Origin of the sequence: Kurthia massiliensis (assembly GCF_000285555.1) — a bacterium.
GTDB lineage: Bacteria > Bacillota > Bacilli > Bacillales_A > Planococcaceae > Kurthia > Kurthia massiliensis.
Map to the genome: position 1 here is coordinate 177,052 of NZ_HE610996.1, position 57,671 is coordinate 234,722.

Genomic DNA, 57,671 nt, shown 5'->3' on the forward strand with positions numbered 1-57,671 from the left:
GCAGGAATCCACACGATTCCTGCTTTTTTCATTGTTATAAAGATGTTGGTCTTTTCCAAAATAACGTCAGTATAAAGCTCAAACCGAGTACAATCATTGCGAAGTAGTACGGTGTATGCACTTCGATGTCAAAAAGAATACCCGCAACAGAAGGGCCGACAATATTACCGACGCTCGTAAACATCGAGTTCATACCACCAACGAAGCCTTGGTCATTGCCTGCCACTTTCGATAAATAGGTCGTTAACGCTGGACGAATCAAGTCAAACGTTAAAAATACCGTAATCGTTACGAGGAAAATAATGATGTAAGAATTTGAACGAATCATAAAAATCATAAAAACAGCAGCAATTAACATGCTGACACGAATTAAATTAATTTCACCTAATTTACGTGTTAAGCCATCAAATAAAAATAGTTGGAACACTGCCCCTACAATCCCACTCACCGTCAAAAGCATCGCGATATCCGCAGCTGTATAGCTTAATTGACGGTCTAAAAATAAGCCGTATACCGTTTCGTAAGTTGCTAAACCGAATGATGAAATAAAAATAATTAAAAAGGCAATCGAATATTTCGGCAACAATAGCTTACGCCACGCAGCTTGCTGTTTTTGTTCAGTCGTTTCATCTGGCACGTACGTACTTTCTTTCAACACAAAAATCGAGACGATGCTCCCGATAAAGCCTAATGCCGCAGCGACATAAAATGGCGTGCGCGTATCAATTTCTGCTAAAAAACCGCCAATACCAGGCCCTAAAATAAAGCCGGTATTAATGACAGCAGATACGAGCCCCATCGCTTTCGAGCGTTGTTCTAACGTTGTAATGTCTGCTACATACGCTGTAACAGCAGGCATAATAAATGCTGCACTCACACCGCCGATACAACGTGCAATATAAAGAACTGCTACGTGTGTACCGAGCGCAAACAACAGCTCTGATAAACCGAAAATCGCCATACCGATAATGATGATTTTTTTACGCCCATATTGATCGATCCAACGACCAGCAATTGGAGAGACGATTAATTGCGTCACGGAAAACGCCGACATTAAATATCCCATCGTCGCCCCACTTAAATTCATTTCGTTCATTAACGTTGGCATTACAGGCACAATTAAACCGATACCTAAAAAGACAACGAGTAAATTGGCAAGTACGATCCAAATTAATGGGTTAAAGCCTTTCAAACGTACCCCTACTTTCTTTTCATATTATTCCTATCCTATAGGAACTTAGACATTGCCGCAACAAAAAAAGAAACGAGCATCAAAATCTACTCGTTTCTTCATTTAATTGACACCTGCAAATCGACCGTAACCGACTAAATATTTATTCCAATATCCTGCAAGCTCTGAAATTTGTAGACCACTATTTGATGCATGAATCATACGGCCATCTCCTAAATAAATCCCGACATGTGCAACGCCTTTACCGTAACTGAAAAAGACTAAATCTCCTGCTTTCGCTTCGGAAGCATTTATTTTAGTTGATGCCGCATATTGTTGCGCTGATGTACGTGGAATCGTAATGCCATTTTGTTTAAACGACCAACTCGTTAACCCTGAACAGTCAAAGCCTGTTGTCGGTGTACTACCACCCCAGACGTATTTGCGCCCTAAATATTTACGCGCCTCCGCAATAATCGCTTGCGCTTTCGTACTACCTGTAACATTTTCTGTCGATGTGTTTGCTGTTGTCGTCGTTGATGTTTCAGCATTGCTCGTTGTAGCTGACGTAGACGGTGTATCGTTCGTATCGGCTTCCGTCGTCACATCCGATGTTTGTGTTGTCACTTCTTCATTTTTTGCTGCCGCTTCAGCAGCTTTTGCTTCTGCCGCCGCTTGGGCTTTTTGTGCTGCCTCTGCTGCTGCTTTTTGTTTAGCTACTTCCGCTTGTGCAGCTTCTTGCGCTTCTTTTGCTTTTTTAATTGCTGCTGCTTGTTCTTTTTGTGCTTTTTTCATCGCCGCTAATTTGCGTTCGGCTTTTTTACGTTGACGCGCAATTTTTTCTTTTTCTTCTGTCGTCGCAATTTTTTCTTTTAGCTTTAATGACTTCGCTTTATTTTCTGTACGTTTAACGACGAGCGCTTCATATGCTTCTTGCATCATTTGAAATTGACGATCTAATTCCGCTTGTTTTTCTAATAACGTATCACGCTGCACTTTTAACTGTTTCGTTTCCTTCTTTTGTTGATCGCGCAATCCTTCATCGGCATCGATAATTTTTTTCACCGATAACGTTCTCGTCACAAGATCAGTTAAACTATCTGCTCCTAAAATCGCCTCTACGTAAGGACTCATTGTAGAATCTTGCGCCTGATATGCCTTCATACGCTCTGCAATAATTTTTTTACGTGCTGTTAAATCGGCTTCTGCTACTTCAATACTTGCTTCAATATCTTCAATATCTTGCTGTAACGTATCATATGTATCGATATATGTATCAAATTGATCGTTCATCGTTTTTAGTTGTTGTTTCAATTGCTTAAGTTGTGTATCGACTTCTTTTTTATCTGCTTTTAACGCTGTCGACGTTTTAGCGGTGCTATCGATCGGCATTAAAATTCTTGATGATGCGCAAAAAATCGCTAATGCTACTATTAAATGGCTCGTTTTTTTCATGTTGTAACAGTCCCTCATTTCGTTCCATTTCTATTATTTATCATAGCATATTTATAGGAAATTTTAAGTCGGCTTTCATAGCTGTTATGATACAATTTAATTAGAAAAATTTAGAAACGAGGTTGTATGCCATGAAATATGCCCTAATTGGTGATATTCATTCTAACATAGCTGATTTGAAAGCGGTCTATACACATATTCAATCGGTAGACCCTAATCTTACTATCGTTGGAATGGGTGATTTATATGAATGTTTAATCGGTAAAAAGAAAGTGAATACGTTAATGACGCCACTTTCGATAACGGAAGCACGGCTAAACCCAAATGGTTTGGAACCGTTATTAACCTTTCCGTCAATTCGTGGCAATCAAGAAGAACGAATTATGCGTGCAACGAAACAGCGCCTCTACGATCATCTACCTACACGCATCGACATTGAAGGCGCAACGTTAATACACGGTCATCAATTTGAGTGGGATGAAAACTGGATTCCTGCACTTGATTTTAGCAAAACTGCACCATTAATCTTTTTTGGTCATACGCACTATTCTTTTTTATATCGAAAAGGTAAACGTAAATCATTCGTCTTCGGCGAACCAATCTCATTAACGAAAAAACATTACGGCATTAATGTTGGTTCCGTCGTCGATCATCGTGAATGGGTCCTTTATGATGCAAATGCGCGAACAATCACTTTTATGAAAGCTTGATTTCTCGGAAAGCTTTCAATATGATTGACTTAACACTACGCTTCACATGGGGGTAATGGGCTTGGAATGGCAACAACTAGAGTATTTTCAAATGCTCGCAAAAATTCAACATATGACAAAGGCTGCTGAAAAGCTCTCAATTTCACAACCTGCACTCAGTCGTTCAATTGCACGACTTGAAGACGAACTTGGCGTACCACTTTTTGAACGTCAAGGCCGTTCAATTCATTTGAATCGTTACGGTGAACTGTTTGAGCGTCGCGTTGAACGTATTTTAAATGAATATCAAATGGGTCTAAAAGAATTACATCAACTCGTCGATCCAAATCACGGTGAAGTATCTCTCGGCTTTTTACACACGCTCGGTACAAATATTGTGCCAGATTTAATTCGGCTATTCCGCAAGCAACATCCAGATGTCCATTTTTCATTGCAGCAAAACTACACACACTTACAATTGAAACATTTATTGTCGGGTGATTTAGATTTATGCTTAATGGCGAAAATGGACGTTCCGAAACCGATCCGTTGGACAGAACTATGGCGTGATGAACTATATGTCATCGTACCGTCTGATCATCCACTCGCAAAACGAAATAGCATTTCAATGAACGAGTTAAAACACGAATCATTCGTCTTAATGAAGCAGGGGTATGCCCTGCGTTTACAAGCAGATGCATTGTTTGAAAACGCAGACTTCACCCCACATATTACGTTTGAAGGCGATGAAGTTTCTACAGTCGCCGGATTCGTAATCGCTGGTTTAGGGGTGTCGATTTTACCGGACGGACTCGAAATTAATCAAAAGGGCATTTCAAAAATTCATATTACCGATACGCATGCAGAACGCATTATCGGTATGGCTTGGTCTGAAGGACGTTATTTGTCACCAGCTGCGAAAGCTTTTAAAAATTTTATTTTTGACTATTTCGACAACTAAATCATTTACTAAAAAGCAGCACCGCACACACGATGCTGTTTTTTTAGATTGTCACTTTTACTTGCTATCCGTCAAATGTGCTGACTGCTTCAATTAAATCGACACCGTCAACATTTAAATCATTAGCAATTTTCATGCTACCATATGTGTCTGGTGGCTCTACGTAAAAGACTTCTAACAAGCCCGTATATTGGATTGTCTTATCCCCTTTTTTTGCTAGCGGCATGTCATTTAAATAGAGAACGCTCGGCCCATTGATTGTTTTCACTGTTAAAACACCTTATAATTCCATCGTTCACTCATTTGGTTAACTAAAATAAAAAATAGGTTGACTAAAAAATGGTCGTCTAGTAATATATAGTCAATGATAATAAAAGGGGTGGATATCATGCAACATCATCAACTGAAAATGTCAATTGTCGCCGCATTGTTCGCAGCGATTATTGCGATTTTCGCACAGCTTACTATTCCGTTGCCACTTGTGCCAATTACTGGCCAAACGTTAGCAGTCGGACTCGCCATTACGATTCTCGGATTACAATACGGGACGATTGCTGTCACGTTATACATAGCACTTGGCGCCATCGGGTTACCCGTATTTAGCGGCATGTCTGGTGGCTTCGGGGTTATCATCGGTCCAACCGGTGGTTACATTATTGGCTTCTTCGTACAAGCTTTAGGGATGGGGCTATACTTGGAGCGTTTCGGTTATACGAAAACACACGCGCTTGTGGCGAATTTAATCGGTATGATCATTACGTTAATCATCGGTGCACTTTGGCTAAAATTATTTATGCACTTATCATGGATGCAAGCATTCGTAACGGGTGTCGTCGCTTTCGTACCAGTCGGTATTTTAAAAGCGGTCATCGCCGGTTGGTTCGGATCGATTTTACGCGAACGCCTTATTAAAGCACGATTACTCATCGTCAAATCTTCTTATTAAAAAAAGAGACTTAGCAAATTTGCTAAGTCCCTTTTTTAATGTGCAAAGAAAAAATAAAGCATAATGACAAACACTAAAAATAATAGTACCGCGAAGCGATGACGCGCTTGTTGTAAAAAGCGCAAACCGAGTACGAGTGACGTCATCGCAATGAATAAAATCGTATAGTTTAATTCGCTACCTTCAATAAAATAAAAAATTGCTGATAATAACACGAACAGCCATTGTAACAATAATAATGCCATGTTTGATCCTCCATGAAAAAAGGGACTGCGACAACCGCGGTCCCTTCTCATTTATTTCGCTAAATATACACGTTGTTGTTTTGTAACCCATTTTCCTAATGCTTTAAATAACACAATCGCGATTACTGTTAATAAAACACCTTTCACAATATTGAATGGTAAAATACCAACAGCAATTGATTTTGCAAGCACTGCACCTGTTTCAACAGGTACGTTTAGGAAGTAGTTATACATTGGCATAAATGCAACGTAGTTTAGTAAGCTCATGCCGATTGCCATCGTAACTGTACCAACGATTAAACCGAAAGTAAGACCTTTTTTCGATTTCATACGACGTTGTATGAAGTACACTGGCAATACGAATAACATAGTCGTTACAAAGTTTGCGATATGACCGACAGGCACACCTGTTGGACTTCCTTGCATAAACCAGTTAAGGATATTTTTTAGTAGCGCAACCGCAATACCTGCGACAGGACCTAATGTCACTGTTGCGAGTAATGCTGGAATGTCACTAAAATCGATTTGCAAGAATGCAGGGAACGGCGGAATTGGAAACTGGAATAGCATCAGTAACGCCGAGATTGCTGACAGCATCCCTACTGTCACCATCTTTTGTAATTTCATGTTTTTCATTTGTCAAAGCACTCCTTTTGTGCGATTCACTTCACAAAAAGGAAAGATGCAGCTTACTTACTTGCACTTATGCCTATAAATAAAAAACCCTTATGTACAAGTACACAAGGGAGAATAAGGCATCGTCAAATAAGCATCTTAGTATGGCTAAATGCAAACTAAGCGCTGTACCTTCACCTTCTCCCATCCAGACTATACTGTCGGCTCCAGATTTTCACTGAATCAGCGTTTTACGGCTCGCGGGCTGTAAACATGTCGTTTATTTACCGCCGGTCGGGAATTACACCCTGCCCCGAAGATGAATCATATTATTATTTTTTACACCTTTATCATACATAATGACTTGGGATTTGTAAAGCGATTTTATTTCAGTTTCGAGATGTTTTTATTCAAGACTTAAATCGTTTTAAAAATATCGCAAAATTCAAATAATTTATATAAAAAATCCTTTATCGCCACATTTACGACGATAAAGGATGATATTTTACAGTTGTTCTAGCGGTAAATAGAACATAAATGTTGTGCCGACATCAACCGTACTTTCTACTAAAATACGACCTTTGTGGGCTTCCACAATATTGCGCGCAATCGCAAGGCCAAGCCCTGTTCCTGCTTTCCCGCGTGTACGCGCTTTGTCCGCCTTATAAAAACGTTCAAAGACGTACGGTAAATCTTCTTTCGGAATACCTGCCCCATTATCTTGGACACGAACACGAACGAAATTCACTTGTTGATCGACGAGTACTTTTACATGTCCGCCAGTCGGTGTGTGACGAATCGCATTATCAATTAAATTCGTCAACACTTGTTCGATACGATCTTCATCAATTAAAATCGATGCTTCTGCCGCAAATGTTGTCTCGAAGCTCACTTCAATATCTTTTTCACGACCGCGTTGGACGAATTTTTGCGTAATACGCTCAAATGTCGCATTAATGGCGTATAAGTCTTCATACAACGTAATGTTCCCTGATTCCATCCGCGCTAAATCGAGCAAATCATTGACGAGGCGGCCCATTCGTTGCGACTCATCGTAAATAATGCGAATAATTTCTTTTTGCTCTTCTTCATCTTGCACGACGTCATCGACAATCGCCTCTGCATACCCTTGTAACATTGAAATTGGTGTACGCAATTCGTGTGACACATTTGCGATAAAGTCTGAACGTAATTTTTCAAGACGATGTTCTTCCGTTTGATCTCGAATGACCGCAACGGCACCACGCACTTTATCACCACTATAAAGCGGACTAATTGAAATAATGTAATAGACGTGATCAATTTCAAGTTCTTCTTGCAAATGTTCTTCCATCTCAAGTACATGATCGAGCATATGGTAAATCGCTGGTGGTAGCGGTCGTTCGCTGTCGCTTCCTTTATTGATAAACCAATCTTGTAGTAACAACTCTGCTGGTGGATTGCTTAACAGCACAGTACGGTCTTTATTAAACGTAATGACCGCATCTGTCATCGACGTTAAAATACTCGACAGTTGTTCTTTTTCTTGATTGATCACTTCTACGTGATGTTTTAGTTGGCGGCCCATTTGGTTGAACGCTGTACCGAGTTGACCGATTTCATCATTTTGCCACATCGGTACTTTCGTATCGAACTTCCCTTTTGCAAGGTCAAATGCCGCTTCACGCATTTTACGCAGTGGACGTGTAATACGAGACGATAGGAAAAATGAAAATAACGTCGTCAGCACGAGCGCAATGCCTGCTGATAAAAAGACAATTTTCGTCGTCTCTTCAGTCGTACGATGAATTGCATCCGGACTTTGATAAATATAAATGACGCCATGTGTCGACTTCATCGTATCAGTCGGATATGCCATGACAATGTATGACTCCATTTGGTCTTTCTCTGTTGTTGATGGCAACATCATTTCTTTAATAATCGGTTCATCAGACGTAAAAGCTTGTTGTAAACTTTTTGACTGTGTAATCTTTTCAGCAATTTCTGCTTGATGTTTCCCAGATTGCAATGAAATGTCTACTTCACCAACTTTATTCGCAACGATAGCGTTCGTCTCATCGCTAATAATGTCAGATAAAATGCTTTTCGTTTCCGTTAAAGAATAATGGTGGTCGTTCATAATACGTGCAACGACACTAGCTTCTTGTTTTAATGATTTTTCGGCTTGTTGCGTATGATAGTTGTTTAAAAACTCAAGCATTAATACGGTAAAAACAAACAGTACAAATGAAACGAGAAGCAATATGGTTCCCCATAGCTTCCCGACAATACTGTTCCATATCTTAATCTTCATCAACGACCTCAAATTTGTAGCCTACGCCCCAAACCGTTACGATCATTTTCGCCGCATTTTCAGAGACGCGGTTTAATTTTTCACGTAAACGTTTTACGTGCGTATCAACCGTACGTAAGTCGCCGAAGAAATCATAATGCCATACTTCTTTTAATAGCTGTTCACGATCGAATACTTTATCGGGTGATTTCGCTAAGAAGTACAGTAGTTCATACTCTTTTGGTGTTAAATTGACTTCTGTGCCATCAGCGGTAACGCGATGCGCATCGTGATCAATTGTTAAATGTTTAAATACGACAAGATCTTTAGAAGATGCAGTCGCTGAAATAGACGTCGTCGTAGCAGAACGGCGTAAAATCGCTTTAATACGTAAGACAACTTCACGTGGGCTGAACGGTTTCACGATATAATCATCGGCTCCTGTTTCAAAACCTTCTACACGATTTGCCTCTTCACCTTTCGCAGTTAAAAGCACGATCGGTGTTGTTTGTTTTTCACGAATCGCTGCACATGCTTCTAAACCGTTCATTTCTGGCATCATAATGTCTAAAATAATGGCATGATAGTTATTTTCAGACGCTTTCTCAACAGCTTCTAAACCATTTTCGCCTTCATCTACTTCATAGCCTTCACGCTCTAAGTACATTTTTAATAAACGACGAATACGTTCCTCGTCATCTACGACTAAAATTCTAATTTGCTCTTCCAAGCTTGATCCCTCCTAGATTGCTATACCTTTATTGTACAATTACCCCTCCAAAATGAAAAGGAAAGAAACATACGTTATTCTGCGTACGAATGAAGTCCTGCAATGATTAAGTTCACAGCAATCAAATTAAACATAATAATCGCAAATCCAATTACAGCAAGCCAAGCTGATTTTTTACCTGTAAAGCCTCGGCTCATACGCATATGTAAAAATGCTGCATAGTAAAGCCACGTAATGAGCGCCCATACTTCTTTCGGGTCCCACCCCCACATACGGCTCCACGCTTCTTGTGCCCAAATCATCGCAAAAATAAGCGCGCCGAGTGTGAATACTGGGAAACCGATAAGCACAGAGCGATAGCTTAGTTCATCTAACAACGGTAGTGATGCACGCGACAATAGTGGTTGGATAAGTTGTGCGAGTGGTTTACGTGCAATAAGGCGTAATAATATATACAACACCGTACCGATCAGTAGTGACCATGCGACTGTCGTTAACTTTTTCGCGTTAATCCATGCAGGCATATCGACGATTGGTGTCATTTGCTCCGCTTGTGCTTCGCCTTCATGCATACCGAAAATCGGTGGCATGTGATACGTAATCTGTGCTGCTTGTCCGTCTTTATCAACATACGTAAACGGTGCTTCATAATGTGTCGTATTAAAATAAACGGTTGCACCGATAAAACCGATGGCAACAATCATCGCATACATAATCAAACCTAAGAAAAATCGTTCTGCATGGCGCTTTTTCATATCGACGACTTTAACTAAATAAATTAGACTACTGAAAGCACTAATTGCTAAAATTGCTTCCCCAATTACCGTCGTTAATACATGAATTGTTAACCAATGACTTTTAAGCGCCGGAATAAGTGGCGCAACGTCGCGTGGAAACATACTTGCATACCCGATAATGACGATAGCAACAGGTAACGCAATTAAGCCTAACGTCGGCATATGGTACATGCGATAAAGGACGATAAAGGCCGCAACGATAAACATTGCAAACGCTGTCGTAAATTCAAACATATTGCTCACAGGCGCATGCCCTGTGTAAATCCAACGTGCAATAAAGTAGCCAATATTCGCCGCAAAACTTAATAGCGTAACAATTAACGCCCATTTTGCAAAACGAGCATGACTAGCTGTATTTTCACCTTTACCACGTACGGCACCGCCGAACAATAATGTAGCGATTAAATAACCGATAAATGCTGTAAATAAGAGTGTACTACTTAACTGTAGCATCTTCTATCACCTCTTCTTGTTTGTCCACAAATGGCGCAATCGTACACACCGTTGTGACCTCTTGGAGTTCTTTTTTAAATGCGAATGCATTTTTGTTCGTATGGGCAGCTAATAGCCATTGCGTAGTCGTTTGACGTACCCAAATGCGACGATGGCTGAAATAAGAGCCGACGATGAGTCCTAACATAAAGATTGCCGCACCGATCAATAAAATCGGTATCGTTACATCTTTACGTACTTTCAACCCTGTAATATCTCGTGTGGTCGCTTCTTTAAATGTCATTTTATATTGTGTTTCGCCAAGTGGTTCCATCGTTTTTTGAATTTGAACGAAGCTCGTCTCCCCTTTTGGCGTCTGTTTCGTATACATTTCAAATAAAAATGCCGGATTTGCAGGGTTTGGCGAAGCCGTTAACGGTTCACCGTCATCATCAAAACCTGAGAAATCTGGATAATAGCCAACGAGTTTTACTTTTGCTCCGTCTTTTAACGTATATACCGCTTGCGGATTTGCTAAATCAATTGTCACCGTATCAATCGCGCGGTCTGTTTTTTTATTCGTTAAAGCGAACGTCATCGTTTTTAATTCATCTAAACGGTAATCCATTTGGTATAAATGATAGCCATCAAATTTTGCTGGGTGATTGACTTCAATCGAGACGTCTTGAAGTTTTTGTAACGACGATGTATCACCAGGTAGTGCCGAATCTTCTTTATAAATCGTCGCTTTCGTTTCGTACTTTTTCGCCGTCTCATTTACTGCATCTTCCGCACGTTCACCGTCATACGTTTCTAATATAAAGTCGTTATTTTTTACGTAATAACCGTGCGCTCCTGGAATCGATGTCGTATCACCTTCGCGCACCCACATTTCTTCATCAACGTAAAAACCTGGGACGACGCGTAACATGACCCCTGTTAAAAAGACGATGAGTCCGACGTGATTAATATATGGACCCCATCGTGCAAAGCGTCCTTTTTCCGCTAATAGGGCGCCGTCTTCTATTCGTACGCGGTAACGCTTTTTCACAAGTACGGTTTGCAATTGCTCCAGCGATAACGCCGCGAGTGGTACTTGTTGCGTAAAACGCTGGCGCTTCAAAAAGTTTGGATGTTTCGCCACACGCTGATGATAGAGCGCTTTAAACAACGGTACACCACGGTCAATACTTGCGATAATAATCGAGGCCGCTAATAATAACACGAGCGTCTGAAAAGCCCATGCATTATAAATATCTGCTAATCCTAATTCGTAATAAAGCACACCAAACGTGCCATATGTATGTTCGTACGCTTCTTTCGCACTGTTAAATTGCGATGTGTCGACAAATAACACTTGTGGCAAAATGGTCCCGAGTGCCGCCGTAACGAGCGTACACACAATTAAAGTGACACCGAATTTCACATTCGCAAACAGTGCCCATATGCGGTCAACTATCGTCTTACGTTTCGTCTTTGAACGAATAACTGCCCCGTCGTAGCGCATATCGAGTTTTTCTGTTAATGGCTTACCACATCGCTGACAAATTTGTTCATCGCGTTCATATGATGCTCCACATTCACAACGCATATTTGCTCACCTCTATTTCGGTTGAATCGTCGTCATATAATTTTGAATATCTGCTTCGGTCATTTCCCCGGTAATAATATTGGCAATGTGCCCTGTTGCATCGATAAAAATCGTTGTTGGCAACGGATCAATATTGTAGGCACGCATAACACTTTTTTTGTCATCGATGGCTACAGGAAACGTCAAATCATAACGCGACACGAAATTTTCCACGGCGTATGTTGATTCTGCAATATTGATTGCTAACAACTCAACGCCTTGGTCATGGAACTGTTTGTACTGTGCATCTAAAGCAGGCATTTCTTTTTTACACGGTTTACACCACGTTCCCCAGAAATTTAACACGACTCCTTTACCTTTATACTCAGACAATTGATGCTGCTGACCGTTTAAATCCGTTAGCGTAAAGTCAGGTGCTGTATCTCCTACTTGCAAAACAGCACGTTCATCTTTCGTCGTTGCACTGTAAACGCTATAGACGACTGCAGCGAGTAACACGACGACAATAACTGCACGCACGATTCTTTTTTTTCGCATATAATCCCTCCTCATATAAAAAAACGACTGCCACCGAATCGATGTGCAGTCGTCTTCCGGCTATTAACCGATTTTACCTGTTTGTGCTAATGCACGTAATTGTTTTACTTCGTGTGGTGTTAGTTCACGCCATTCACCAGCGTTTAAGCCGAATGGTGTTAAGAAACCGAATTGTTCACGTTTTAATTTACTTACGCGGTGACCGACAGCTTCAAACATACGACGTACTTGACGGTTACGTCCTTCATGAATTGTGATCGCTACAATCGATTTCCCTTTACGTTCGTCAGCTGAAATAATACGTACACGTGCAGGTGCTGTTTTCCCATCTTCAAGCATCACGCCACGTTCTAATTTACGAACGTCTTCACGTTTTAATACGCCTTGAATTGTCGCTACATATGTTTTTTCAACATTGTATTTAGGGTGCGTTAAAAGATTTGCGAATTCGCCATCATTTGTTAAAATTAAGACGCCTGTCGTATCAAAGTCAAGACGACCTACTGGGAAAATACGCTCTTTTACATTTTTAAATAAATCAACAACTGTGTCACGACCTCGGTCATCTGTTACAGCTGAGATCGTGTTACGTGGTTTATATAATAAGAAGTATACTTTATCTTCTTGTTCAATTTTCACGTCATCAACTTCAACGCGGTCAGAAGCAGTCACTTTCGTACCTAATTCGCGTACGACCTTACCGTTGACTTTTACTTGACCATCTAAAATTAATTGTTCTGCTTTACGGCGCGACGCGATACCGGCGTGCGCAATTACTTTTTGTAAACGTTCCATGATTCAAAAATCCTCTCAATCGTCTCCCGACGGTATTATTGTTGCTTGTACTACTTTACAAGATTTTCACGCAAAAAGCTATTTAGAAGCGGTAAATGTTTCTTGGAATTTTGACATAAATAAGTCTTGTTCCTCTTCTACATTAAATTCTTCTACTTCAAGCGGCGGTAAATCTTCTAAACGATTTAAGCCGAAGTAATTTAAAAACTCCTTCGTTGTACCATATAAAATGGCGCGACCCGTGCCTTCTACACGTCCTACTTCTTGAATCAATAGCTTTTGATTCAACGTGTTTAGCGCGCGTTCACATTTCACGCCGCGTAAGTCTTCAATTTCTACACGCGTAATTGGCTGTTTATATGCAACAATTGCTAATACTTCAAGTGCTGCTTGCGATAAACTTTGCGCTGGCGGGTTTTCAACCAGTTTTTCAATCACATCTGCATTGTCTGTTTTTGAAATGAGTTGATATGTACCTGCTAACTCTTTCAAAGTTACCCCGCGTGATGCATCTTGATCGTAGCGGTTTTTTAATTCGATTAATGCTTCTTGCACATCAAGTTGCTCACTCTCTGTAAGTTGCGCAAGTTGTGCGAGTGTTAAGCCATCTTCACCGATCACGAACAACAAGCTCTCTACTTTACTCATCAATGTTGTCAAATTGCTCATAGTCGATGTCCTCCTCTTTCAATTGAACGAATAACTGTTCAAAATTGTTTTGTTGTTCCACGTCAATCACTTGACGTTTCATTAACTCTAATAATGATAAAAATGTGACGACAAGCGTTTCGCGGTCGTCTGCTTCAAATAAATCGGTAAATTCACAACGACCTTCTAATCGTTTTAACGTGTCGACGACGGTACGCATTTGTTGTTTCACCGATAATCCTTGTTTCGCTACGCGCGTTGATAACGGCGCACGCATTTTACGACGTTTCAACATTTTTTGGAACGCCGCGACCATATCATATACATTGACTGAAAGCTCGAATTGTAATTGCTCTTCTTTCATATATTGCGATAAGTCTGCTGGTGGACGCGTATACATTTGTACGCGCTCTTCCTCACGTTGTTGCAACGTCTGTGCTGCTTGTTTAAATTTACGGTATTCAATTAAACGTGCAACAAGTTCATCACGTGGATCGACTTCATCAACTTCAAGCTCGATATCATCTAACTCGCCTTCATGAATCGGCAGAAGCATTTTACTTTTAATTTCTAATAGCGTTGCCGCCATGACGAGATACTCGCTCGCTTCGTTTAATTCTAATACTTGCATCGCTCGCAGATGTTCCATATACTGAGCAGTAATTTCCTTCATCGGTATATCATATATATCAATTTCCAAGCGGTGAATTAAATGTAATAATAAATCTAGTGGGCCTTCAAAGGCATCTAGCTTTACTTCGTAAGACATACACATCATCCTGACAAAAATAGATTCAATCTAAAGTATAGAGGAAAGGAAGCAAAATGTACAAACGTTCTTTCGTGTTATTTTTAAGTTATTTTAATCGCAATCGTGACTACTTTGAATGTCACGAAGTTTTAGAGGAACATTGGAAAGATGTCGCGCCACGCACGCGTCATCATGAACTTGTTGGCTTCATCCAACTTGCAACAGGCATGTACCATTGGCGCAGAGGTAACTTTCGCGGCGCACGAACGATTTTCAAAAAAGCTGAACTGCATTTACGCATGCACTCATCGAGTGCTTACTATGAAGGACTTGATATGCAACAACTATTCGAAGCGCTTCATAAAAGTCGTATCGCCGTTGAATGTGAGCAGCCTTTTACACCGTTCATCATTCCAATTATAGATGAAACATTGGCGGCAGATGTCCAAGCTGTTACACTTCCTGCCGATAGCGAACATTACTTGATGCATAAACATATGCTTCGCAATCGAAGCGACGTTATTTTAGAGCGTCAACAAAGTTTATTACAAAAACAAAAACTGCGTAAGCAATAAGCTTACGCAGTTTTTCATATGTGTTATAGATGTGCATTTTCTTTTGCGATTTTCGTAGCAACATTATCGTAATATCGTTGCACGATATCACACGGTACGAGTTTACCACATGATTCTTCCGCTGCAAGCGCCGTTAACATGCTACGCCCAACGCCTTCACCACGATGTGATGGATCAACCGTAATATGGCGTACGACCCATTCTTCTGCTAACTTTTCAACACCGACAAGACCGATATAATCTTCGTCACGTTTCCATAAATAAAGTTGCCAGTTCGGGTCGCTATCGTACGTGCGAATGGTTTGCTGTAATACTTTTAAATTCTTTTCTTCTGGCATGAAAGAAAGTAGCCCCATCGCTATTTTTTCAAATGCTTTTTTATAACGATATAACATGTATGATCCCTCTTTTTTCTCGCCTCAAACTTTACTTTGACTATCCTACACGAAAAAATCGAACGATGCAACCGTATTTCCAATATTAGGAAATTTACACTAACGTATAATCTACATCTAATTTTGTTAAATCTTCATATGTTTCACGTTTTACGACTAATTGATATTGGCCATTTTCAACGAATACAACTGCTGGGCGTCCAACACGATTATAATTAGAAGCCATTGAATAACCGTACGCACCTGTACAAAACGTTGCTAAAATATCGCCTGTCTCTGCTTCTGGCAATGAAATCGTTTCAATAATTTTGTCCCCAGACTCGCACAATTTACCGGCAACTGTGTACGTTTTCGTTAAAGCTGCCGTTGCTTTGTTCGCAATAACCGCTTCATATTTAGCATCGTATAGTGCTGGGCGAATGTTATCGCTCATCCCACCATCAATTGCAATATATTCTCGTACGTTCGGTACCGTTTTATGTGAACCGATTGTGTAAAGCGTCGTACCCGCATCACCGACAAGTGAACGACCTGGCTCGATCCAAATTTCAGGCAATTCGATGCCGAATTCTGCCGCTTCTTTTTTCACGGCTTGAATCATATCGTCCACATATACAGCCGGTTCAAGCGGTGTATCTTCTTCCGTATAACGAATACCGAAACCACCACCAAGGTTTAACACGGTCGCTTCAAATTGATAGTCTTTTTTCCACTCAGCCATTTTATCGACGACTTTTTTCGCCGCTAAGCTAAATGCTTCCGTATCGAAAATTTGTGAACCGATGTGGCAATGCATCCCTTTTAGTTCTAAATATTCATGATCATACAATGCTTTAAACGCTTCATCTGCTTGTCCATTTGATAAATCGAAACCAAATTTCGAATCAGCTTGACCTGTCGTAATAAAATCATGCGTATGTGCTTCGACACCCGGTGTCACACGAATCAGAACAGCCATTTTTTGTTGGCGTTCTGTTGTCAGCTGTTTTAATAGCTCGATTTCATAAAAGTTATCAATAACGATACAACCAATTTTTGAGTCGAGCGCATACGTTAGTTCTTCAACACTTTTGTTGTTGCCATGGAAATGAATCTTGTCAGTTGGGAAGCCAGCCTTTAACGCTGTATACAATTCACCGCCAGAAACGACGTCGACCGATAAACCTTCTTGTTTTGCCACTTGGTAAATTGCAACCGTTGAAAAGGCTTTTGATGCGTACGCAACTTGTGCACGTACATTTTCCTTTTTAAACGTATCGATGAATCCGCGTGCGCGCTCGCGGAATAGTGCGATATCGTACACGAATAACGGCGTACCATATTGTTTTGCAAGTTCGATCGTATCAACGCCACCGATTGCTAAATGACCTTGTTCTGTAATTGTTTGCGTACCATATAAATGCATAAAAACTCTCCCCTAACCAAATATAGAAATATTCTGTAAATTAATTATAATCTGAACTTTATCACAATCATTCATTGAATCATAGTGATTTTTACATTTTCACACCTTTTTGCACAAAAAAAATCCTGTAAGCGCCATCACGCTTACAGGATTTAGAAATAGATTACTCTGTAATAATTTCTTCGATTAATGCTGGTACTTCAGGTTGTTCTGCAACGATCGAAATATTTGCATAAATTTTTTCAATGACTTCTTGTACGTCTTCACGGTTTGCATAGATTGTCACAAGTGATTCGCCTTCTGCAACAGCGTCACCGACTTTTTTGTTTAACATTAAACCTACAGCTAAGTCGATTTCAGACTCTTTCGTTGCACGACCAGCACCTAAAAGCATTGCGGCTGTACCGATTGCATCGGCAACGATATGACCAACGAAGCCTGCTTGTTTCGCTGGTACTTCAAATGTGTATTTCGCTTGTGGTAATAATGATGTATCATCTGCGACTGCTGGGTTACCACCTTGTGCTGCAACGAATTTTTTGAACACTTCAAGTGCTTTACCGTTCGCAATGACTTCTTGTAGTTGTGCGCGTGCATCTTCTAATGTTTCTGCATGACCTGCGACAACGACCATTTGAGAACCTAATGTTAAGCAAAGCTCTGTTAAGTCTTCTGGGCCATTTCCTTGTAATGTTTCGATCGCTTCTTTTACTTCTAAAGCATTACCGATTGCAAAGCCTAGTGGTTGGTCCATATCAGAAATAATGGCCATCGTTTTACGGCCTACTGCGTTACCAATTTTAACCATCGCTTTTGCAAGTTTAATTGAATCTTCTTTCGTTTTCATAAATGCGCCATCGCCTGTTTTAACGTCTAATACGATTGCGTCAGAACCAGCAGCGATTTTTTTACTCATAATTGAGCTAGCGATTAATGGAATGCTTGATACAGTACCTGTAACGTCGCGTAGTGCGTACAATTTTTTATCAGCAGGTGTTAAGTTACCGCTTTGACCGATAACGGCTACTTTAATATCATTTACTTGTTTTGCGAATTGTTCTGTTGAAAGCTCAACGTGGAAACCTTCGATTGCCTCTAATTTATCAATTGTGCCACCTGTGTGACCTAAACCACGACCACTCATTTTTGCAACCGGTACACCTGTTGCAGCAACTAATGGACCAAGTACTAATGTCGTTGTATCACCAACGCCGCCTGTTGAGTGTTTGTCGACTTTAATGCCTTCAATTGAAGAAAGGTCGATTTGGTCGCCTGATTCTACCATTGCCATCGTTAAGTCTGCACGTTCACGATCAGACATGTCTTGGAAGTAGATAGCCATCGCTAAGCTACTTGCTTGATAATCTGGAATCGTACCGTTCGTATATCCTTCAATAAAGAAGCGGATTTCTTCAGTTGTTAATTCTAATCCGTCGCGTTTTTTTTCAATAATATCTACCATGCGCATGGCGTAATCCCTCATTTCTTTAGATAAAAGAGGCATTTGTACTGAATCATACAAATGCCTTATATATGTTGTTTAAAATTATTTCAATTCGTTTAAGAAGCTTTCGCCAAATTGTGGTAATGTAACACCAAAGTTATCAGCAACAGTCGCACCAAGAGATGCAAATGTGTTCATTTTTGGTAATGCTTTTCCACCGTTTGTAAAACGTTTTGAGTAAGCAATTAATGGTACAAATTCACGTGTGTGGTCTGTACCTGGGAATGTTGGATCGTTACCGTGGTCAGCTGTAATAAGTAATAAATCGTCTTCTTGCATATCGTTTAATACTTCTGGTAAGCGACGATCGAATTCTTCTAATGCTTCACCGTAACCAAGTGGATCACGACGGTGACCGTAAGAAGCGTCAAAATCAACTAAGTTCAAGAATGATAAACCGTGGAAATCACGTTTTACGACTTCTACTAATTTATCCATGCCGTCTGTGTTGTCTTTCGTACGAATGGCTTCTGTAACACCTTCACCGTTGTAAATATCAGAAATTTTACCAAGTGCGATGACATCTAAATTCGCATCTTTTAATTCGTTCATTACTGTACGACCGAAGGGTTTTAACGCATAGTCATGACGATTTGATGTACGTGTAAAGTTCCCTGGTTCACCAACGAATGGACGGGCAATAACACGACCGACAAGGAATTCTGGTTTTTGTGTAATTTCGCGTGCGATTTCACAAATTTTATATAATTCATCTAGTGGTACGATGTCTTCGTGTGCCGCAATTTGAAGTACTGGGTCAGCAGATGTGTAAACGATAATGGCACCTGTTTCCATGTGCTCTTTACCGTAGTCTTCAATCACTTCTGTACCTGAGTAAGGTAAGTTACATAACACTTTACGACCTGTACGTGCTTCTAGTTCATCTAATAATGCTTTTGGGAAACCTTCTGGGTACACTTTAAATGGTTTATCAATGTTTAAGCCCATGATTTCCCAGTGACCTGTCATCGTATCTTTACCGACAGATGCTTCTTGCATGTAGCCGAAATACGCTTCAGGTTTTTCAACACTCGTCATACCTTGTAAATCTTCTAAGTTTAAAAGACCTCGAATGTTTGTATAACCGAGGCGTTCCATGTTTGGCATGTTAAGCCCTTTCATTTCTTGTGCGATGTGCCCTAAAGTATCAGCGCCTACATCGTTAAAGTTTGCTGCGTCTGGGGCTTCGCCGATGCCGACAGAGTCCATAACGATTACGTGAATACGTTTAAATGGTTTCATATAATGAACCCTCCTATCAATATATCTATCATATCAAATTTCGTCGAAAAATAAACGTCAGACCTCTGACTTTTCTAAAAAATTATGCGCGAGGATGATGCGCTTTATACACTTCTCTTAGACGTGTTTTACTAATATGGGTATAAATTTGTGTTGTGGAAATATCTGCATGGCCAAGTAGCTCCTGCACTGCACGTAAGTCTGCCCCGTTTTCGATGAGATGCGTAGCAAAGCTATGACGTAAAATATGAGGTGTCATCCCTTCAATACCCACTTTTTGTGCATACGCTTTTAACAGTTTCCATACGCCCTGTCTCGTTAATCTCTTACCCCTTTGGTTCAAAAACAAAGCCTCGCTTCGTTGGCCCGGTTTTTCTAGATGGAAACGGCCCTCATTTAAGTACCTTTGACATGCTTCAATTGCTTGACGTCCAAGTGGCACAATACGTTCCTTCCCACCTTTACCGAATACGCGCACGAATCCCATCGTCAAATGCACATCATCAACATTTAAATCGATACATTCTGAAATACGCATACCCGTTGCATACAATAACTCTAGCATCGCTCGGTCTCGAATATTGACCGGTGGTTTCGCATGAGCTGTTTGCGCAATGAGCTGATCGACTTGTGCAATCGTCAACACTTCTGGTAACTTTTGTTCGATTTTCGGTAATTCTAAATGAACAGTCGGATCATTTGCACAACGTTTTTCTCGTAACAAAAACTGATGAAACGAACGAATCGCTGAAATGTGACGTGAGACAGTACGCGCAGATTTTCCTGAAGCGCGCATTTCTTTTAAATGTAGTAAAATATGTAGTCTTTCAATGTCATCGAAATGTTTCAGCTGTTGTGTCGTAAATAGATGTGTCATATATAGCGTTAAATCGCGACGATACGATACGAGCGTATTGTCAGCAAGTTGGCGCTCCACACGTAAAAAGTGAATATAATCATCTAGCGCATCTATGAGTTGTTGTTCCATGTCTATTCCTCCTAACGAAAAAAAGGACAGCAATTGCTATCCTCTTTTTAAGCTATAAACTTTTCACAATTCTTATTGTCGCTTATACCAATAAGAAGTTATTCAGCATCTTCGTTTGCGTGACGTTCATTACAACGCCAGCAAATGCCATGAAATGTTAAACGGTGGTCTTTCACTTTAAAGTTCCAGCGTTTTTCAACGACTGCCTCGACATCTTCAAGTAAGTCTTCTTGAATTTCATCTACGGCGCCACATTCGATACAAACAAGGTGATGGTGGAAGTGAGCTGCCCCTTCTTGACGAAGGTCATAGCGAGAAACTCCGTCACCGAAGTTGATTTTATCGACGATTTTAAGCTCTGTTAAAAGCTCTAACGTACGATATACTGTCGCTAGCCCAATTTCCGGTGCCTTTTCTTTAACGAGTAAATACACATCTTCAGCACTGAGGTGATCTTCTTCGTTTTCAAGTAGCACGCGTACCGTTGCTTCACGTTGCGGCGTCAGTTTATAGCTCGCACCATGTAATTGTTTTTTAATACGATCAATACGGCTCTCCATTTGACGCCCCCCTAAACTGTTCTCATTATACCAAAATATAAATTGTATTTTCAATACGTGTTGATGTTTTTAAATTAGAATAATTATTATTTGATATTTATTACAAAATGATTTTCATTTAGTAATAGCTTCATGCACTATATTAGCGAAATATCATAAAAAATCAACTATTTTCTCTTTATCAATGAACTTCTATATTATAATGATTCTATTTACGTAATTGATTGTGTAACCACATTACGGCAATAATTGTCTTCGCATCACAAATCGCACCTTGCGCCATCAGTTGTTGCGCTTCTTCTAATGTTACTGCTTTCACTTCGACAAATTCATCGTCATCTAAGCTTGCTGGATTGTCGATTTTGAAAATATTACGCGCGACAAAAATATGTACAACTTCATCGCAAAAGCCAGGAGACGTCACAACTTCTTGTAAATACGTTAAGTTTTGTGTGCCATATCCTGTTTCTTCTTCTAATTCACGTAGCGCACAAACTGTTAGTTCTTCCCCCGGTTCAATTTTGCCGGCCGGAATTTCTACAATAGTACGTTCTAACGCTTTACGATATTGTTCGACGACGATTAGCTTGCCGTCTGCTGTTATCGGAATAATACCGACTGCCCCGGGGTGTTTCACGATTTCACGTGTTGATTGTTCACCGTTTGGTAAGCGCACGGTATCAACTTGCACTTGAATAACGCGGCCTTCAAAAATTGGCTCGGTCATGATTGTTTTTTCTTCGAATTTCATCACTTTTTTCTCCTATCATTTTCCTTTTGTTGTTATTCATTGTACCATGTTTTAGAAGGAGGCGTTTTATATGCGCACAAGAAAATTAGGACAAAGTGAATTACATATTTCAGAGATTGGTTTCGGCTGTATGTCATTGCCGACCGACTTACAAGCAGCACGCTATATGATTGATGCGGCTGTAGATTACGGTATTAATTATTTCGATACCGCCGACTTATACGATAAAGGTGTCAATGAACAAATCGTCGGTGAAGCATTAAAAGAAAAACGTCGCGATATTTACATCGCCTCAAAAGTTGGCAACGTCTGGAATGAAGATGGCGAAACGTGGCATTGGGACGCTTCTCGTACACATATAATAGAAGGTTTTAAAGAAAGCTTACGTCGCCTGCAAACAGATTACCTTGATTTTTATCAACTGCATGGTGGTACACTCGATGACCAATTCGAAGAAATTACAGATGCATTTGAGCAATTGAAAAAAGAAGGTTTGATTCGCGCATACGGTATTTCATCGATTCGACCAAATGTCATTAAAACATTTTTACCGATGAGCGAAGCAGCTGGCGTCATGATGCAATATAGCGCGCTTGACCGTCGCCCTGAAGAATATTTCGATTACATTCAATCACAAGGTGCTTCTGTCGTAACACGTGGCACAGTGGCAAAAGGATTGCTTACAAACGATTGGCAACGACGTCTTGAAAAACAAAACGGCTATTTAACGTATACACAGCAAGAACTAGCCGATACACTATCCAATATCGCCGCACAACAGCCAGATGTTTTAACAACTGCCCTTAGCTATAACTTAGCGCATGACGCGGTAGCGAGTGTCATCGTCGGCGCGTCAAGCATCGAACAATTACAACAAAACATGCAAGCATATGAACGCATCACACCTGATTTTGATGCGACTGTTATTCAACAACTAACGAAACAAGACCGTTATACAGCACACCGCGATTAAACGCGATTAAAAAAGGAGCACCGCTATTTGCAGTGCTCCTTTTGCTATTATTTTTTTGAACCTGTATCGCCAAAACCATATTCATCTAATAACTCAGCGAAAGACATATTTTTCTCACGTTGTTTTTTCTCTTTTGCAGCGCGTTCTTTTGCTGCTTGTTTTTTCGCTGCTTCTTGATCTTCTAACTCTTTTTTTGTATTTTTTAGTTGCGCTAATAAGTCGCCGCCTAATTGATCTGCCAATGTTAATGTATCGTCATTTTGCTTTTGCTTACCAGCTTGTGCTTGACGTTGTTGTTTTTTAGCCATGTAAAACAGCCTCCTATAAAAATAGCTACCGCAACGTCTCAATCGCTCGAGGTGTTAGGTAGCTGTTTTATTATTTCTTTTTATTTTTTTTGCTCAGTTGTTGATCTGTTGCTTTGTTCATTTGAGCCATTACTTGACGTACTTGTTTTTCAGATGGTTTACGACCCATTTGAGTCATCATCATACGAAGCATATCTTCATTGACTGGTGGATTTTCTTTAAGGTATTTCATCATGTATTGACGAGCCATAAAGAAACCGCCAACAGCACCCACAATAAGGGCCACAATGATTAGAATGATAGCTAATGCTGTATTCACGCTGTTTCCTCCTCTATTTCGCATAACGAGATAAATCTCTCCGAAGGTCATTATACAATAAAACACGCGTCGTTACTACCTTTTGATTTATTTCCACCGATGCAATCCGTCCATTTTCTTCTTTTTGTCAGAAAATGAATTCGAAAACAAAAAGAGGCTGGGACAAAACATTTCATTTTCATTTTTTAGCGTTCGCAACAAAAAACCGGAACCGCGCCACAGCGCGATCCCGGTTTTTTTATGCTCATTTGAGATGGTGTTTTTACACTTATGTCCCAGCCTCTTTTATGAGCAAGGATTGTACGATTATAGCGCTTTTACTTTTGCTACTACGTTTTCAACTGTGAAGCCGTATTCTTCAATGACTTTGTTACCAGGCGCTGAAGCACCGAATGTGTCAATTGCAAGAACGTCGCCTTCGAAGCCAACGTATTTATGCCAACCGAATGATGCAGCCATTTCGATTGCTAAACGTTTTGTAACAGCTTTTGGTAAAACAGATTCTTTATACGCTGCATCTTGTTTATCGAAACGTGCCATATCTGGCATAGAAACGACTTGTGCGTCGATACCTTCTGTTGCTAATGCTGCTTTCGCTTCTACAGCTAAGCCTACTTCAGAACCAGTTGCGATTAAAATAACATCTGGTGTTTCTTTTGTAGATGCTGCGACAACGTAAGCACCTTTTGCAACGCCTGCGTATACGTCTTCTTTTGCAACGTCAAGTACTGGTAAGTTTTGACGAGAAAGGACTAATGCAGTTGGTGTTGTTTCTGATTCTAATGCAAGTTTCCAAGCTGCTGCTGATTCGTTTGCATCTGCTGGACGAATAACAGATAAGTTTGGCATTGCACGTAATGCTGCTAAGTGCTCTATTGGTTCATGTGTTGGACCATCTTCACCGACAGCAATTGAATCATGTGTGAACACGTATGTTACTGGTAAGCCCATAAGTGCTGATAAACGTACTGCTGGACGTACGTAGTCAGAGAATACGAAGAACGTACCGCCGAATACATTTAAACCACCGTGTAGTGCCATACCGTTAAGTGCTGCACCCATTGCGAATTCACGTACACCGAACCAAATGTTGCGGCCTTCTGGTGTTGCTTTAGAGAAGTCACCTGCACCTTTGATTGTCGTTTTGTTAGAACCTGCAAGGTCAGCAGAACCACCGAAGAATGATGGCACAGCTTTTGCAATCGCATTGATTACTTCACCTGAAGAAGAACGCGTTGCAACTGATTTACCAGCTTCGTACACAGGGAAATCTGCATCGAAGTTTTCTGGTAATTTACCAGCGATGGCATTTTCAAGTTGTGTCGCAAGTTCAGGGAATTCAGCTTTGTAGCCCTCGAATAATTCATTCCAAGCGTTTTCAGCGTCTGTACCGTGTACTTGTGCTGCATCATTGAATGTTTTGTAAACTTCTTCTGGCACGAAGAAATCTTCACCTTCCCATGCGTACGCTTGTTTTGTTAATAACACTTCATCTTTACCTAGTGGAGCGCCGTGAGAATCTGATTTACCAGATTTATTTGGTGAGCCGAAGCCAATAACCGTTTTGATTTCAATTAAAGTTGGTTGACCTTTATGTGCTTTTGCTTGTTCGATTGCAGTGTTAATAGCTTCTACATCTGTACCGTCTTCTACTAAAATGTAGTTCCAGTTGTATGCTTTGAAGCGTGCTGCAGTGTCATCAGAGAATGATTTGTTTAAATCACCATCTAATGAGATGTCGTTACTATCGTATAATACGATCAGTTTTTCTAGACCTAAGTGACCTGCTAGTGAAGCTGCTTCTGCTGAAACACCTTCCATTAAGTCACCATCGCCACATAATGTGAATGTGTAGTGATCGACTACATTGTAGTTTGGCTTGTTGTAAGTAGCTGCTAAATGCGCTTCTGCCATTGCCATACCGACAGCCATAGAGATCCCTTGGCCTAGTGGACCAGTCGTTGCTTCTACGCCAGCTGTGTGACGGAATTCTGGGTGACCAGGTGTTTTAGAGCCCCATTGACGGAAGTTTTTAATTTCTTCCATTTCAAGACCGTAACCACCTAAATGCAGTAGGCTATAAAGAAGCATAGAGCCATGACCTGCTGATAAAACGAAACGATCGCGGTTAAACCAAGTAGGATTTTTTGGATTGTGTTGCATTTGTTTTGTCCAAAGCGTGTAAGCCATTGGAGCAGCCCCCATTGGTAAACCAGGGTGACCTGAGTTTGCTTTTTCAATCGCATCGATTGATAAAGTACGAATCGTATTAATTGCTAACTGATCTGCTTGTTGCGTCATTGTAATATAGACATCCTTTCTACATAAGCAAAATATTTGTACTACCTACAGTCTAGTCAATAATCTCCGAGAATACAATGATTTTTCAACTTAATGTAAGCGCTACGAAAAAATATTTCAATTTTCAAATAACTTTTCATCTAAAAACTTTCTTTTCAACCATTAAAAAACAGCAGACGTCCGACAACGTCTGCTGTTTTACTAGTTTAAGCGGTTCATGCGCGCTTTAATTTCTTGCACTTGTTTTAACTTATCTGGTGTTACATCATTACCGTCTGGGTCCATTACGCGTACATTTTCAATTGTACGACGCATGTTGCCGCGGAATGCTTGTAAATATTCTTGACGAAGTGCAGATTGTTCTTTTGCTTCTTCTTGTGTTAAAGTGCCCGCTTTTTTCTTTTTCGCTAATTCGTTAATACGTTTAATTTTTGCTTGTGATAACATATTTGTCTTCCCTTCATAACTCTCTATTACAAAGGTATGCAAAATCTTGATTAAACGCAAGTATTTCGCCTTTATTTATTCGTTACAACCCGTATTTTTTCATCGGTTGTGGACGCGGCTGGCACATTTAATTGATCGCCCACAAACAATAAGTCTCTTGAGAGTTGATTGTGACGCTTTACAGTTGCAATCCATTCATCTCTCGCCATCGTTCCTTTATATTGTTCTGCTAATGTCCAAAGTGTATCGCCTTCTTTTACTTCGATCGTACTCATCGGTTGTGGCGTCATCCACGCAACTGTGATGGCAAATACACTATAAAGAAATAACATCATTAATGAGAGCATAAGTCCATTATGCTTGAGCCATTGCATTCGTTTATCACCCTTTCGAATGTATGTTCGGAGTATATGTCCCTATTCTAATACGAACATACATTCGTGTCAACGCAATTTCTCGAACTTACGTTTGCATTGTTTGTTCGCATTTGTTATACTCTACAATAAATTAAGGGTAGAATAGGTGAGGTGAAATTAAATGAAGAAAGTGTCGAAACGACAAGAAGATATTTTAGCTTTTATTAAAGCGGAAGTTCGTTCGAAAGGTTATCCACCTTCAGTCCGCGAAATCGGTGAAGCAGTAGGTCTTGCTTCAAGCTCTACAGTCCACGGACATTTAGCTAGACTTGAAAGTAAAGGCTTAATCCGTCGAGATCCGACGAAACCTCGTGCCATTGAAGTGTTAGATCCGTTAGAAGATCGCGTCTCAAAACATGCCGTCATGCATGTACCACTTGTTGGGAAAGTAACAGCGGGTATGCCAATTACAGCGATTGAAAATATTGAAGAATATTTCCCAATCCCTTCTTCTTACGGTACGAGTGACGACCATATTTTTATGTTAGAAATTATGGGTGACTCGATGATTGAAGCTGGTATTCTAAATGGTGATTATGTCATCGTCAAACAACAATCAACAGCTGATAACGGTGATATCGTCGTTGCGATGACAAAGGAAAATGAAGCAACGGTGAAACGTTTCTATAAAGAAGCACATCATTTCCGCTTACAACCAGAAAATGCAACGATGCAACCGATCATCGTCGATCAAGTGTCGGTACTCGGTAAAGTCGTCGGTTTATATCGTAACGTTATGTAAAAGCGACAAGCAGCGCCTATATGGTTGCTGCTTCTTTTTTAATTTAACACTTCAATGCATAAAAGCGCTGAATTGCGAAAGTTTTTTTGTGACTTTCGACAATTCTCACCAATATTTCGACAAACAAATTGACGGTTATGTCTTTAATGTTTAGAATTTTTATATAATTAAAAGAATAGAGTGTAAAATTATATGACAAATTCATTATTCCGCAAAAAATCAATTGCGGCTTTTAAAGCACATGATCAAGGCCAGCTAACGCAAACGTTAGGCGCCTTCGACTTAATGCTTCTAGGTGTCGGTGCGATTGTCGGTACAGGTATTTTTATTTTGCCTGGTACGATAGCAGCTGAACACGCTGGCCCTGGGATCGTTTTTTCATTTATTATTGCAGCCATCGTTTGCGCCTTCGCTGCGATGTGTTACTCCGAATTCGCCTCTGCCATTCCAGTAACAGGTAGTGCTTATACGTACTCATATGTTGTATTCGGTGAATTCATCGCTTGGCTTATCGGTTGGTCACTCGTATTAGAATATGGCTTAGCTGTTGCAGCCGTATCGACGGGTTGGTCGGCTTACTTCGTATCATTTTTAGAAGGCTTTAATATTCATTTACCGAAAGTACTAACAGGTTCCTTTAATCTAGACGCCGGCACGTATATTAATTTACCTGCCATCATTATCATTTTCTTAATTGCGATGATGTTAACAAAAGGGGTGAAAGAATCTGCTCGTTTAAATACGATCATGGTTTTCATCAAAGTAGGTGTCGTATTACTATTTATTATCGTCGGTGCATTTTACGTAAAACCTGATAACTGGGCACCATTTACACCATTTGGCTTTAGCGGTGTCTTATCTGGCGCAGCTTTAGTATTTTTCGCTTTCCTCGGCTTCGATGCTGTATCGTCAGCTGCAGAAGAAGTGAAAAAACCTCAGCGTAATATGCCTCTTGGTATTATCGGTTCACTTGCGATTTGTACGGTGTTATACGTACTCGTATCACTCGTACTAACAGGAATGGTGCCATATACAGATTTAAATGTTGGCAACCCTGTCAGCTTCGCGATGTCAATCGTTCATCTTGATTGGGTATCAGGCTTTATTTCACTTGGTGCTATCGTTGGCATGACAACTGTTATTTTAGTTATGTTGTACGGTTCAACACGTTTAAGCTACTCATTTGCACGTGACGGCTTATTGCCGAAAGTAATGAGTGACATTGATGAAAAACACCATACACCTGTAAAAAATACATGGATTACAGCAGTGATTATTGCCATCTGCGCAGGCTTTATTCCGTTAGATCAGCTAGCTGCCCTCGTCAATATGGGGACATTATTAGCATTCACAGTTGTATCACTCGGCGTATTATTTTTACGCAAACGTAAAGACTTACCAAAAGATCGCTTTAAAGTCCCATTCTTCCCGATCGTACCAATCATTTCATTCATATTATGTATTTTCTTAATTACACAATTAACGCCATATACGTGGATTGCTGCAGCGATTTGGATTGTCATCGGTATTATCATTTACTTCTTATATGGACGTAAACATAGTTCTCTTAATCAGTAAATGACAAGGAAACCATTCATCTGGTTTCCTTTTTTATGCTTCTAAAGTCCTTGAGGAAAAAATCCTAATTTTTACAGTTATTTTTTTACATTATAATGAGGATATAACACAAATTACTTATGTCTAGGAGGACTATCTAATGTTCCAGTCTAAATTATTCGTTTCCTTAACTGCGACTGCAGCCCTATTATGTGCGACGTCACAAACAGCAGAAGCGAAAACAACTGCAAAAAATGTCCCAATTCAAATTTTAGGGATTAATGACTTAAATGGTTATATTGATAGTACATATCAAAATCCAGCAAGTAAGACGATTGGCGGTATGTCATCACTTGCTTACAATTTATCAACAGAAAAAAGCCAATTTGCTAAACAACACAAATTAGCGTCAACGAATACGAATTCAATCTCCGTACATACAGGTGACGTTTTCGGTGGTCGTCCTGCTATTTCTGGTTTGCTTCAAGATCATCCAACCATTTCAGTATTAAATGCGATGAACTTTAAAATCGGCGTTGTCGGTAACCATGAATTGAATGAAGGTTTAGATGAATTTCTACGCGTCATTCAAGGTAAAAAACCGACATATGATACGCCAAACTATGATCTTGTAAATCACTATAATATCGAAAAAAGTAAAGCCGTTACATTAGGTGCAAACGTCATTAATAAAAAAACGAAAAAAATCGTTAACGGTTTTAAACCGTATGAAATTAAAACGATTAATGGTGTGAAAGTCGGATTCATCGGCATTGTCGATCCATACGTAGAACAACTCATTATGCGTCAACATATGAAAAACATCGACATTACAAATCCAGCAAAAGCGATTGCGAAATACGATAAAGTATTACGCAAAAAAGGTGTGAAAGCAATCGTCGTTCTTGCACATGCAGGAGCTGAAAATACAGGCAATAAACAAGCAACGATTGAAACGCAAGGTACATCAGAAAAAGCACAATTATCAGGTTCTGTCACAACGATTATCGATCAACTTGATAAAATTGCGCCAAATCATTCAGTCGATATGATTTTCGGTGGACATAGTCATACATTTGCGAATGCAGTTTACGGCAAAAATAATATCCGTGTCGTTGAGTCATTGGACTACGGGAAATCATACAACGTTGCAACAGGGACAATTAATACGAAAACGAAAGACTTCGTGAAAACACCAACTGCAACGGTCAAATATAACTACACACGCACAAGTTCACAAATCAATAAAAATAGCGTAGCGAAAAAAGTAGATAGCATCGTTAAAAATGCTGCACAATTAACAGGGACGGTGACACGTGCGAAAATTGCAACGATGAATACCGCTACCCTTTCAAGCCAACGTCCAACAAAATCAATTGGTGGTACACCGGTTGGGAATCTCGTAGCTGATTCACAAAAAGCGTTAGCACAAAAAGTCGGTAGCCCTGTCGACTTTGCCTTTACAAACTCAGGTGGTGTGCGTGATGATTTAATTGCGACTATGCAAAATGGCAAACAAGTCATTACGTGGGAAGCTGCACAAAAAGTACAGCCATTTTCTAACTTCTTACACATCGGCACATTAACAGGTAAACAAATTAAAGCTGTGCTGAACGAGCAATTTAGTGGCGGCCGCGGTTTAGAAGTAGCTGGCTTACATTATACGTACAATGACAAAGGTGTCATTGACGTTTTTGTTGGGGATGAAACAAGTACGAAAAAAATAAAATCTTCTGCTACGTATAGCGTCATTTTAAATGACTTTTTACAAGGTGGCGGTGACAATTTCAACACGTTTAAAAAGCTACAAAACGATGCGATTGTCGGGATCGATACAGACGCTTTCATTGACTATTTAAAAGAACAAAAAACTATTACCGATCAATATACATCACGTAACACATATATCAACAATTAAGCAAACGAAGACATCTCAATAGAGGTGTCTTTTTTTGTTAAATGAAACATATTTAACCGAAATACCGATTGTGCAAAAAATTAACATTTTGTTTCTGCGAAGTTTTGCTATAATAAAGGTCGGTATGATTACCGAATTTACCTAGGAGGCTTTGCAATGAAATTAGCCAAATTCATCGTGCCTGCTACAATTGCTATATTGGCATTACAAGGTTGTAGTAATGATCGCACGACTTCTACGTCGACAGAAATTGTATCAACAGAAGACGCGACGACAACGAAGGCTCCCGCAACGGCTTCTAGCACACATGCGAAAACTTCGTCAGAGGCAACAATCACTGATCCACAAGCGGTATTGAATGCGATTTACGCTGCGGCGAAAAAAGGTCAGCTGCCAAATGTGCCATTCACAGTCGGTCAAACGACATATAGTGACATTAAAAATCAATGGGGCGAACCAAACTTATCTTTTTTAAATACTGCAAACTTTGTACAATATCGCGCGAAACAATCTGAGCACATTGCTTATGGTCTTGGTATCGGGCGTGGTCACATTTTATATGATTTACGGACATTCGTTGCTGATGATGGTCATACACCATTATCAAGCATTTCATTTAAAACGATTGAACAGTTATTTGGAAAACCCGTCAATATATTGACGAAAGGACCTGACCATACGTGGACGTACAAAGTCGGTGCTTACGATTTACGTTTCACAGGCAATCGTCAAAAAAATATGCTTCATCACGTTTCAGTTTACACACCAAATTTTGATGATTCGAAGCAATAAGAAAAAGGAACTGCGCATTTGCACAGTTCCTTTTTTTGCTTGAACGTTATTTAGAATTTGGGGAGTTCTAAAATGTTTTGAAGGGGTTCAAGCGTCGGAGTATAGAGAGTTATTTATCTTTATCTCTCACCATAAAGTTAAAAAAACAGCTGTTAGTCCACAGCTGTCGTCTACAAAATTTCTGTAGCCAACATCTCCCTATCCTCGTAGGTAATTTAGATGCTTTTGCGTACGGCAGGTCTCCTGGCTCATGCCTCTCGTTGCCTCGCCCTTCCCACTTTCACAAGCAGTGGCTATGCAAGATCAACCGACATTTACAGTTGCGGGACAGCGCCTGACTCTCACAGGCTTCCCTTTTAAGTAAGTCCATCTATATGAACTCACACCGTATGCTGCATATCATATTACATAATCAATTGTAACAATATTATAATAATTTTTCAATCGATTTTTTTAATGATTCTGGCTTATCTTTTGGCGCAAAGCGTTCAACGACTTGCCCATTACGATCGACTAAAAACTTCGTAAAGTTCCATTTGACACTTTCACTACCTAAAAATCCTTTTGCTTCTGAAGTGACGTATTTAAATACTGGTGCAGCACTATCGCCATTGACGTCAACAACTTCGTGCATCGGGAACGTCACGCCATAATTTAAACGACATGCTTCTGCCGCTTCTTTCCCTGAAGAAAGCTCTTGCTTGAACTGATTAGATGGAAATCCTAATACTGTAAAACCTTGATCTTTATATTGTTGATACAACTTTTCAAGGCCATCGAATTGCGGTGTAAAGCCACATTTCGTTGCTGTATTGACAATCAATACGACATCACCTTTATATTTCTCAAGTGAATATTGTTCCCCATTTTCAAGTGTTGCACTGTAATCGTATAAATTAGACATGTCATTTCCTCCCTATTTAGATAGAACGGTACGTTTTAAGTAACTTGCGACACGTTCGTAGTCTGGATAAATCGTCGATTCATTAATTTCAATGACATCGAGCCATTCTTGTAAATCGGCTTTAATGTATGACGGTAAAATGTAGCGCATTTTTAAACCGTTCTTCGCCTCTTCTAATAATACGCTAAGCATATCAATAATGCGCGGATCAAGCTCTTCCTCATACACTGCTAAAAAAGCTTCAATCGAATTGACATCTTCATTTTCATGAGACGTACGATAGCGAATTTCTTCAATTTTACGTTCGCATTCATTTCGTTCAAGTAATCCATTAATAATAAATGCACCGTGTTGGCGAACGATTCGTGTATTGTTTTGAATCGGGCGTACGACTAAAATGTCGAGCATATCCATCGGGTTGATATCCGACGTATACGTCACACCTTTTTTACTCATTTCATGCACGAGCTTTTGAACGGCTTCGTGACTATTGAAATCTTCAATCATCGTATCGCGTACGGCGAGCACACTTTTGCGCTTTGCGCTCATGCCATTTACTAAAAAGTCGTCGATGACTTTGTTTAAGCTAGATAAAATACATTTAATCGCATGGACTTTAATTTTGTTTTTATCGCTATACGATAACAACGGTAACGTTGATAACATCTCCGCCTTGTCGCTATCGTAATATTCTATACCACGTTCTTCTTCTGCAAACACTAAAAATTCGCCGTCCATTTCAGGTTCTAGCTCCGTCGCAAAAAATAACGCAATGAGTGGACTACTCGTTAAATCGAGCAATCGCGTCGGCAACGAATAATGTTGCATCGACGCTAACACTTCTAAACCTCGGTCATATTGAGACAATTCTTCGGAACATTTAATATGTAAGTCCCGATACATTTTATCTTCTGACTCCAGCCATTTTTGCTTCCGGTAAATACTCGGCGCTAAACTATAATTCGAATCGCTATGCCCCCGGTACATAAAATGATATTCATCTTCTTCATATTCATCGTATTGACGCGATTCATCGAACAATCGACTATAAAATGGTGTAATGTGTTGAAGCTTCACGAAAATTTCATTTTGATCGTCATCACTATCTAAAATGTTGCGCAATGTATGACTCGATTCGAATTCTCCTAAATGCGTCAAAATCCATTCTGACTCTTTACGATATGCTTTTAGTTGTGCCTCATTCGCCTCTTCATGACGAAGACGACCATCGTATTGACGCTGTTTACGGTGCTGATAAATGAGCATTTTATTAAATGCGGATTCATCTTCAATAAAATCAAGTTGATACATTAACGCGTTATACATATACAATTTATTATGATACGTGCGCGTGCGGAAAATAATAAATTGAAATACTTTCTTCAGTCGTTGCAAGAAATGACTTTTTAATGTGCGGTTTTCTTGTTCAAATATATTTAAATCACGATCCAACTCAATTAAACGTGACTTTAAATTACGGATACTTTTCGAAATATCGTTAATTTTCCGGTTCAGGGATGAACGTTTACGGCGTAAAGCCTCTAGTCGATCTTGTAATGCTTTAATTTCAATTTCTTCATTCAATAATTGTTGATCATCTAATTTCGTATATTCATTGACTTCTAGTTTAAAACGCTGCATCAATCGTTCTTGCATACGCTCTAATATAAGCTGTTGCTTTGCAATAGATGTTGATAATGCCGCATATTCTTGACGCTTTTCCGTATACGTTGCAAATAATGCACGTTGTTTCGTATTGACGTCTGAAATATGTTGGCGTTTTTCATCGCGTTGATATAAATATTGATCGTAGTCATCTTTAATGAGCGTAACTGCTTCCAATAAGCGCTCGAAATATAAACTGCTCATATTTTCGCCGCTTTTCGTAAAACGCGATTGAATCCAACGCTTCATTTCTTCGATAGATGCTTGATCTAAATCATGTGTGCGCAAATAATCATCTACACAAACGTAATCATTTACATCAATAAATCCACCAATATGTTCAAAATATTTTTCTGTATTCATCTAGAACGTCCCCCTTACTGATCTATTATATAACGTTATAGATGTCATCGTGTTGCGAAAGTCTTTCGCAATCGTTAAATGCAAAATTGTACTGTAGCAGTATAGGGTCCAATCCGTTTTACAAGGCGGTACGTTCCTCGTCGAAGTGGTCCATACGTATGAGCCCAGTCAAGTTGTTCCTCAACAAACCCTTTCGGCGGTAACATTTTCGCAATTAATATGACAGCAATTGGTCGATCGTTCACTGCTTGCCACTGTCCATCTCGGTCGCTTTGCAATTCATATTCCATACCGTATACGAGTTGTTCATTCGTACGATTTTCAATTTGTAATGTCATCGTTGTCGTCGTCACATCTTTCACTGTCAGTATCACATCATTCGGCATGCTGATTTCTTCTTGACGTATATCCATTACGACCACTCCTTCCATTTTTTATAGTATACCAATACAAAAAAGGCACTACCAATAATGGCAGTGCCTTTCAAACATACTAATTCTTAGTACATTTTTAAGTATTGTTCACGTTCCCATGGATGTACGTTCGTACGGAACATGTCGAACTCGATTTCTTTCGCTTCTTTGAAGTTTGCATAGATGTGTGAACCAAGTGCATCTTGGATTACTTTATCCGCTGCAAGTTCTTTTAAAGCGTCGTTTAAGTCTGTTGGTAAGTTACCGATACCTGCTTCAGCGCGTTCTTCTGCGTTCATTACGTAGATATTGCGGTCTACAGCAGTTGGTGGTGTTGATTGTCGTTCGATACCGCTAAGGCCTGATTCAAGAATAACAGCCATTGCTAAGTATGGGTTTGCAGTTGGGTCAACTGAACGTACTTCGATACGAGTTGATAAACCACGTGAAGCTGGTACACGGATTAATGGTGAACGGTTTTGACCAGACCAAGCGATGTAGCAAGGTGCTTCGTAGCCAGGTACTAAACGTTTGTAAGAGTTTACTGTTGGGTTTGTGATCGCAGTGAAACCTTTTACGTGGTCTAGAACACCTGCCATGAATTGCATTGCTGTTTCTGATAACTGCATGTTTTCAGTAGCAGCTTCATCATAGAATGCGTTCACACCATTTTTGAATAATGATACGTTCATGTGCATACCAGAACCGTTCACACCGAATAATGGTTTCGCCATGAATGTTGCGTGCAGGCCGTGTTTACGAGCGATTGTTTTAACAACTAATTTAAATGTTTGGATGTTATCACATGCTGTGATTGCATCTGCATATTTGAAGTCAATTTCGTGTTGACCAGGAGCTACTTCATGGTGAGAAGCTTCGATTTCAAAGCCCATTTCTTCAAGTTCTAAAACGATATCGCGACGGCAGTTTTCACCAAGGTCAGTTGGTGCTAAATCGAAGTAACCACCGTGGTCATTTAATTCTAAAGTTGGTTCGCCTTTTTCATCAAGTTTGAATAAGAAGAACTCTGGTTCAGGTCCTAGGTTGAAGTCTGTGAAGCCCATTTTTTCCATACGTTTTAAGATGCGGCGTAAGTTGTTACGTGGGTCACCTTCGAATGGTGTACCGTCTGCTTTGTATACGTCACAGATGAAACGACAAACAGTACCTTTACCAGTTGTCCAAGGGAATACGATGAATGTATCAAGGTCTGGATATAAGTACATGTCTGATTCTTCGATACGTACGAAACCTTCGATTGAAGAACCATCAAACATCATTTTGTTGTCTAATGCTTTTTCTAATTGAGATACTGGAATCTCAACGTTTTTGATTGTACCTAAAATGTCTGTGAATTGTAGACGGATGAATTTTACTTCTTTCTCTTCTACTAACTTACGAATATCGTCTTTTGTGTATTTACCCATGAAAATCAGCTCCTAATAAGTATTTAATATAATACTCGTTCTTTATCGTCTAAAGAAACGAGATAAGTCACCTTGTCTGAGCGAAGTGCGTTGCATCGTTTGTGCTTGCTGCATTTCTTCGCGAAGGATACGGCGCAAGTCCGCATCGGTTATGTCTTTCTTTTGTTGATTCGCTACTACAGGTTCGTTCTTTAGTGCAAAAACTTTTTTAATACCTGCCATATTGATACCTTGGTCGAGTAGATCTTTAATCTCTAACAATGCATCAACATCATTTAGTGAAAACATGCGGCGATTGCCTTCAGTTCTGGCAGGCTCGATTAATTCATGCTCCTCATAATAACGAATTTGACGTGCTGTTAAATCCGTTAATTGCATCACTATACTGATTGGTAATAGTGGCATGGAGCGTCTAATCTCTCGACTCATATCGCTCACCTAACCTTTCACAAAACCTAGTTTACTCCATGTTAGCTTTAGTGTCAACACCATGTAAGGAAAAGTAACATACGATTTTTCGAACAATTCTATCTACTTTTTCTATAGATAAAAAAAGCATCCAAAAAAAGGATGCTTTTTTTCATGCTTATTTCATTTGTTGCACAGCGCTTAAAATAGCTGTTTTGACGTGCTCGTATGTTAATCCACCTTGCATATAAACTGTATACGGCGCACGAATTGGACCATCTGCTGAAAATTCCATACTTGCACCTTGTACAAACGTACCCGCTGCCATAATAACTTCATCTGTGTAACCAGGTAATAGTGATGGCTCTGGCGCAAATTGTGCATTAACCGGTGAGTTACGTTGTACGACTTGGCAAAATTCGATCATTTGCGCTGGTGTTTTGAATGATATTGATTGAATCAAATCCGTACGTTTCGCATCAAAGCGTGGCTCTGGAATCATTCCTTCACGCTCTAAAATTGCAGCTGTAAATACTGCACCTTTTAATGCTTGTGACACGACGTGTGGTGATAAGAAGAAACCTTGATACATATCTGTTAACGTATTTAATGATGGACCTGCTTCTGCACCGATTCCTGGCGTCGTCATACGGAAAGCACATTTTTCGACTAAATCTGCGCGACCCGCAATATAACCACCGACTTTTGCTAGACCGCCACCTGGGTTTTTAATTAATGAGCCTGCCATTAAGTCCGCACCTAATTCAATCGGTTCAACACGATCGACGAATTCGCCGTAACAGTTATCGACGAAAATGATAACATCTTCTTTCATCGCACGTACTTTTTGAATCATCTCGGCCACTTCATCAATTGTAAATGATGGGCGTGTTGCATACCCTTTTGAACGTTGAATCGCTACGACTTTTGTTTTTTCAGAAATCGCTCTTTCAACCGCTTCGAAATCGACTTTATTTTGCTCATTTAAATCGATATGTTGATAAGAAATACCCCAGTCTTTTAAAGAACCTGTATCTTTATCGCCACCATCGACAATGGATTGTAATGTATCGTACGGTTTGCCTGTAATGTACATCAACTCATCGCCAGGACGTAATACGCCGAACAATGATAATGTAATCGCATGGGTACCAGAAATAATTTGTTGACGCACAAGCGCTGCTTCTGCACCGAATACTTCTGCGTAAACGCGTTCTAAATTATCGCGTCCTTCATCATCATAACCGTAACCTGTCGTACCGTTAAAATGATTTTCACTTACATGGTTATTGCGGAACGCCGCTAATACTTTTTGTTGATTATAAAATGCATTTTCTTCAATAATGTCAAATTGAGGACGAACTTGTTGTTCGATTTCTTTTGCTAATTGCAGCGTTTCAGCTGTTAATGGTGATTGGAATGGCATCCATTCTCACTCCTTTTTATAAATTCTACTTCATCTTATCATACTTCAAAAAAGGACAAACAAACTTCGTGAAAAAAGAAGACGTTTTTGATACAATTCTTAAGATTATATGAAAGAGGTGAAATCGTCTTGGCATGGGAAGTGTTAAGCATTTTCGGCACGATCGCATTTGCTGTTTCGGGCGCAATCGTTGCTATGGAAGAGGAATATGATATTTTTGGTGTCTATTTACTCGGTGTCGTGACAGCATTTGGCGGTGGGGCGATTCGTAACTTGCTCATTGGCGTCCCTGTATCTGCCTTATGGGAGCAAGAAATGTTTTTCCAAATTGCACTTATTTCGATTACGTTAACGTTTTTATTTCCAAGGCATTTATTAAAACATTGGCCACTATGGGGTAACTTTTTCGATGCGATCGGTTTAGCGGCTTTCGCGATTCAAGGTGCATTATTTGCGGTGAAACTAAATTTACCGATTAGTGCAGCTATCGTTGCAGCAGTCTTAACAGGTGCTGGCGGCGGGATTGTTCGTGATTTATTAGCAAGTCGAAAACCGACTGTCTTACGTGATGAAGTATATGCTGCGTGGGCAATTTTAATCGGGATGATCGTTGGATTACAATGGATTACCGATGATATCGGTCTTTATATATTATTTGTCGTCATGACGGCACTTCGTGTACTATCTTACGTCCGTCGTTGGCGTTTACCATTTAAAACGTTACGCGCTTAACACGTCCTTTAAGGGCGTGTTTTTTTGTTTAAAAACAATCGTGTTGGGAACTCTATTTATAGAGGAGGGATGATATGGCAGAAGTAGCGCATGCCTATTCAACATTTTCATTACCAATTAGCACGAAAGGCATCGAAGCTCGTGAGCTGTTTGAAAACTTAGAACAACACGGTTATCAATTTTACAACGACCGTACCGCGACACTCGTCGATTACGGTGATCAGTTAAAAGACGATATCGAACAGTTAAAGCAATATTTTATGCCTTACATTGAAGGACAATTGTTTAGTAAACAATATGACGATGGCTTTAAACGATTTTTTAAACCGATTACTACACAAGGGCAGCTATTAAATGATGACCAATCCTCTCCTTTTCTCATTACATCGATTGAATGGTTTATTTGCCCGTTTCAAATTGCTTTTTTCATTATTCATGTGAAACATAGTGAAGATGCAACATTTAAACAGACAAAAGCATTAATGAAAGCGATTCGAGATTTCCACGGTGAACACGTTTTCCAATTCGATGACCGTTCGTATCATTCACTCGTCACCTATTTTAACGACGTTTTATTACACCACTTACCTGCTTTCCAAATTAAAAAGACAGAAACGAGCTTTACGCGCAGTTTTGAGAACTTCCAAGACCGTTTATTACTCGCATCTCATTTCATCACAACGAATGACGATGTCGATGACCGTACACTTTTTTTACTTAACGAAGGAGAAGGCTCTTCCATTAAAAATATGACGATGGCGAATTATATTTCAAATGACTACATCGAACGCTATTTAGAAGCACACGAATTTAAACGATACGCCCCATATGTTCGCTATATTCAAAATGACGATATCGGCACGATGGTCACAACATTTCAAGAAGGCGACCAAACGTGGCAACAAATGAAACGTTATTTCAATGGGCCACTTTTTTATCAAATTTTTTATCATTATTTCTTAAAAATGACGTTGCTTCGCTTTTCGAATGATTACGCGCATTTAGAATGGCAAAAAGATAAAGGATACGTACGAGAACTCGTGAAAAATATGACAATTTTCGAAGCCCATTATTATTTTTATGAAACGTCTACACAATCTGAGGAAATTGATATTTCAACATTATTGCGAAAGTCATTAGATTTGCAGCGTGTGTATGAGGAAGCGATGAGTGCGCTCAATCATCTATTTACGATTCAAGAACAAATCGCCGATATGAAACAAAATGATTTATTGTTCTTCTTAACAATGTCAACGGTCTTGTCAGGGGCATTCGGGATGAACTTAATTATTGAAGATTGGAAAGATGGTTTATCGCTGTCAATGTTTAGCGAATATTCATTTTTAGAATGGTTCGTATTCGTCATTACGATGCTAAGCATTGTCGCTGTTGTGTTCTTTACGCTACAACAGTTCTTAATCGTTTTACGCATGAAACATCAACAACGAAAACGTAGAAATGCGATCAAATAATATGGAGGGATTTTATGTCAGCAAATCAATATATGAAGCAAGCACCTCGACAAACGCAAAGTACCCAACCAGGGATTGAACGTGAAATGACCCCTCTCCCAACGCAACCGTTCGACTATAAAGGGGCAGAACAATTAAAAGGTAAAGTAGCAATTATTACTGGTGGAGATTCCGGCATCGGTCGTGCTGTCGCGATGGCGTTTGCTTGCGAGGGCGCGCATATCGTCTTAAATTACTTAGAAGAAGAACAACGCGAAGCTGAAGAAGTGGCCACATTTGTCCGAGAACAAGGCGTTGACGCATTGCTCGTACCTGGTGATTTAACAGATCCGAACGTTGCTAGTTTAATCGTCACGAAAGCCATCGAATCATTCGGTGAAATTAATATCGTTGTGAATAATGCAGCTGTTCAATACCCTGTAAAACACTTTTTAGATATTACACCTGAACAATGGCATAAAACGTTCGCAACGAACATAGATGCAATATTTTATTTAACGAAAGCTGCACTCCCACATTTGAAACGCGGCGATAATATTATTTGCACAACGTCTGTGAACGCTTATAAAGGGCATTCGATTTTAATCGATTATACGGCTACAAAAGGTGCGATTGTCGGCTTCGTTCGTAGTCTCGCACAAAATTTAGCTGACCAACAAATTCGTGTGAACATGGTCGCACCAGGGCCTATTTGGACACCACTTATTCCTGCGACATTTAATGAAGAACAAGTCAAATCATTCGGTCAAGATGCCGCACTAGGACGTCCCGGTCAGCCTGAAGAACTAGTCGGTGCCTACGTCTTACTCGCATCGAATCGCGGTAGCTACATGACCGGCCAATGTATTCATGTCAATGGCGGTACCGTTATGCATTCATAGCACGAAAAAAGGCATCTTTCTTCGATGCCTTTTTTTATGGACTATTTAAACGATGAATCGTCCTGATGAATATTTAATTTACGCAGTTTTTGATAGAGCGTCGTTCGGTGAATACCGAGTACCTTCGCCGCTTTCGCTTTATTACCTCCGCATTCTTTCAACGTTTGAATAATAAAATCGCGCTCATGTGTATGCAATACATCTTTCATTTGCTGCGTATGTTGCATTAAATTGTTTTGATGCATTTGATCGTACACGCGATAAATTTTCGTAATTTCTTCAAACATTAAAAAGCCAATACCGCCGACAACAATTCCATCATGTATGAGTGGAATACGATGAACCGTCATTTCTTGCCCGTTAATGATTTGCTGTTGATTGCGCTCTGCAATACCTGTCCGAATGACGACATGCATATGCGTATTTTCGATAATTTCGGTTACATGACTGCCAATAGCACGTTCTCGTGGTACACCGGTAAACCGACTGTACGCCTCATTAAATTCAATAATGATGCCATCTGTATTGACGACGACAATTCCTTCATATGCATGTGCTAACGTCGTTTGAAAAGCATGTTGTTCAACAGCATAGCGCCCTAAAAAATCTTGCATAACGAGCTGTTGTGCTTCCGTTGTTAACATACCGAGCAATTGCTGACGCTGGTTATGAACGAGTACTGGCAGTTGTTGAAAAATAGATAGTTCCGAAAGCGCTCGAGCTTGAATGGGCGACATTACTTCAGCGACACTCACATGCAATTGGTCAATATGGGCAATAATTTGTTTTTGTTCAACAACGCCTATAACATCGGATCCTTTCATTACGACGACAGCGGATCGGTCATGCGCTGCTAAATAACGGGCCACTTGTTGCAACGTAAACGTATGTGGCACTTTGTATGATAGTGGTTGCATGTAATCGACCCATTGAATATTCATAGAAGCCCTCCTACTGCGCTGTATATCCTCCGTCTAAAACGATGGCTTGCCCTGTAATTCCTTTTGCACTTTCAGATGCTAAGAAAAAGGCCACATCTGCAATTTCACGCACATCAATTAGACGTTTTTGTGGAATCAGTGGATACAATACATCTTCTAAAACTTGTTCACGTGTAATGCCACGTGTTTTCGCTAAATCATCGAATTGATTACGAACGAGTGCTGTATCTACATAACCTGGGCAAATCGCATTAACCGTAATACCATCTTCTGCAGATTCTAATGCGGCTACTTTCGTTAAACCGATGACGCCATGTTTTGCCGAATTATACGCAGCTTTTCCCGCAAAACCAATTAAGCCGTTGACCGATGCCATATTTAAAATACGACCGAATTGCTGTTTTTTCATATGCGGTAATACGTGTTTCATAAAAACGAACGGTGCAACGAGCATCACATTCGTTAAAAGTTGAAACTTTTCTGTCGGAAAGTCTTCTATTTTCGACACATATTGTAAGCCGGCATTGTTAATTAAAACATCTACCGAACCGAAATGATCGATCGTTTGTTGCACAGTCTTTTCAATTTGCGTCTCGTCTGTTACGTCACACACGATGCCTAATGCGCGCTCACCGAGTTCACGTGCCACATCTGTGACTCCTTCATTTAAATCGACTAATACGACGCGGTCCCCTGCTTCATAAAACGTTTGCGCAATAGATAAACCAATACCTTGTGCGCCCCCTGTAATCATCACAACTTTACTCATTGATTGATTCCTCCTTGGTCCAATTTTAAAAAGTGGATAAGCGTTTTTTCACGCGCTCGTAACACTTCTGATGTAAATGGTTCTTGAAACGTATAATAACCTTCCTTTGAACGCAACCCAATATGTCCAGCTGCTTGACGCTGTTTCATCGACGCACTTTCTGTCATCGTCGATAAATCTGGATATAAATAACTTGAAATAGATTCATACACATCTAGTCCGCCGAGGTCTGCACTCAAAAGTGGCCCTGTTACAGGTAATCGTCTTCCGATACTATATGTCACTGCCGCGTCGATATCTTCTTTCGTAGCGACACCCGCTTCAAATAGCGCTTGTGCTTCTCGTAATAATGCAAATTGAAGGCGATTGCCAATAAATCCAGGCACTTCACGTTTTACAACGATTGCCTTTTTTTGAATGGTCGCTAACCATGTTTGTACACGTTCAATAACATCTAAAGAAGTTTGCGCACCAGGTACAATTTCGACGAGTGGTATTAAATGCGCTGGATTCCAAAAGTGCGTCACGATGAATCGTTCTGGTCGCTGACTATTGATTGCTAAATCAGTCGGCTTCAGCCCTGACGTGTTGCTAGCGATAATCGTATCCGCCGCAATCATCGTCTCTAGTTCTGCGTATAGTTCATGTTTCAATGTTAACGTTTCTGGAATTGCTTCGACGATCAATGTTGCTGCTTCTACGGCCTCTTTTAAATGATACGTATACGAAATATGTGCTGTAATCGCGCTTACAGACGTGGCAAGGCCTTCTTCTACGAGCAATTGTGCCTTTTCTTCAATCCCGCTTTTGGCGATACGCAATTCGTCATCAGACAATCCATATAAGATGACCGGCTGTCCGGCCCACGCGACGCACAGCGCAATCGAATGCCCCATCGTACCTGTTCCAACTACTGCTATGTTCTCCATTGTTGTTCCTCCTTAAATGCCGATACCGAACGAGAATAAAATAATTGCTAAAATCACACCGACAATCGGAATGACGACGGTCATCGCTGCCATTGCTGGATACGCGTCCTTATACGATTCTTTCGCAATCGAGCGAATCGTTGTCACGACATACCCACCTTGGGGCAACGTATCTAATGAACCTGATGAAATCGCGACCGTTCTGTGTAATGCTTCTGCGTTAACGCCCATATCTAAATAATGTGGCGCTAATAATGGCAATGCAATCGTTTGACCACCAGATGAAGAGCCCGTTAAACCTGCAATGATGGCAACGGCAATCGCACCACCGATAAGAGGGCTTCCTGGAATACTCGTCATTGCATCGACCGCTGTTTGAAACGATTCGGTTGCTTTAACGACACCACCGAAACCAACAACAGCTGCTGTATTCGCAATGGCAATAATAGCCCCAAGTGTGCCTTCTGATATTGCTTCACTAATGTTTTGGAAGTATTTCCAGTTCACTAAAAATGTCGCAACGACACCACTCGTCAATGCAATGATAAGTGCCGACGTTCCTAATGCATCGTGCAATAAAAGCGACAATGCTAACACGACAACAAGCGGAATCATACTTAACATGGGACTCGGTAATTTGCGCGACGCATCAACGACTGGATCTGTATCACGATGTGTAAACGTTTCACCATTCGCTACAGCTTTTCGAATTAAATACTTTAACCAGTAGTAACCACTAATCGCCATAAATACTGCAATGATGATACTTACTTCCCAGCCAGCGTACGGTGTCGTATTTAAATACTCAATCGGAATCCAGTTTTGAATTTCTGGAGAACCAGCTGACGTCATCGTAAATGTGACAGAACCGAGTGCAATCGTTGCTGGAATAAAACGACGTGGATAATGGCCTTCTCTAAATAAGCTGACCGCCATCGGATAAACTGAAAAGGCAACAACGAATAAGCTCACACCGCCATACGTTAAAATTGCACAAGCTGCAACGACTGCTAAAATCGCTTTTTTGACGCCTAATTTTTCAACGACCCACTTAGCGACAGCATCTGCTGCCCCGCTATCTTCCATTACTTTCCCGAAAATCGCACCTGCTAAAAACATTAAGTACCACGAGCTAACAAAACCCGTAAAGCCATCCATATAGTTCGTTAAAAAATTGGGGTCTCCTTCGTTAGCTGTCAACTGTGGAAATAAGGGAATTTTGTTGAGTAATGCAACAAAAATCGCCGTCAGCGGTGCCGAGATCAATAAATTGACGCCTCTCACCGTTAAATAAATAAGCAATACGAGCCCACCAATCATACCGATCATACCCATTTGTCATCATCCTTTCGCTTCCCATAAAACTACGCAACAACGACACATACAATCAACAGGCATTAATGCACTATACCCTTTTACATTATATGTATGTATTTCACTACAGAAATCTTAAACAATTATGAAAATAAAAGCAATATTTTCTCTAAAATACTTATTTTTTCTCTTAAATATTTATTTTTTGTATATTTAAATCTACACATTTGTCGTTTTTATGCAACAAAAAAGAGGCGACCGTTTAAACAGTCGCCTCTTTCACCGGCCGAATTAAAATTCTAATTCGCCTTCCCAAGCGCTCATGCCGCCTTCCATGTTTGTCACATCGAAGCCTTCGCTTTCTAAATATGATGCTGCTGTGAAGCTACGTCCACCTGCATGACATACGATGATGTAAGGTGTTGCTTTATCTAATTCATCTTTACGATCAGCAATTTCACCTAATGGAATGTGAATCGCACCAGGAATAACACCATTTGCGACTTCCGCATCTTCACGTACGTCGATGACATTTAACGTTTCGTTTGCGTCAAATTTATCTAACACTTCGTTTGCTGTAATGTTTTTCATTATTTAACTCTCCCTTTGCCTCATTTGTTTTAACTATACAAAAAAAGCCGATACCCCGCAAGGTAATCGGCTCTTTTTTATTGTTCTGTTAGTTCAACAGACTTTGCTGGTGCAAATGTTGAAATCGCATGTTTGTAAATTAAGTTTTGTTTACCTTCTGATTCCAATAAAACGGTGAAGTTATCGTAAGAACGAATCGTCCCTTTTAATTGAAAACCATTTAATAAAAATACTGTTACATATACACCGTTTTTACGCAGCTGATTTAAATATGTGTCTTGTAAATTCGCTGGCTTTGTCACATTGCATCCCCCTCATATCCCTAAAAGTTTGTATCTCCTCTAGTTATACCCCATTTATTGAAAAATATCCGCAATCACTTGCTCTTTTGCAGAAAAAGCATCGTACCACGTAATGTCCATTTTATTGCGGAAATACGTTAACTGACGCTTTGCGTAGCGACGTGAATTTTGCTTTAAGTTTTCGATTGCGACATCAAAATCAACGCGTCCATCGAAATAATCATAAAGCTCTTTATAGCCAATCGCACGAATTGATTGCACGTCGCGAATGCCACGATCATACAAACTACGTACTTCATCGACTAATCCTTGCGCTAGCATCATATCGACGCGTTTATTAATACGCTCATATAATATGTCACGGTCCATATTTAAACCGATAATTAAATGATTGTACATCGCTTTTTCACCTTGATGTTGCGCTTCATTCGATTTTTTCACATCTGAATGCTCGGCCATTTCAAGGGCACGAATGACACGACGTGTATTGTTCGGATGAATTGTTTTTGCCGTTTCCGGATCAACTGCTGCAAGACGTGCGTGCATCGCTTCTGGGCCTACTTTTTCAAGCTCTGCATAGTAAGCGTCACGTACTGTCGTATCAATTTTTTCATCGGTAAAACGGAAGTCATATAATACCGCTTGTACGTATAATCCTGTACCCCCAACGATAATCGGCATTTTCCCACGAGATTGAATGTCGTTAATTTTTTCTCGAACGACACGTTGATAATCTGCTACAGAAAAACTGTCCGTCGGTTCTAAAATATCGAGTAAGTGATGTGGTACACCGTCCATTTCTTCCGGTGTAATTTTGGCCGTACCGATATTTAAATCGCGGTACACTTGCATCGAGTCACCATTAATAATTTCACCATCTAGTTGCTTCGCAAGCTCGATGCTTAACGCTGTTTTACCGACTGCCGTAGGACCGACAATCGCAATTACATCATAGTTTTTAGTTCTCATTCTTTTTCTCCAGCCATTGTAAAATCGTATGATAAATTACATCATTGTTCGTTTCATTTAAAATTTCATGGCGCATGTCATCGAATAAATGAACGGTAACATTTGAAATACCTGCCGTATAATACGTACGGGCAACTTTCCAAACACCTTTCCCATAACTACCGATCGGATCTGCGCTGCCACTTATACATAAAATCGACAAATCTTTACGGATTTTCGCGATTTCTGACGGCCTTGAAGCTAATTCAAAACCTTCCATAAAGTCAGCATAAAATTGATACGTCGATGTGTAGTTACAATACGGGTCGTCCAAATAGCGATCCACTTGCGCTGCGTCGCGTGACAGCCAATCTTTTGGCGTACGCGGCGACTTAATTTTGCGGTTATTCCCTGAAAAACTAAGACGATCGATGAACGATGCAACCGCATCTCCACCGTAACGTTTCGCCATTGTTTTCGCAACGACGGCACCGATTTGATGGATTGCCGAATGCGCTAACGTTCCCATAATAATGACACTTTGTACATGCTCGCTATATAGTTCGATATAGCGGCGCACAACGATGGACCCCATACTATGCCCGAGTAATGTCGGTTTCGGCAACTGATACGTCTGTCGCAAATGCTGTATGACAAAATCGACGTCTGTTACAACTTTATGGAAACCTTCTTCCGGGCCGTAGTATCCGAGTGGCGTACCATTTAAATGTGCATTGTCGCCATGACCTCGATGTGAATGCAAACCGACAGCATACCCTTGTTCGGCAATAAAGCGTGCGAAATGGTCATACCGTTGATGATATTCAGACATACCATGACAAATGTGTAAGTAGCCACGCGGTGTTTGCTCAGGTAAATAAATAGCAGCGGCGATTTGATAACCATCCGGCGCTTGCAAAATGAGTTGTTCGTTATGCATACGTGCCTTCCTTCGCAAAGCGCGCGGCATCATATAATAACTCTTCAATTTCTTTGCGGTAACGTTCTTTCTCAGCAGTGCTATATTGTAACGTCGCTGCCATTAAATCAAGCACTGCATCTTTATAGTCGTGGACGCTTTGAATATCGAAGAACATACGGCCTGTACGACGTACGAGTACGTCAGACGGTTTATACGCATTTTCGTATTCAATTGCATACATCACTTGTGCATATAAATCTTTCGGTAAACCGTATGTTTCTGAAGGCATTGTCGCCACAATACGGAATACTTTCTCGACATTTGTTCCATATTTTTCAACGAGATTGCGCGCTTGTTTCAACGTTAAACCTAAATCTTCTCCGTCGATTGTGCGGCTATCAACGAACGATTGGAACGTTTCAGGCGTTAAACCTTCTGCACCTGATAGTGATAAATGTTTCGTTTGACAAGGTGCATATTTTTTAAACGGTTTACGCTTCGCAAGACGGTCAACGATTTCTTCAGCCATATGACGGTAACCTGTTAATTTACCACCTGCAATCGTTAACAAGCCTGTCGGTGCTTCCCAAATTTCATCTTTACGCGAAATTTCAGAAGGGTCTTTCCCGTCTTCATAAATCAATGGTCGTACACCAGCCCAACAAGATTCCACATCTTTTTGCGTCACATGTACATCTGGGAACATATAATGAACCGTATCTAAAATGTACGTAATGTCTGCTTGTTCTGCGACAGGCTTCACTGGATCTAAATCGTAAAACGTATCGGTTGTACCAATATACGCTTTGCCATCGCGTGGAATCGCAAAAATCATACGGCCATCTGGCGCATCAAAATATACCGATTGCTGTAATGGGAACACCGATTGGTCGATGACGATATGAACACCTTTTGTCATACGTAATTTTTTATTATTCGAAATAACGTCTTTTTCACGCACTTTATCTGTCCATGGACCTGTCGCATTAATAACAGATAACGCCTCGATTTCAAACGTTTTGCCACTAATTTCATCTTTCACGAGCGCGCCCGCTACTTTTTTCTTTTTATAAATAAACTGTTGCATCGATGCGTAATTTAAACAAATCGCACCAAGTTCAACGGCTTTTTTCATCGTTTCAATCGTTAAACGCGCGTCATCTGTACGGTATTCGACGTACTGACCGCCACCTTTTAAGCCGTCTTCTTTTAGTAATGGTTCTTTTGATAATGTTTCATCTGGTGATAACATGACGCGGCGCTCATCTTTTTTCACTTGCGCTAGCGTATCATACACTTTTAAGCCGATAGATGTCGTAAGCGGTCCGAACGTACCACCTTTGTAAAATGGTAGTAGCATGCCAAGTGGCGTCGTAATATGTGGACCATTTTCATAAACGATTGCACGTTCACGACCTGTTTCCGCAACGACATCGACTTGTAGTTGTTTTAAATAACGTAAACCACCATGTACAAGCTTCGTAGAACGACTAGATGTCCCTGCTGCAAAGTCTTGCATTTCTACTAATGCTACAGAAAAACCACGTGACACTGCGTCTAACGCAATACCAGCTCCTGTAATCCCGCCACCAATAACGAGTAAGTCAAATGAATATTTTTCGAGTGTTTCGATTGTTTCTTGACGCTTTTTAGCTGAAAACATGAAATCTCTCCCTTCAAATTTACATAACACGTTTAAACATTTTTTCAATTTCATACGTTCTAAAATGAACGACAACCGGACGACCATGCGGACACGTAAATGGATTTTCACATTTTTTCAAGTCGACAAGCAAACGCGTCATTTGCTGTTTATCTAAATAATGATTTGCTTTTATCGACTTTTTACAACTCATCATAATCGCTGCCGCTTCACGCAATTTTTTAATATCCGTCTTGCGTTCGTGAAGGACTTGCTCGATGAGCGATTCAATAATTTCTTGTTCCATCCCTTTTGGGAACCATGTCGGATGGTCGCGTACGATAAACGAATGCTGACCGAAATCTTCTAAATAAACGCCGACTTCATTTAACGCATCCATATATTCGTGTAAATGCAATGCTTCATCTGCTGAATAGTGGAACGTTAATGGCAGTAACAATGCTTGGCGCTCACCCGCATTTACTTCACCGACCATTTCTTTAAAATACTCATATTTAATCCGTTCTTGTGCCGCGTGTTGATCGATTAAATAAAAACCATCTTCACTTTGCGCAATAATATACGTTCCGTGGATTTGGCCGATAATATCGACTTCCGGAAAAATTTCTTTCGGTTCTTCTGGCACTTCTACAGCAGATTCGAACGTTTCGCGTGTTGGTTCCATTGTCGCCTCTTCAATCGCTGGCATATCGACATTTTCACGTTCTCTTATCTGTTCCCATGTTTCAGGCTCGCTAAAACCTGATGTGCTCGGTTCATTCAATTCATAACGTAATTTTGATTGTGGTGATGCTTCTACCGGAGTCGTAAAAGGTTGATTTGCTGGCGGCATCGTTGGCTTCGGTCTTGGTTTATCACCAAACTGTTCCATCGGTGTACGCTCGTAATCTAACCCTTTCCAAAAGTTAATTTGATCGCTTTGAGGCGTTTGCTTTTTCGGCTTTTTCATCACTTCTGGTGCTTGCATCGACTGACGAATCGATTTGTGTAACGACGATTCAATGAGTTTCATTAAATCGCCTTCTTTACTCAAACGAATTTGCTGTTTTGACGGATGCACATTGACATCGGTTAAAAATGGATCGCCTTCGATATGAATGACGGCAATTGGAAAACGTCCGATTGGCAAGTACGTATGATACGCATCAATGATCGCTTTTTGCACTGTAAAATGGCGCACCCAACGGCCATTGACAAAAACAGACATATAATTTTTAGAAGCACGCGTAATTTCAGGAATCGTCGCATACCCTTTAATTTTATAATCTTGTGTTTCCCCTTCAAAAGGTACCATTTTTTTCGCGTTCGCCAATCCATAAATCGCAGCTAACACTTGACGCAAATCGCCACGACCATTCGTTTTCAATAGTTCATGTGCACCGTGCGTCAATTTAAAGGCGATATTGGGATAGCATAGCGCTAAACGGTTCATTAAATCAATCGTATGCCCTAGTTCCGTCTGAATCGTTTTCATATATTTCAACCGTGCCGGTGTATTGTAAAACAGTTGCGACACCGTAATGTCTGTGCCACGACGTAATGGCCCCGGACGTTTCGATACGACGTGCCCACCTTCTAAATATACTTCGACGCCACGTTCACCGTTTGACGTCGCCAGCGTTACTTTTGAAACAGACGCAATCGATGCGAGCGCTTCACCGCGGAACCCAAGTGTGCGAATGCGGAACAAATCGTGCTCATTCGTAATTTTACTCGTCGCATGACGTTGGAACGAAATGAGCGCATCGTCTTCGTCCATACCACTCCCATTATCAATCACTTGAATCGACATCAAACCCGCTTCTTCTAAAATGACTTCAACAGACGTACTGCCCGCATCAATCGCATTTTCGACAAGTTCTTTGACGACAGAAGATGGTCGTTCGACGACTTCCCCCGCTGCGATTTTATTCGATAAAAACTCATCCATAATATGAATTTGACCCATATCGGATGCACTTCCTTTATAGTTATTTTTTCAGTAATTGTTGTTGTAAACGATACACGAGTTGAAGTGCGTCCATCGGTGTCGTACCGGAAATATTTAACCCGCGCAATTCATCAATAACCGCAAGTTCTTCTGCCGTTTGTTCTTCAAATAGCGATAACTGTGCGACTGGTTCTGCAATCGTTTGTGGTACTTCCACTAATTTTTCAACCGGCACTTCGACAATTTTTTCGACGACTTTCTCAACTGGCACTTCAATGACTTTCTCAACAATTTTTTCAACTGGTACTTCAACACGTTTTTCAACGATTTGTACGTCGCCATCTGCTTGTGATTCGAAATGTTGTAGCAGTACGTGTGCACGTTCAATAATTTCAGGTGGTAAATCTGCGAGTTTCGCCACGTGAATACCGTATGACTTATCTGCAGGGCCTTCTTTTACTTTATGTAAAAAGACGACACGTCCATCTTGCTCCGTCGCCGATACGTGAACGTTGCGTAAATGAGATAGCTGTTCTTCAAGCGCCGTTAACTCATGGTAGTGTGTTGAGAATAATGTATTCGCACCGATGTGGTCATGAATGTATTCCATCATCGCTTGCGCTAAACTCATACCGTCATACGTTGACGTACCGCGGCCAATTTCATCAAATAGCAATAAGCTGCGTTCTGTCGCGTTCGTAATCGCATGTTGTGACTCTAACATTTCGACCATAAATGTTGACTGACCACCTGCTAAATCGTCTGCCGCACCGATACGTGTGAAAATTTGATCGGTAATCGGTAACACCGCTTCGTCTGCTGGTACGTAGCAACCCATTTGTGCCATTACCGTAATGAGGGCAACTTGGCGCATATACGTCGATTTACCAGACATATTTGGCCCTGTAATAAGCATCATATTTTCATTTTCATTTAAAACACAGTCGTTTGGTACATATGTTGATTTATTTAACATTTTTTCAACGACAGGGTGACGACCGTTCACAATTTTCAATGCGCGACTTTCATGGAATGTCGGTTTCACGAAACGATATTTTTCAGACACCGTTGCGAATGCCGCATAAACGTCTAACTCACTAATTTGTGAGGCAATCGTTTGTAAGCGATGGATATATTGTTTCATCGTCTCACGAATTTCTGTAAACAATTTATATTCTAAAACAGAGCTTTCTTCTTGCGCTGTTAAAATCAGTTCTTCTTTTTCTTTTAATTCAGCTGAAATGTAACGTTCCGAATTCGTTAACGTTTGTTTACGCTCATAGCGAGAAAGGTCTGCTAAATGAATGTTCGATTTCGTAATTTCAATGTAGTAGCCGAATACGCGGTTGTAACCGATTTTTAAGTTTTTAATACCTGTACGTTCGCGTTCTTTTTGTTCTAATTGTGCAATCCAGTCTTTGCCGTTACGTGACGCATCGCGTAGTTCATCTAAACGCGCGTTATAGCCTTCGCGAATGACGTCGCCTTCTTTAATAGAAATCGGTGGATTATCTGTAATTGCGCTGCTTAAAAATTGTTCAATATCGGTACATAAATCAAGTGCTTCACCGAGTGCGATTAAATTGTCTCGTCCAGAATCTAACAGTTGCTGTTGAATGTTTGGCAGTTGGCGCAGTGAGTCGCGTAGTTGCGCTAAGTCACGACCACCGACTGAACCGAACGATACGCGACCGACAAGACGTTCTAAGTCATATACGTTCGTAAATAACTCTTGTAGTTCGACGCGTAAAAAATATTCTTCTAACAACGCCGTAACGACCGCAAGACGTTTTTCAATCGCCTGTCGGTCTGCAAGCGGTTGATGTAGCCATTGTTTTAATTTACGACCACCCATCGCTGTCACTGTTTCATCTAACAACCATAATAACGTGCCTTTTTGGTCGCCACCGCGAAGTGATTGAATCAACTCTAAATTTCTTTTTGAATGCGTGTCGATATTTAAATATTGCTCTACTTGTTGATACGTAAACGGTTGGATATGTGCGAGTGAACGCATTTGTGTACGCTCAATGTAGCGCAGCAAACGTTGAATCGTGCGGTGCAGTTCTTCTGGTGCTTGTGCCGTATAATGCGCACAATTTTCGGCATCCATTAATGATTCTTCAATTGATAAGACGATTGAATAGACGTCTGCAAGTTCTGTTAACTCATCAAAGAAAGCATCGGATACGACAAGTTCACGAATACCGAGCGATTGTAATTTTTGGAGTAAGTCATCGTTATCACCATCAACGTATGTGACCGTTGCTTCACCTGTTGAAATATCTAAATAACTAAAGCTATAGCGTGCACCGATTTTTTCAGCAGAAGCGATAAATAAATTCGTTTTACCATCTAATGCTTTCCCTTCCATCAGCGTCCCTGGCGTCACGACTTGTACGACTTCACGGCGCACGACACCTTTCGCCTGACGTGGATCTTCTGTTTGCTCACAGATGGCTACTTTATAACCTTTTTGCACGAGCGTTTCAATGTAGCCTTGCGCAGAATGATGCGGTACGCCACACATCGGAATGCGCTCTGCCACCCCTGCATCTTTCCCTGTTAATGTAATTTCTAAAATTTGTGATGCACGTGTCGCATCATCAAAAAATAGCTCATAAAAATCGCCTAATCGGAAAAATAAAAAAGCGTCTTTATAATCTTGTTTAATGTTCAAATATTGTTGCATCATCGGTGTGTATGCCATAATGTTTCATAAACCTCACTTCTACGTTCATTGTCTCTCTATTATATCAAAGTTAGCTTTGGAAAAAAGAAATACGTGTTATGATAATGGATGGAAAAAGGGGGTGTACATATGTTACTAACAGGAAGTATTATCGCAATGATTGCCGTCATTCTTGGCGCATTTGGCGCGCACGCATTAAAAGCGCGCTTTGTAGGCACAAACTATGCCGAAACGTGGGACACAGCCGTAAAATATCAAATGTATCATGCGCTTGCCTTAATAGCGATTGGCATTTTACAAACAGACGTGCTATTTGGTTCACAAACTATTTTTGCAACAGCAAGTACGCTTATGTTAATCGGTATTATTTTATTCTCAGGTAGTTTATACGTTTTAACGCTAACAGGTATTAAAAAATTAGGGGCCATTACACCAATTGGTGGCCTTTGCATGATTGTCGGTTGGCTTTGTGTAGCGATTGGCGTCGCATAATACATAAAAAAGAGGAAATGCACGTTTGGCATTTCCTCTTTTTTTATTGCGCTAATTATTCAGCGTCTGCGTATTCTTCTTCGAAGTCAGCAATTAAGTTTACAAAGTCTTTTGGTTCTTCTAACATACCAAGGTGACCTGTGTTTGTTAACATCATTTCAACGTATAAGTTGTCTGTTTCGACAGGCTCAACGATTGTATCTTCTTTACCTTCAATAACTAAAATCGGTGTTTCAGTTGTATCTAATAATTGTTGTTGGTTTGGACGTTGTTTCATTGCTTCAAGCGCCGCTACTAAGCCTTCTTTAGTGGCACCATTTGCGATTGATTTTGCAAATTCCACATCGCCTGGTTTTGCATCTTTTTTGAAGAATTTTGTAATTGTGTAATCCACATAGTGTTCTACACCTTGTTTTGTAATGATTGCTTGTTGGTCATTGCGTTTTGATTTTGTAAGCTCGCTGTCGGCAGCTGGAGAAGAGTAAGCTAATACCGCTTTCGTAATTGGCATTAATTGTTTTTCAAGTGCTGCAAGTGTGATGTAACCACCTAGAGAATGGCCAACCCAAGTTGCTTCCTCGATACCTTCTTCTTTTAACACGTTTACGATTTCTTGTGCATAATCGTATACTGTGTACGCTTCTTTTTCCATTACGCTTTCACCATGTCCTGGTAGGTCTACAGCAATGACGTCAAAACTTTGTGAAAGTGGTCCAATCACGCGGTCAAAAATTGCTGTGCTTCCTAAAAAACCATGGATGAGAACAAGCGGTGCGCCTGTTCCTTGTCGTGTATAATGTAACATAGCATAGCTCCCTTCAAACTTCCTATATGCTTTTGTATTCCCTACTTTAATTTTAATAAAAACTAACTCGGGTAATTTTGTATTCTAAATTGCATAACGCAACCATACTATAATATATCAAAATTCATTAGTAAATAGTGAAATCAAGCACGATTTCTTCTAATTTTATTTAAAAACTCCTCATTTACCACGCTTAATTTTTCATATAAAATACATATTTTTTCAGCATTAGTAAATAAAAGGTTGTTTTGCGCAAAAAAAACGCGAACCGTTCTAAACGATCCACGTTTTCTTACTATTCTTTCGTTAAACGATCATTCATCGTTTTCGTCACGAGTTGGAGTAAGTCATTTACTTCAACTTTTGCTGATTTAAATTGATCGACAATCGGCATATTGTCGATTTCTGCTTGCAACGCATCAATTTGCGCTTCTATGTCATGTTGTGCACTATATTTACCGTAGTGTTGTAAATTGACTGCTTGCTTTTGTAACTGCTTAATTTGCGCAATTTTTTGTTGCACTTTTTGATTACGATCAAGCTGTGCTTCTGCGCGTTTAAAAAACGTCACTTCTTCCGTCTCATTCATCATCTCTGCGATTTGACGCGCTTTACGTAAAATATCTTCTTTCGAAAATTCGGGCATTAAACCTCCACCTTTTCGACAACTCCGATAAATTCACCGTTTAAAGAGTACGTTTTGACATCTGTAACACGTACTTTCACGAGTTTGCCAATAACCTCTTTCGGTGCGCGGAAATTGACGAGTTTATTGCGACGTGTATAACCTGCTAACACGTCTTTATTACGTTTACTTTCACCGTCGACTAATACTTCTACAATTTTACCTTCATAGCCTTCAAGTGATTTCGCGCTATATTCCGATACGACCGCATTTAAACGTTGCAGACGATCTTTTTTCACATCCATCGGCACGTTATCTTGCATTTTCGCAGCTGGCGTACCTTCACGTGGTGAGTAAATGTATGTGAACGCCATTTCGAAGCCAACTTCACGATATAGTGATAACGTTTCTTCGAATTGTTCTTCTGTTTCGTTCGGGAAACCGACGATAATATCTGTTGTTAAAGCAACATCTGGAATCGCCTTCTTAATTTTAGCAACTAATTCTAAATAACGCTCGCGTGTATACTTACGCGCCATAATTTTTAACATACTTGATGAACCAGATTGTACTGGTAAGTGAATATGTTCAACTAAGTTACCTTTTTTCGCTAATACTTCGATTAAATAATCATCGAAATCGCGTGGGTGACTCGTCGTAAAGCGAATACGTGGCACGTCGATTTTACGTAGTTCGTCCATTAAGTGACCTAGACCGTAATCCATGTCTAAATCTTTACCGTAGGCGTTAACGTTTTGACCGAGCAATGTAATCTCTTGATAGCCTTGTGCTGCTAGTTCACGTACTTCTTGGATAATGTCTTGTGGTAAGCGGCTACGTTCTTTACCACGTGTATACGGTACGATACAGTACGTACAGAACTTATCGCAACCATACATAATGTTTACCCAAGCTTTTGTGCCACCGTTACGTACTTTCGGCATATTTTCAATGACATCGCCTTCTTTAGACCAAACGTCAACGACCATTTCTTTCGACATATACGCTTCGTGTAAAATGTCTGGTAGTTTATGAATGTTATGCGTACCGAAAATAATATCGACTTGATCGTACGTTTTCAAAATTTTATTCACGACCGCTTCTTCTTGTGACATACAGCCACAAACACCTAATAGTAAATCTGGATTTTTCGTTTTCAATGGTTTTAAGTGACCAAGTTCACCGAATACGCGGTTTTCTGCATTTTCACGGATCGCACACGTATTTAA

At 40.2% G+C, this 57,671-nt stretch carries 58 protein-coding genes and 2 riboswitches (1 of these 60 running past the window's edge); of the genes, 13 read left to right on the plus strand and 45 right to left on the minus strand.

The window, feature by feature from the left end:
* Window positions 1–34: 34 nt before the first annotated feature.
* Window positions 35–1,192 carry an MFS transporter gene (locus tag KMHG_RS01290; protein WP_010286146.1) on the minus strand — a complete coding sequence of 386 codons (1,158 nt, stop codon included), beginning with the start codon at window positions 1,190–1,192 and terminating at the stop codon, window positions 35–37.
* Window positions 1,193–1,294: 102 nt separating this feature from the next.
* On the minus strand, window positions 1,295–2,626 hold the full coding sequence (locus KMHG_RS01295; RefSeq protein WP_010286147.1) for a C40 family peptidase: 1,332 nt from the start codon (window positions 2,624–2,626) through the stop codon (window positions 1,295–1,297).
* A gap of 131 nt (window positions 2,627–2,757) precedes the next feature.
* Between KMHG_RS01295 and KMHG_RS01300 the strand changes: the two genes are divergently transcribed.
* Both KMHG_RS01300 and KMHG_RS01305 read left to right on the plus strand, forming a co-directional pair.
* Entirely contained in the window at window positions 2,758–3,336 is a 579-nt protein-coding gene (locus KMHG_RS01300) for a metallophosphoesterase family protein (protein ID WP_010286149.1), read from the plus strand.
* 61 nt (window positions 3,337–3,397) lie between these two features.
* The gene (locus KMHG_RS01305; RefSeq protein WP_010286151.1) at window positions 3,398–4,276 is read left to right on the plus strand and encodes a LysR family transcriptional regulator; all 879 of its coding nucleotides are present in this window, start codon (window positions 3,398–3,400) and stop codon (window positions 4,274–4,276) included.
* A gap of 64 nt (window positions 4,277–4,340) precedes the next feature.
* Here KMHG_RS01305 and KMHG_RS01310 read toward each other — a convergent pair whose 3' ends face one another.
* Window positions 4,341–4,544, minus strand: coding sequence for a hypothetical protein (locus tag KMHG_RS01310; protein WP_010286153.1), 204 nt, complete (start codon window positions 4,542–4,544; stop codon window positions 4,341–4,343).
* A 120-nt stretch (window positions 4,545–4,664) separates the two neighbouring features.
* On the opposite strand from KMHG_RS01310, the gene KMHG_RS01315 reads away from it, so the two are divergent.
* On the plus strand, window positions 4,665–5,222 hold the full coding sequence (locus tag KMHG_RS01315) for a biotin transporter BioY (protein WP_010286154.1): 558 nt from the start codon (window positions 4,665–4,667) through the stop codon (window positions 5,220–5,222).
* Window positions 5,223–5,257: 35 nt separating this feature from the next.
* On the opposite strand, the gene KMHG_RS01320 is transcribed toward KMHG_RS01315, so the two are convergent.
* From KMHG_RS01320 to KMHG_RS01365, 10 genes are all read right to left on the minus strand, one after another.
* Window positions 5,258–5,467, minus strand: a complete 210-nt coding sequence (locus tag KMHG_RS01320) for a hypothetical protein (protein ID WP_010286155.1) — start codon at window positions 5,465–5,467, stop codon at window positions 5,258–5,260.
* A 51-nt stretch (window positions 5,468–5,518) separates the two neighbouring features.
* A complete protein-coding gene (locus KMHG_RS01325) occupies window positions 5,519–6,103 on the minus strand; it encodes an ECF transporter S component (protein WP_010286156.1) in 585 nt (194 codons plus the stop codon).
* A 171-nt stretch (window positions 6,104–6,274) separates the two neighbouring features.
* Window positions 6,275–6,407, minus strand: a riboswitch (FMN riboswitch).
* Window positions 6,408–6,587: 180 nt separating this feature from the next.
* Entirely contained in the window at window positions 6,588–8,375 is a 1,788-nt protein-coding gene (locus KMHG_RS01330; protein ID WP_044504197.1) for an ATP-binding protein, read from the minus strand.
* Complete coding sequence (locus tag KMHG_RS01335; protein ID WP_010286159.1) at window positions 8,365–9,084, minus strand: response regulator transcription factor; 720 nt, start codon at window positions 9,082–9,084, stop codon at window positions 8,365–8,367. Before KMHG_RS01335 ends, KMHG_RS01330 begins: the two co-directional genes overlap by 11 nt.
* Window positions 9,085–9,158: 74 nt before the next feature.
* Window positions 9,159–10,334: a c-type cytochrome biogenesis protein CcsB gene (ccsB, locus tag KMHG_RS01340; protein ID WP_010286160.1), complete on the minus strand. Its 1,176-nt coding sequence runs from the start codon at window positions 10,332–10,334 to the stop codon at window positions 9,159–9,161.
* Window positions 10,318–11,904: a cytochrome c biogenesis protein ResB gene (gene resB, locus KMHG_RS01345; RefSeq protein ID WP_010286162.1), complete on the minus strand. Its 1,587-nt coding sequence runs from the start codon at window positions 11,902–11,904 to the stop codon at window positions 10,318–10,320. Before resB ends, ccsB begins: the two co-directional genes overlap by 17 nt.
* Before the next feature lie 12 nt (window positions 11,905–11,916).
* Window positions 11,917–12,441 (minus strand): thiol-disulfide oxidoreductase ResA, encoded by a 525-nt coding sequence (gene resA, locus KMHG_RS01350; protein WP_010286163.1) that lies wholly within the window; start codon window positions 12,439–12,441, stop codon window positions 11,917–11,919.
* Between the two features lie 63 nt (window positions 12,442–12,504).
* A complete protein-coding gene (locus KMHG_RS01355) occupies window positions 12,505–13,236 on the minus strand; it encodes a pseudouridine synthase (RefSeq protein ID WP_010286164.1) in 732 nt (243 codons plus the stop codon).
* Window positions 13,237–13,314: 78 nt separating this feature from the next.
* On the minus strand, window positions 13,315–13,905 hold the full coding sequence (gene scpB / locus KMHG_RS01360) for an SMC-Scp complex subunit ScpB (protein WP_010286165.1): 591 nt from the start codon (window positions 13,903–13,905) through the stop codon (window positions 13,315–13,317).
* Window positions 13,877–14,653 carry a segregation/condensation protein A gene (locus KMHG_RS01365; RefSeq protein ID WP_010286169.1) on the minus strand — a complete coding sequence of 259 codons (777 nt, stop codon included), beginning with the start codon at window positions 14,651–14,653 and terminating at the stop codon, window positions 13,877–13,879. Before KMHG_RS01365 ends, scpB begins: the two co-directional genes overlap by 29 nt.
* A 56-nt stretch (window positions 14,654–14,709) precedes the next feature.
* Here KMHG_RS01365 and KMHG_RS01370 point away from each other — a divergent pair, with 56 nt between their 5' ends.
* Window positions 14,710–15,210 carry a DUF309 domain-containing protein gene (locus KMHG_RS01370; RefSeq protein WP_010286171.1) on the plus strand — a complete coding sequence of 167 codons (501 nt, stop codon included), beginning with the start codon at window positions 14,710–14,712 and terminating at the stop codon, window positions 15,208–15,210.
* Between the two features lie 23 nt (window positions 15,211–15,233).
* On the opposite strand, the gene KMHG_RS01375 is transcribed toward KMHG_RS01370, so the two are convergent.
* From KMHG_RS01375 to KMHG_RS01405, 7 genes are all read right to left on the minus strand, one after another.
* Entirely contained in the window at window positions 15,234–15,605 is a 372-nt protein-coding gene (locus tag KMHG_RS01375; RefSeq protein WP_010286173.1) for a GNAT family N-acetyltransferase, read from the minus strand.
* Between the two features lie 94 nt (window positions 15,606–15,699).
* Complete coding sequence (lysA, locus tag KMHG_RS01380; protein WP_010286175.1) at window positions 15,700–17,010, minus strand: diaminopimelate decarboxylase; 1,311 nt, start codon at window positions 17,008–17,010, stop codon at window positions 15,700–15,702.
* Between the two features lie 163 nt (window positions 17,011–17,173).
* Window positions 17,174–18,478 (minus strand): pyrimidine-nucleoside phosphorylase, encoded by a 1,305-nt coding sequence (locus tag KMHG_RS01385; protein ID WP_010286177.1) that lies wholly within the window; start codon window positions 18,476–18,478, stop codon window positions 17,174–17,176.
* A 78-nt stretch (window positions 18,479–18,556) separates the two neighbouring features.
* A complete protein-coding gene (gene deoB, locus KMHG_RS01390; protein WP_010286178.1) occupies window positions 18,557–19,756 on the minus strand; it encodes a phosphopentomutase in 1,200 nt (399 codons plus the stop codon).
* Window positions 19,757–19,838: 82 nt separating this feature from the next.
* On the minus strand, window positions 19,839–20,744 hold the full coding sequence (gene xerD, locus KMHG_RS01395) for a site-specific tyrosine recombinase XerD (protein WP_010286180.1): 906 nt from the start codon (window positions 20,742–20,744) through the stop codon (window positions 19,839–19,841).
* 98 nt (window positions 20,745–20,842) lie between these two features.
* Window positions 20,843–21,304: a ferric iron uptake transcriptional regulator gene (fur, locus tag KMHG_RS01400; RefSeq protein ID WP_010286185.1), complete on the minus strand. Its 462-nt coding sequence runs from the start codon at window positions 21,302–21,304 to the stop codon at window positions 20,843–20,845.
* A 208-nt stretch (window positions 21,305–21,512) separates the two neighbouring features.
* On the minus strand, window positions 21,513–22,058 hold the full coding sequence (locus KMHG_RS01405; RefSeq protein ID WP_026021967.1) for an NUDIX domain-containing protein: 546 nt from the start codon (window positions 22,056–22,058) through the stop codon (window positions 21,513–21,515).
* A 67-nt stretch (window positions 22,059–22,125) separates the two neighbouring features.
* Between KMHG_RS01405 and KMHG_RS01410 the strand changes: the two genes are divergently transcribed.
* A complete protein-coding gene (locus tag KMHG_RS01410) occupies window positions 22,126–23,028 on the plus strand; it encodes an aldo/keto reductase (protein ID WP_010286190.1) in 903 nt (300 codons plus the stop codon).
* 47 nt (window positions 23,029–23,075) lie between these two features.
* On the opposite strand, the gene KMHG_RS01415 is transcribed toward KMHG_RS01410, so the two are convergent.
* From KMHG_RS01415 to yneA, 5 genes are all read right to left on the minus strand, one after another.
* Window positions 23,076–23,336, minus strand: a complete 261-nt coding sequence (locus tag KMHG_RS01415; RefSeq protein WP_010286192.1) for a YqkE family protein — start codon at window positions 23,334–23,336, stop codon at window positions 23,076–23,078.
* Between the two features lie 70 nt (window positions 23,337–23,406).
* Window positions 23,407–23,709, minus strand: coding sequence for a YneF family protein (locus KMHG_RS01420; RefSeq protein WP_500683856.1), 303 nt, complete (start codon window positions 23,707–23,709; stop codon window positions 23,407–23,409).
* A gap of 252 nt (window positions 23,710–23,961) precedes the next feature.
* Window positions 23,962–25,956, minus strand: coding sequence for a transketolase (tkt, locus tag KMHG_RS01425; protein ID WP_010286194.1), 1,995 nt, complete (start codon window positions 25,954–25,956; stop codon window positions 23,962–23,964).
* 201 nt (window positions 25,957–26,157) lie between these two features.
* Window positions 26,158–26,403: a DUF896 domain-containing protein gene (locus KMHG_RS01430; protein ID WP_010286195.1), complete on the minus strand. Its 246-nt coding sequence runs from the start codon at window positions 26,401–26,403 to the stop codon at window positions 26,158–26,160.
* Between the two features lie 71 nt (window positions 26,404–26,474).
* A complete protein-coding gene (gene yneA, locus KMHG_RS01435; RefSeq protein WP_010286196.1) occupies window positions 26,475–26,777 on the minus strand; it encodes a cell division suppressor protein YneA in 303 nt (100 codons plus the stop codon).
* Between the two features lie 163 nt (window positions 26,778–26,940).
* On the opposite strand from yneA, the gene lexA reads away from it, so the two are divergent.
* The 4 genes from lexA to KMHG_RS01455 all read left to right on the plus strand — a co-directional run bounded on the left by lexA (window position 26,941) and on the right by KMHG_RS01455 (window position 31,828).
* Window positions 26,941–27,561 (plus strand): transcriptional repressor LexA, encoded by a 621-nt coding sequence (gene lexA, locus KMHG_RS01440; protein ID WP_010286197.1) that lies wholly within the window; start codon window positions 26,941–26,943, stop codon window positions 27,559–27,561.
* A 192-nt stretch (window positions 27,562–27,753) separates the two neighbouring features.
* A complete protein-coding gene (gene bcaP / locus KMHG_RS01445; RefSeq protein WP_010286198.1) occupies window positions 27,754–29,139 on the plus strand; it encodes a branched-chain amino acid transporter BcaP in 1,386 nt (461 codons plus the stop codon).
* Between the two features lie 139 nt (window positions 29,140–29,278).
* Window positions 29,279–31,036, plus strand: coding sequence for a bifunctional metallophosphatase/5'-nucleotidase (locus KMHG_RS01450; RefSeq protein WP_010286199.1), 1,758 nt, complete (start codon window positions 29,279–29,281; stop codon window positions 31,034–31,036).
* A gap of 156 nt (window positions 31,037–31,192) precedes the next feature.
* On the plus strand, window positions 31,193–31,828 hold the full coding sequence (locus KMHG_RS01455) for a DUF4309 domain-containing protein (RefSeq protein ID WP_010286200.1): 636 nt from the start codon (window positions 31,193–31,195) through the stop codon (window positions 31,826–31,828).
* Window positions 31,829–32,044: 216 nt separating this feature from the next.
* Window positions 32,045–32,233: riboswitch (cobalamin riboswitch) on the minus strand.
* A 22-nt stretch (window positions 32,234–32,255) separates the two neighbouring features.
* Here KMHG_RS01455 and KMHG_RS01460 read toward each other — a convergent pair.
* The 6 genes from KMHG_RS01460 to KMHG_RS01485 form a co-directional block, all read right to left on the minus strand.
* The gene (locus KMHG_RS01460) at window positions 32,256–32,732 is read right to left on the minus strand and encodes a glutathione peroxidase (protein ID WP_010286201.1); all 477 of its coding nucleotides are present in this window, start codon (window positions 32,730–32,732) and stop codon (window positions 32,256–32,258) included.
* Window positions 32,733–32,744: 12 nt separating this feature from the next.
* Window positions 32,745–34,760 carry an FRG domain-containing protein gene (locus tag KMHG_RS01465; protein WP_010286202.1) on the minus strand — a complete coding sequence of 672 codons (2,016 nt, stop codon included), beginning with the start codon at window positions 34,758–34,760 and terminating at the stop codon, window positions 32,745–32,747.
* Window positions 34,761–34,834: 74 nt separating this feature from the next.
* The gene (locus KMHG_RS01470) at window positions 34,835–35,173 is read right to left on the minus strand and encodes an immunoglobulin-like domain-containing protein (protein ID WP_010286203.1); all 339 of its coding nucleotides are present in this window, start codon (window positions 35,171–35,173) and stop codon (window positions 34,835–34,837) included.
* 86 nt (window positions 35,174–35,259) lie between these two features.
* Entirely contained in the window at window positions 35,260–36,600 is a 1,341-nt protein-coding gene (glnA, locus tag KMHG_RS01475; protein WP_010286206.1) for a type I glutamate--ammonia ligase, read from the minus strand.
* 42 nt (window positions 36,601–36,642) lie between these two features.
* A complete protein-coding gene (locus tag KMHG_RS01480; RefSeq protein WP_010286207.1) occupies window positions 36,643–37,029 on the minus strand; it encodes a MerR family transcriptional regulator in 387 nt (128 codons plus the stop codon).
* 157 nt (window positions 37,030–37,186) lie between these two features.
* Window positions 37,187–38,434 (minus strand): methionine gamma-lyase family protein, encoded by a 1,248-nt coding sequence (locus tag KMHG_RS01485; RefSeq protein WP_010286210.1) that lies wholly within the window; start codon window positions 38,432–38,434, stop codon window positions 37,187–37,189.
* A gap of 129 nt (window positions 38,435–38,563) precedes the next feature.
* Between KMHG_RS01485 and KMHG_RS01490 the strand changes: the two genes are divergently transcribed.
* The 3 genes from KMHG_RS01490 (at window position 38,564) to KMHG_RS01500 (ending at window position 41,519) form a co-directional block, all read left to right on the plus strand.
* Entirely contained in the window at window positions 38,564–39,166 is a 603-nt protein-coding gene (locus tag KMHG_RS01490) for a trimeric intracellular cation channel family protein (protein ID WP_010286211.1), read from the plus strand.
* 74 nt (window positions 39,167–39,240) lie between these two features.
* Window positions 39,241–40,638 carry a hypothetical protein gene (locus KMHG_RS01495; protein WP_010286213.1) on the plus strand — a complete coding sequence of 466 codons (1,398 nt, stop codon included), beginning with the start codon at window positions 39,241–39,243 and terminating at the stop codon, window positions 40,636–40,638.
* A 14-nt stretch (window positions 40,639–40,652) separates the two neighbouring features.
* On the plus strand, window positions 40,653–41,519 hold the full coding sequence (locus KMHG_RS01500) for an SDR family oxidoreductase (protein ID WP_010286214.1): 867 nt from the start codon (window positions 40,653–40,655) through the stop codon (window positions 41,517–41,519).
* Between the two features lie 41 nt (window positions 41,520–41,560).
* Here the strand turns inward: KMHG_RS01500 and KMHG_RS01505 are convergent, their stop codons facing one another.
* The 11 genes from KMHG_RS01505 to mutS form a co-directional block, all read right to left on the minus strand.
* Entirely contained in the window at window positions 41,561–42,460 is a 900-nt protein-coding gene (locus KMHG_RS01505) for a helix-turn-helix domain-containing protein (RefSeq protein WP_010286216.1), read from the minus strand.
* A gap of 10 nt (window positions 42,461–42,470) precedes the next feature.
* Window positions 42,471–43,229, minus strand: a complete 759-nt coding sequence (locus KMHG_RS01510) for a 3-hydroxybutyrate dehydrogenase (protein WP_010286219.1) — start codon at window positions 43,227–43,229, stop codon at window positions 42,471–42,473.
* Complete coding sequence (locus KMHG_RS01515) at window positions 43,226–44,158, minus strand: 3-hydroxyacyl-CoA dehydrogenase family protein (RefSeq protein ID WP_010286220.1); 933 nt, start codon at window positions 44,156–44,158, stop codon at window positions 43,226–43,228. Before KMHG_RS01515 ends, KMHG_RS01510 begins: the two co-directional genes overlap by 4 nt.
* Before the next feature lie 12 nt (window positions 44,159–44,170).
* Window positions 44,171–45,493 carry a GntP family permease gene (locus tag KMHG_RS01520; RefSeq protein ID WP_010286222.1) on the minus strand — a complete coding sequence of 441 codons (1,323 nt, stop codon included), beginning with the start codon at window positions 45,491–45,493 and terminating at the stop codon, window positions 44,171–44,173.
* Window positions 45,494–45,763: 270 nt separating this feature from the next.
* On the minus strand, window positions 45,764–46,063 hold the full coding sequence (locus KMHG_RS01525) for a rhodanese-like domain-containing protein (protein ID WP_010286223.1): 300 nt from the start codon (window positions 46,061–46,063) through the stop codon (window positions 45,764–45,766).
* Window positions 46,064–46,140: 77 nt separating this feature from the next.
* Entirely contained in the window at window positions 46,141–46,365 is a 225-nt protein-coding gene (gene hfq / locus KMHG_RS01530; protein ID WP_010286226.1) for an RNA chaperone Hfq, read from the minus strand.
* A gap of 54 nt (window positions 46,366–46,419) precedes the next feature.
* The gene (gene miaA / locus KMHG_RS01535) at window positions 46,420–47,334 is read right to left on the minus strand and encodes a tRNA (adenosine(37)-N6)-dimethylallyltransferase MiaA (protein WP_010286229.1); all 915 of its coding nucleotides are present in this window, start codon (window positions 47,332–47,334) and stop codon (window positions 46,420–46,422) included.
* The gene (locus tag KMHG_RS01540) at window positions 47,324–48,253 is read right to left on the minus strand and encodes an alpha/beta hydrolase (RefSeq protein ID WP_010286231.1); all 930 of its coding nucleotides are present in this window, start codon (window positions 48,251–48,253) and stop codon (window positions 47,324–47,326) included. Before KMHG_RS01540 ends, miaA begins: the two co-directional genes overlap by 11 nt.
* Window positions 48,246–49,898 carry a glycerol-3-phosphate dehydrogenase/oxidase gene (locus KMHG_RS01545; RefSeq protein WP_010286234.1) on the minus strand — a complete coding sequence of 551 codons (1,653 nt, stop codon included), beginning with the start codon at window positions 49,896–49,898 and terminating at the stop codon, window positions 48,246–48,248. Before KMHG_RS01545 ends, KMHG_RS01540 begins: the two co-directional genes overlap by 8 nt.
* A gap of 19 nt (window positions 49,899–49,917) precedes the next feature.
* Window positions 49,918–51,846, minus strand: a complete 1,929-nt coding sequence (mutL, locus tag KMHG_RS01550) for a DNA mismatch repair endonuclease MutL (protein ID WP_010286236.1) — start codon at window positions 51,844–51,846, stop codon at window positions 49,918–49,920.
* Between the two features lie 22 nt (window positions 51,847–51,868).
* Complete coding sequence (gene mutS / locus KMHG_RS01555) at window positions 51,869–54,538, minus strand: DNA mismatch repair protein MutS (RefSeq protein ID WP_010286237.1); 2,670 nt, start codon at window positions 54,536–54,538, stop codon at window positions 51,869–51,871.
* A gap of 111 nt (window positions 54,539–54,649) precedes the next feature.
* Between mutS and KMHG_RS01560 the strand changes: the two genes are divergently transcribed.
* Window positions 54,650–55,012 carry a DUF423 domain-containing protein gene (locus KMHG_RS01560; protein ID WP_010286239.1) on the plus strand — a complete coding sequence of 121 codons (363 nt, stop codon included), beginning with the start codon at window positions 54,650–54,652 and terminating at the stop codon, window positions 55,010–55,012.
* A gap of 55 nt (window positions 55,013–55,067) precedes the next feature.
* On the opposite strand, the gene KMHG_RS01565 is transcribed toward KMHG_RS01560, so the two are convergent.
* From KMHG_RS01565 to miaB, 3 genes are all read right to left on the minus strand, one after another.
* On the minus strand, window positions 55,068–55,817 hold the full coding sequence (locus tag KMHG_RS01565) for an alpha/beta fold hydrolase (RefSeq protein ID WP_010286241.1): 750 nt from the start codon (window positions 55,815–55,817) through the stop codon (window positions 55,068–55,070).
* Between the two features lie 295 nt (window positions 55,818–56,112).
* Entirely contained in the window at window positions 56,113–56,463 is a 351-nt protein-coding gene (locus KMHG_RS01570; protein ID WP_010286243.1) for a YlbF/YmcA family competence regulator, read from the minus strand.
* On the minus strand, window positions 56,463–57,671 hold the 3' portion of the coding sequence (gene miaB, locus KMHG_RS01575) for a tRNA (N6-isopentenyl adenosine(37)-C2)-methylthiotransferase MiaB (RefSeq protein ID WP_010286246.1). Its footprint extends 309 nt past the window's final position; 1,209 of the gene's 1,518 nt are visible here — the last part of the coding sequence; its start codon lies off the right edge, out of view; it ends in the stop codon at window positions 56,463–56,465. The genes KMHG_RS01570 and miaB overlap by 1 nt, the downstream gene beginning before the upstream one ends.

Bases quoted from the DNA above. Each gene is read 5' to 3' on its own strand.
- KMHG_RS01295 (WP_010286147.1), bottom strand. From the start codon at position 2,626: ATGAAAAAAACGAGCCATTTAATAGTAGCATTAGCGATTTTTTGCGCA.
- KMHG_RS01300 (WP_010286149.1), top strand. From the start codon at position 2,758: ATGAAATATGCCCTAATTGGTGATATTCATTCTAACATAGCTGATTTG.
- KMHG_RS01315 (WP_010286154.1), top strand. From the start codon at position 4,665: ATGCAACATCATCAACTGAAAATGTCAATTGTCGCCGCATTGTTCGCA.
- KMHG_RS01320 (WP_010286155.1), bottom strand. From the start codon at position 5,467: ATGGCATTATTATTGTTACAATGGCTGTTCGTGTTATTATCAGCAATT.
- KMHG_RS01325 (WP_010286156.1), bottom strand. From the start codon at position 6,103: ATGAAAAACATGAAATTACAAAAGATGGTGACAGTAGGGATGCTGTCA.
- KMHG_RS01330 (WP_044504197.1), bottom strand. From the start codon at position 8,375: ATGAAGATTAAGATATGGAACAGTATTGTCGGGAAGCTATGGGGAACC.
- ccsB (WP_010286160.1), bottom strand. From the start codon at position 10,334: ATGCTACAGTTAAGTAGTACACTCTTATTTACAGCATTTATCGGTTAT.
- resB (WP_010286162.1), bottom strand. From the start codon at position 11,904: ATGCGTTGTGAATGTGGAGCATCATATGAACGCGATGAACAAATTTGT.
- resA (WP_010286163.1), bottom strand. From the start codon at position 12,441: ATGCGAAAAAAAAGAATCGTGCGTGCAGTTATTGTCGTCGTGTTACTC.
- KMHG_RS01355 (WP_010286164.1), bottom strand. From the start codon at position 13,236: ATGGAACGTTTACAAAAAGTAATTGCGCACGCCGGTATCGCGTCGCGC.
- scpB (WP_010286165.1), bottom strand. From the start codon at position 13,905: ATGAGCAATTTGACAACATTGATGAGTAAAGTAGAGAGCTTGTTGTTC.
- KMHG_RS01365 (WP_010286169.1), bottom strand. From the start codon at position 14,653: ATGTCTTACGAAGTAAAGCTAGATGCCTTTGAAGGCCCACTAGATTTA.
- KMHG_RS01370 (WP_010286171.1), top strand. From the start codon at position 14,710: ATGTACAAACGTTCTTTCGTGTTATTTTTAAGTTATTTTAATCGCAAT.
- KMHG_RS01375 (WP_010286173.1), bottom strand. From the start codon at position 15,605: ATGTTATATCGTTATAAAAAAGCATTTGAAAAAATAGCGATGGGGCTA.
- lysA (WP_010286175.1), bottom strand. From the start codon at position 17,010: ATGCATTTATATGGTACGCAAACAATTACAGAACAAGGTCATTTAGCA.
- KMHG_RS01385 (WP_010286177.1), bottom strand. From the start codon at position 18,478: ATGCGCATGGTAGATATTATTGAAAAAAAACGCGACGGATTAGAATTA.
- deoB (WP_010286178.1), bottom strand. From the start codon at position 19,756: ATGAAACCATTTAAACGTATTCACGTAATCGTTATGGACTCTGTCGGC.
- xerD (WP_010286180.1), bottom strand. From the start codon at position 20,744: ATGGAACAACAACTCATAGATGCGCTAGATGATTATATTCACTTTTTA.
- fur (WP_010286185.1), bottom strand. From the start codon at position 21,304: ATGGAGAGCCGTATTGATCGTATTAAAAAACAATTACATGGTGCGAGC.
- KMHG_RS01410 (WP_010286190.1), top strand. From the start codon at position 22,126: ATGCGCACAAGAAAATTAGGACAAAGTGAATTACATATTTCAGAGATT.
- KMHG_RS01415 (WP_010286192.1), bottom strand. From the start codon at position 23,336: ATGGCTAAAAAACAACAACGTCAAGCACAAGCTGGTAAGCAAAAGCAA.
- tkt (WP_010286194.1), bottom strand. From the start codon at position 25,956: ATGACGCAACAAGCAGATCAGTTAGCAATTAATACGATTCGTACTTTA.
- KMHG_RS01430 (WP_010286195.1), bottom strand. From the start codon at position 26,403: ATGTTATCACAAGCAAAAATTAAACGTATTAACGAATTAGCGAAAAAG.
- yneA (WP_010286196.1), bottom strand. From the start codon at position 26,777: ATGCAATGGCTCAAGCATAATGGACTTATGCTCTCATTAATGATGTTA.
- lexA (WP_010286197.1), top strand. From the start codon at position 26,941: ATGAAGAAAGTGTCGAAACGACAAGAAGATATTTTAGCTTTTATTAAA.
- bcaP (WP_010286198.1), top strand. From the start codon at position 27,754: ATGACAAATTCATTATTCCGCAAAAAATCAATTGCGGCTTTTAAAGCA.
- KMHG_RS01450 (WP_010286199.1), top strand. From the start codon at position 29,279: ATGTTCCAGTCTAAATTATTCGTTTCCTTAACTGCGACTGCAGCCCTA.
- KMHG_RS01455 (WP_010286200.1), top strand. From the start codon at position 31,193: ATGAAATTAGCCAAATTCATCGTGCCTGCTACAATTGCTATATTGGCA.
- KMHG_RS01460 (WP_010286201.1), bottom strand. From the start codon at position 32,732: ATGTCTAATTTATACGATTACAGTGCAACACTTGAAAATGGGGAACAA.
- KMHG_RS01465 (WP_010286202.1), bottom strand. From the start codon at position 34,760: ATGAATACAGAAAAATATTTTGAACATATTGGTGGATTTATTGATGTA.
- KMHG_RS01470 (WP_010286203.1), bottom strand. From the start codon at position 35,173: ATGGATATACGTCAAGAAGAAATCAGCATGCCGAATGATGTGATACTG.
- glnA (WP_010286206.1), bottom strand. From the start codon at position 36,600: ATGGGTAAATACACAAAAGACGATATTCGTAAGTTAGTAGAAGAGAAA.
- KMHG_RS01480 (WP_010286207.1), bottom strand. From the start codon at position 37,029: ATGAGTCGAGAGATTAGACGCTCCATGCCACTATTACCAATCAGTATA.
- KMHG_RS01485 (WP_010286210.1), bottom strand. From the start codon at position 38,434: ATGCCATTCCAATCACCATTAACAGCTGAAACGCTGCAATTAGCAAAA.
- KMHG_RS01495 (WP_010286213.1), top strand. From the start codon at position 39,241: ATGGCAGAAGTAGCGCATGCCTATTCAACATTTTCATTACCAATTAGC.
- KMHG_RS01500 (WP_010286214.1), top strand. From the start codon at position 40,653: ATGTCAGCAAATCAATATATGAAGCAAGCACCTCGACAAACGCAAAGT.
- KMHG_RS01505 (WP_010286216.1), bottom strand. From the start codon at position 42,460: ATGAATATTCAATGGGTCGATTACATGCAACCACTATCATACAAAGTG.
- KMHG_RS01510 (WP_010286219.1), bottom strand. From the start codon at position 43,229: ATGAGTAAAGTTGTGATGATTACAGGGGGCGCACAAGGTATTGGTTTA.
- KMHG_RS01515 (WP_010286220.1), bottom strand. From the start codon at position 44,158: ATGGAGAACATAGCAGTAGTTGGAACAGGTACGATGGGGCATTCGATT.
- KMHG_RS01520 (WP_010286222.1), bottom strand. From the start codon at position 45,493: ATGGGTATGATCGGTATGATTGGTGGGCTCGTATTGCTTATTTATTTA.
- KMHG_RS01525 (WP_010286223.1), bottom strand. From the start codon at position 46,063: ATGAAAAACATTACAGCAAACGAAGTGTTAGATAAATTTGACGCAAAC.
- miaA (WP_010286229.1), bottom strand. From the start codon at position 47,334: ATGAGAACTAAAAACTATGATGTAATTGCGATTGTCGGTCCTACGGCA.
- KMHG_RS01540 (WP_010286231.1), bottom strand. From the start codon at position 48,253: ATGCATAACGAACAACTCATTTTGCAAGCGCCGGATGGTTATCAAATC.
- KMHG_RS01545 (WP_010286234.1), bottom strand. From the start codon at position 49,898: ATGTTTTCAGCTAAAAAGCGTCAAGAAACAATCGAAACACTCGAAAAA.
- mutL (WP_010286236.1), bottom strand. From the start codon at position 51,846: ATGGGTCAAATTCATATTATGGATGAGTTTTTATCGAATAAAATCGCA.
- mutS (WP_010286237.1), bottom strand. From the start codon at position 54,538: ATGGCATACACACCGATGATGCAACAATATTTGAACATTAAACAAGAT.
- KMHG_RS01560 (WP_010286239.1), top strand. From the start codon at position 54,650: ATGTTACTAACAGGAAGTATTATCGCAATGATTGCCGTCATTCTTGGC.
- KMHG_RS01565 (WP_010286241.1), bottom strand. From the start codon at position 55,817: ATGTTACATTATACACGACAAGGAACAGGCGCACCGCTTGTTCTCATC.
- KMHG_RS01570 (WP_010286243.1), bottom strand. From the start codon at position 56,463: ATGCCCGAATTTTCGAAAGAAGATATTTTACGTAAAGCGCGTCAAATC.